Origin of the sequence: Mycobacterium nebraskense (assembly GCF_002102255.1) — a bacterium.
GTDB classification, from domain to species: domain Bacteria; phylum Actinomycetota; class Actinomycetes; order Mycobacteriales; family Mycobacteriaceae; genus Mycobacterium; species Mycobacterium nebraskense.
The window spans coordinates 1-55,678 of record NZ_LQPH01000148.1; the positions used below are offsets into that span (position 1 = coordinate 1).

Here is a 55,678-nt window from a genome sequence, read left to right on the forward strand (position 1 = left end):
TCCAATTATCCCTTGCAGGACAGGCACTTTCGCGTATCTACACCCCGACACTCACAATAATCCACGAAAAATCCGGGTTAGTTCGCGATCACGCACGGATATCTTTGCGTAACAAGCGGATTGCCCACTCTTGACGGTTGCCTTCGCCGCGGCGTGAGCGGCGCGGCCCGCTTGCATGCGCGAAATCTGCATCGAGCCGCGGGGCTGATGTCCTAGGTTGGCTTAATGACGCAGGTCACATCATTCGCACGGCCCCACGAGGCGGTCGTGGTCAACGGCCAGGCCAACTGCGGTCGGGGGGCCGACATCATCAGGAGCGAAAGCCGATGAATCTTGGTGACATCACGAACTTGGTCGAAAAGCCGCTCGCGAACTTGGTGGAGAAGCCACTCGCGGCGGTGTCCCACATCGTCAACACCCCCAACTCCGCTGGGCGCTACCGGCCCTTCTATCTGAGGAATCTGCTCGACGCGGTGCAGGGCCGCACGCTCGACGAGGCCGTCGGGGGCAAGGTCGTCCTGATCACCGGGGGATCGTCGGGCATCGGCGAGGCCGCCGCGAAGCGGATCGCCGAAGCGGGCGGCACCGTGGTGCTGGTCGCGCGCACCCGGGAGAACCTGGAGAAGGTAGCCTCTGAAATCCGAGAGATCGGCGGCACCGCCCACGTCTACCCGTGCGACCTGTCCGACATGGACGCGATCGCCGCGATGGCCGATCAGGTGCTCAAGGACCTCGGGGGCGTCGACATCCTGATCAACAACGCGGGGCGGTCGATCCGGCGCTCGCTGGAACTGTCCTACGACCGGATCCACGACTATCAGCGGACGATGCAGCTGAACTACCTGGGCGCGGTCCAGCTCATCCTCAAATTCATCCCGGGGATGCGGGAACGCGGGTTCGGGCACATCATCAACGTCTCCTCGGTCGGCGTGCAGACCCGCGCGCCGCGCTTCGGCGCCTACATCGCCAGCAAGGCCGCCCTGGACAGCCTGTGCGATTCCCTGCAGGCCGAAACCGTGAACGACGACGTGAAGTTCACCACCGTCCACATGGCGCTGGTGCGCACCCCGATGATCAGCCCGACCACGCTCTACGACAAGTTCCCGGCGCTGACGCCGGATCAGGCGGCCGGGGTGATCGCGGACGCGATCGTGCACCGGCCCCGGCGGGCCAGCTCGCCGTTCGGGCAATTCGCCGCCGTCGCCGACGCCGTGAACCCGGCGGTGATGGACCGGGTGCGCAACCGCGCGTTCGCCATGTTCGGTGACTCCCACGCCGCCAAGGGCGACGAATCGGCAAGCGAATCACCGCAATTCGACAAACGCAGCGAGACGTTTGTGCGGGCCACTCGCGGGATACATTGGTGACATCATGAGCCTTCCCAAACCCGACATTGAGACCACCGTCGTCATCACCGGCGCCTCGTCCGGCATCGGCGCCGAACTGGCTCGCGGGCTGGCCCGCCGCGGCTTCCCGCTGCTGCTGGTCGCGCGGCGCCGGGAGCGCCTCGACGAACTCGCCAACGAGGTGGGCCAGGAATACTCGGTGGCGGTCGAGGTGCTGCCGCTGGACCTCGGCGATCCCACGGGCCGCGCGACGTTGGCGGACCGGCTGCGCGCCGAGCCGATCGCGGGCCTGTGCAACAGCGCCGGGTTCGGCACCAGCGGGGTCTTCCACGAGCTGCCGCTCGAGCGTGAATGCGAAGAGGTCACCCTCAACGCGCTGGCGCTGATGGAACTCACCCACGCGGTCCTGCCCGGCATGGTCGAGCGCGGTGCCGGAGCGGTGATGAACATCGCGTCGATCGCCGGTTTTCAGCCGGTGCCCTACATGGCGGTCTATTCGGCCACCAAGGCCTTCGTGCAGACCTTCTCCGAAGCCGTGCACGAGGAGCTGCACGGAACCGGGGTGTCCGTCACGTGTCTTTGCCCCGGGCCGGTGCCGACCGAGTGGGCCGAGATCGCCAACGCCGAGCGGTTCAGCATTCCCATCGCGCAAGTGTCGGCGCGCGACGTCGCCGAGGCGGCGATCGGCGGAATGCTGGCCGGCCGGCGCACCGTGGTGCCCGGCGTCGTGCCCAAGGTCGTCAGCACCGGCGGTAGATTCGCCCCGCGCAGCCTGCTGCTGCCGGGGATCCGGATCGGTAACCGCTTCCGCGGGGGACCCAAGCGCTGAGTCTTGCCGAGCGTCACGCCAGCGTGGCATTGAGCGCCGAGCATCACGCCAGCGTGGTGTTCGCGGGGGAGCAAGGAGGAATCGGGTGGCCGCTGTTGACCTGACCGCCGATATGCCGATGAGCCCGAAGGAGATGTGGGAGCACGTCTCCGACCTGTCGGACCTGGGCGACTGGCTGGTGATGCACGAGGGCTGGCGCAGTGATCTGCCCGAGGAGCTCGGCGAGGGCGCCCAGGTCGTGGGCGTGGCCCGGGCCAAGGGCTTCCGCAACCGGGTGACGTGGACGGTGACCACGTGGGACCCGCCGCATCAGGTCGCGCTGTCGGGGTCCGGCAAGGGCGGTGCCAGGTACGCCGTCACGCTCACCGTGCAGGCCGCCGCGGGTGGATCGACCCTCGGTCTGCGCCTTGAGCTGGGCGGGCGCGCGCTGTTCGGCCCGGTGGGTGCGGCGGCGGCCCGCGCCGTCAAAGGGGACGTGCAGAAGTCGCTGCAGCAGTTCGTCGAGCTGTACGGGTAGAAGCGTGGCGATCGCAAGCGCGGCGTAGCCGGGCGCGGCGGGTCGCCACGAATCAATAGCAGACACACTTCGCGACACGCCCGAAAGCCGTCGGTCCTCAGTCATAGACTGGCGTCCCTATGACCGGTTCGATTCCTCCTCACGCGAGCGTTCGTCGCGAGTCGTCGTTCGTGCACCTGCATAACCACACCGAGTACTCGATGCTGGATGGGGCCGCGAAGATCACGCCGATGCTGGCCGAGGTGGAGCGGCTGCAGATGCCCGCGGTCGGGATGACCGACCACGGAAACATGTTCGGCGCCAGCGAGTTCTACAACGCGGCGACGAAGGCCGGGATCAAGCCGATCATCGGGGTCGAGGCGTATATCGCTCCCGCTTCTCGCTTCGATACCCGGCGGATCCTGTGGGGTGATCCCAGCCAGAAGTCCGACGATGTCTCGGGCAGCGGCTCCTACACGCACCTGACGATGGTGGCCGAGAACGCCACCGGCCTGCGCAACCTGTTCAAGCTGTCCTCGCTGGCCTCCTTCGAGGGGCAGCTCGGCAAGTGGTCGCGGATGGACGCCGAGATCATCGCCGAACACGCCGAGGGCGTCATCGCCACCACCGGGTGCCCATCGGGTGAGGTGCAGACCCGTCTTCGGCTGGGGCAGGACCGCGAGGCGCTGGAGTCGGCCGCCAGGTGGCGCGAGATCTTCGGCGCCGACAACTACTTCCTCGAGCTGATGGACCACGGGCTGTCCATCGAGCAGCGGGTTCGCGAGGGCTTGCTCGAGATCGGCCGCAAGCTCGGCATCCCCCCGCTGGCCACCAACGACTGCCACTACGTCACCCGCGACGCCGCCCACAATCACGAGGCGCTGTTGTGCGTGCAGACCGGCAAGACGCTGTCGGATCCCAACCGTTTCAAGTTCGACGGCGACGGCTACTACCTGAAGTCGGCCGCCGAGATGCGCCAGCTGTGGGACGACCAGATTCCCGGCGCGTGCGACTCGACACTGTTGATCGCCGAGCGGGTGCAGTCCTACGACGACGTGTGGGCACCACGCGACCGGATGCCGATCTTCCCGGTGCCCGAGGGGCACGACCAGGCGACCTGGCTGCACCACGAGGTGATGGCGGGACTGCGGCGGCGTTTCCCGTCCGGCGTCGGCCAGGACTACATCGACCGGGCCGAATACGAGATCAAGGTCATCTGCGACAAGGGCTTCCCGTCGTACTTCCTGATCGTCGCCGACCTGATCAACTACGCGCGGTCGGTCGACATCCGGGTGGGGCCCGGGCGTGGCTCGGCGGCGGGCTCGCTGGTGGCCTACGCGCTGGGCATCACCAACATCGACCCCATTCCGCACGGTCTGCTGTTCGAGCGGTTCCTCAACCCCGAGCGTCCGTCGGCGCCCGACATCGATATCGACTTCGACGACCGCCGTCGCGGCGAGATGGTCCGCTACGCCGCCGACAAGTGGGGCCATGACCGCGTCGCCCAGGTCATCACCTTCGGCACCATCAAAACCAAAGCCGCGCTGAAGGATTCGGCGCGCATCCACTACGGCCAGCCCGGCTTCGCCATCGCCGACCGGATCACCAAGGCGTTGCCGCCGCCGATCATGGCCAAGGACATTTCGCTGTCGGGCATCACCGATCCGGCGCACGAGCGGTACAAAGAGGCCGCCGAGGTGCGCGGCCTGATCGAAACCGATCCGGACGTCCGCACCATCTACCAGACCGCGCGCGGCCTGGAGGGTCTGATCCGCAACGCCGGGGTGCACGCGTGCGCGGTGATCATGAGCAGCGAGCCGCTCACCGAGGCCATCCCGCTGTGGAAGCGGCCGCAGGACGGGGCCATCATCACCGGCTGGGACTACCCGTCGTGCGAGGCCATCGGCCTGCTGAAGATGGACTTCCTGGGCCTGCGCAACCTGACGATCATCGGCGACGCACTCGAGAACATCAAGGCCAACAGGGGCATTGACCTCGACCTGGAATCGGTGCCACTGGACGACAAGGCGACCTACGAGCTGCTGGGCCGCGGCGACACGCTGGGGGTGTTCCAGCTCGACGGCGGGCCGATGCGCGACCTGCTGCGCCGCATGCAGCCCACCGAGTTCAACGACATCGTTGCCGTGCTGGCGCTGTACCGTCCCGGCCCGATGGGCATGAACGCCCACAACGACTACGCCGACCGCAAGAACAACCGGCAGGCGATCAAGCCGATTCACCCGGAGCTCGAGGAACCGCTGCGCGAAATCCTTTCCGAGACGCACGGTCTGATCGTCTACCAAGAGCAGATCATGTTGATCGCCCAGAAGGTGGCCTCCTACACGATGGGTAAGGCCGATGCGCTGCGCAAGGCGATGGGCAAGAAGAAGCTCGAGGTGCTGGAGGCTGAGTACAAGGGCTTCTACGAAGGCATGACCGCGAACGGTTTCTCCGAGCGGGCCGTGAAAGCGTTGTGGGACACCATCCTTCCGTTCGCCGGATATGCGTTCAACAAGTCGCACGCCGCGGGCTACGGCCTGGTGTCCTACTGGACAGCCTATCTGAAGGCCAACTACCCGGCCGAGTACATGGCCGGCCTGTTGACCTCGGTGGGCGACGACAAGGACAAGGCCGCGGTCTATCTGGCCGACTGCCGCAAGCTTGGCATCATCGTGTTGCCGCCGGACGTCAACGAGTCCCTGGTGAACTTCGCGTCGGTCGGCCAGGACATCCGCTTCGGGCTGGGCGCGGTGCGCAACGTCGGCGCCAATGTGGTCGGTTCGCTGATCAACACCCGCAACGAGAAAGGGAAGTTCACCGACTTCTCGGACTACCTGAACAAGATCGACATCTCGGCGTGCAACAAGAAGGTCACCGAGTCGCTGATCAAGGCGGGCGCGTTCGACTCCCTGAGCCATGCCCGCAAGGGCCTCTTCCTGGTGCACACCGACGCCGTCGACTCGGTGCTGGGCACCAAAAAGGCCGAGGCGATGGGCCAATTCGATCTGTTCGGCGGCGATGACGGCTGCACCGAAGCGGTGTTCACCATCAAGGTGCCCGAAGACGAGTGGGAGGACAAACACAAGCTGGCGCTGGAGCGCGAGATGCTCGGCTTGTACGTGTCGGGGCACCCGCTCAACGGTGTGGCCCACCTGCTGGCCGCCCAGGTGGACACCCAGATCCCGGCCATCCTGGACGGCGACGTTGCCAATGAGACCCAGGTGCGGGTGGGCGGCATCCTGGCGTCGGTGAACCGGCGGGTCAACAAGAACGGAATGCCCTGGGCATCAGCGCAATTGGAAGACCTCACCGGCGGTATCGAGGTGATGTTCTTCCCGCACGCGTATTCCGCCTACGGCGCCGACATCACCGACGACGCGGTGGTGCTGATCAACGCCAAGGTGGCCATCCGCGACGACCGGATCAGCCTGATCGCCAATGAGCTTGTGGTGCCGGACTTTTCCAACGCCCAGCCGAACCGTCCGATCGCGGTCAGCCTGCCCACCCGGCAGTGCACCATCGACAAGGTCAGCGCGCTCAAGCAGGTGCTGGCGCGCCACCCCGGCACCTCTCAGGTGCATCTGCGGCTCATCAGCGGGGACCGGATCACCACGCTGGAACTCGATGCGTCGCTGCGGGTGACGCCCTCGCCCGCGTTGATGGGGGACCTCAAGGAGCTGCTCGGCCCGGGGTGCCTGGGCAGCTAGCTCGTGCTGATCTCGAAGCCGAGTGTGAAGTTAGTTTCACGCTGGTGCCCGAACGTGAAACTAACTTCACACTCGCGATTAACTACGCGTCGCCGGCCTGCAGCCGCACACGGACCATTTGCATGCGTTCAGCCAGCGCCGCCTCGTCGATGACATTCCTGGCAATGAGGGAGTGCGCCAGCGCGATGAGCTGGCTCTCCGGATACGGCAGGGCTGCGTACACCTCTTCGCCGAGGCGGTCCTCGTCATGTCGACGCGTCAGGAGCTCTAGTGCCGCTCCTTCCCTGTCGAGCGCCTCGCACATCCCGTCCAGGCTGGACTTCCAGGGCGGTACGGGATTGGTCACGCCGTATTTCTCCGCCATCACGGGCCACACCTGCTCTCGTTCAGCAACCTGCTGCAGCGTCGGCACCCGGACGGAAGTGACGTCGATTTCGGTAGACATCGCTTGGCCTTCAGTAGTTTTCGGCCGGACGGACCGCGGGGTGCACGGGGCGCTGTACGTCGGACGTCACCCCGGGCTTGGGAAGCGCGACGCCGATCATGCAGTCTCGCGTCACGATCTCGGCAAGCTGGTCCTCGCTCCAGTCCTCGGTCCCTTGCGGTCGGACCGGCAGCACGAGAAACCTGTGCTTGGAGTTGGAGTCCTCGACGCGGATCTCAACGGTTTCCGGGAGATAAAGGCCGAACTCCGCGAGGACCTGGCGTGGCCAGCGCACGATGCGACGTCGGTAGTTCGGTGTCCGGTACCACTCGGGCGAGTTTCCCAGGAGCGGGCGCGGATAGCACGAACACAGCGTGCACACGATCACGTGGTGCAGTGTTTCAGTGTCCTCGAGTACGTGTAATGCCGTGAAATCGCTGGGAGTTCCGAAGCCGGTGGGGTGGAGCCAGTCGATGCCCACCTCGCGGCTGGCGGCGATGCCATCGTCGAGGGCCAACCGCTTGAAATCCGGGTCCACCCAGGCCTTGGCGACAAACCGCGCACCGGGCGCCGGTCCCAGCTGCTCGACGAACTCGGTGTAGTGGCGGTGGTCTTCGGCGGTGAACAGCCCCTTCTCAATCGCCAGCTCACGCAGCGCGATTTCTAGCACCTCAAAGTCGGTGACCTCGTCGACCATCGGTGCTGCGTGGCGTTCGGGTTGGTCGGCCGCCTCGACGTGCTCTGTCATCTCGCCATCCTGATCATCGGGTGATAGTGCTGATTCGGGCTAGGTAGCCGGCTGCAGCCACCGTTCCGATATCTCCGCTTGGAGTGTGTCGTTCGGGCAACCCGTGTAGGGCTCCCACAGGTCGGTCATCCTGAAGCGGACAATGTAGAACCACTCCGGCTGCTGGTCTTCGCGGTCGAAGGCCTCGTCTTCGGAGGCCAGGCTCTCGTACGACACCTTGACGACCGTGCCCGGCTTGCCCCGCAGGTACTCCTGGGTGCGCGTGTAGAAGATGGTTGGCAGATCCCGCACCAACACCGGGTCGCCGACCGCGAACCGGGCCGCGCCGGCCGTGCCAGCGAAAAACTGCGGATCTCCCTTGCCGAGCGCCTCGATGTGATGGCGGTTCCGGGTCACCGCCCTCGCGTCGCCGGAGGTGCGGGGCAGGGGCTCCAATAACCCGCCGCCCGCGCGCTCGCGAACTTCGCCGGCCCGTTCGATCAGCTCACCGAGCGTGATGTGCCGCTTGTCGACGAGGCAGCGGGCCACGGCCAAAACCCAACGGCCGTAGTAAGGGAAGCCGAGATACTGCATCCTTCCGACATCGACGTTGCCGAGCCGCCTGCGTTCCTCGGATGTCCAGATACCCCGCCAGCCGAGGACCTCGCACGTCACAAACGTGTTGAGTTCCCACTGCTCCTCCTCTTTCTCCTCAAAGACCGCCGGGGCATCCGGCTCGCCGCCTACGTCGTGCGGCGTCTTCATTAAGGCGCGAAAGAGGTTGTGGTCTATCTCGTCCGGATAGGCCCAGTCCCGCAGCTGGTGAAACGCGACCCGCAGTTGGCTGACGAAGTCACCCATCACAGAATTCGCCACGACCGCGCCCCTCAAAGTAGAAGCGAGAGTGCTTGACTCACGACACCGTAACACTGGAGGCGCAAGCGTGCGTGGCTAAGAATTCAGCGGAAAGGTTCGGTCTTCTCCCGGGGTCATGGCACATCCACCCGGACGATGACGCTGTCGGCCCAAACGCCGCGGTCGCGTGCGCGGCTCAGCTTCTCGCGCACGCACAGGCCTTGGTGAACGTTGGTGATGCCCGGGACCTTGATCAACGGCACGATGTTCCATTGCCAGCCATACCGTTTGCGCAGGATGCGGTTGGCCCGCTCGGCGTCGGCACCCGACAGGATGGTGGCCCGGCCCGCCACCGTCATCGCGCCCGGCCGGACCCGCCCGCGATAGTCGCACGCGGTGAGTTCAACGTCGCGGTGCGCGGTCAGCCTCCTGGTCTTCGGCCCCACCTTGGTGCGGAACAGCAGCGCGTCGCCGTCCAGCCCGAACCAGATCGGGGTGTCGACGGGCGTGCCGTCGCGGCGGAACGATCGGAGTAGCGCGTAGCGTGCGGTGCTCAAATCGGCGGGTGAACGTGTGTGCATGGTCCCAGTCAACGACTTAGAGTTGGCTCTAAGTCAAGTGCCGAAGGAGGCCCGATGGGTACACGGCTGACGATCGGCGAGGTGGCACGCCAAGCCGGGGTCGCGGCGACCACGCTGCGCTACTACGAACAAATCGGGCTGGTGCCGCCGCCGGGGCGGTTGGGCGGCCAGCGCCGCTATGACGATTCGGTGCTGGCCCGGCTCGAGGTGATCCGGCTCTGCAAATCGGCCGGCTTTGCGCTGGAGGAGATTCAGCTGCTGTTCGCCGACGACGCACCGGGCCGGCCGGCCAGCCGCGCGCTGGCCGAGGCGAAACTCGCCGAGATTGACGCGCAAATGGAGTCGCTGGCCCGGGCGCGAGCCGTCATCGAATGGGGTATGCGGTGCACGTGTCCGTCAATTGACTCGTGTACCTGTGGGATTCACACCGCTGTGCCCGCCTGAGCAAAGGAGCGCCCATGAGCCAGCCGCACCCCATCGCCCTGCAGAACTTCTCGCACGTCTGCATCGGTGTCTCCGACATCGAGGCCTCCCTGGCGTTCTACACGGCGGTGCTCGGCATGGACGTCGTGTTCGACGTCGAGCTCGACGGGGCCGGCCTGGATTCGGTGACCGGCGGGGCCGCGCAGCGGGGCCGCATGGTCGGCGGGCTGATCGGCGCCGCCATGGTCGAGCTGCTGTCGTTGGGCGCCGTCCCCGAGTGCCCGAGCGGGCCGCACCTGGGCTACACCAACATCTCGTTCCGGGTCGATAACCTCGACGCCTGCTACGACGCCCTCCGGAGCGAGCACCCCGGCGTCCGGGCCGAGCCGCCCGTCGATATCGGCGGCGTCCGGATGTTCTTCATCTACGACCCCGACGGCACCCCCATCGAACTCTTGGAACTACCCGCCGGCATATCGAGCACGCTGCAGCTCTGGCGTCCGGATCCGGCGTGATCTGTTCCGCGTCTCCGACCACGGACGTACGCTCACGAAGGCAGAGCTGAGAGGACACAAATGACGACAGCCGAGCGCCCGGTCACCTTGTGCGAGGCTTTCCAGCGCAGCGCGTCGATCGATCCGGATGCCGTCGCGCTCCGGACGCCCGGCGACACGCAGACGATGACGTGGCGCGAGCTCGCGGCGCAGGTGCGGAAGGTAGCCGCCGGCCTGGCCGGCTTGGGGGTCGGGCGGGGCGACACGGTGTCGCTGATGATGGCCAACCGAATCGAGTTCTACCCGTTCGAGATAGGCGCCCAACACCTGGGCGCCACTTCGTTTTCGGTGTACAACACGCTGCCCGCCGAGCAGCTGACCTACCTGTTCGACAACGCCGGCACCCGGGTCGCGATCTGCGAGGAGCAGTACGTGGACCGCATCCGCGCGAGCGGCGCATCCATCGAGCACATCGTCTGCATCGACGGTTCACCGCCCGGCACCATCTCGGTGGACGACGTGTACGCCGCCGCGCAGGACGATTTCGACTTCGAGGCGACCTGGCGGGCGGTGCGGCCCGACGACGTCGTCACGCTCATCTACACCTCCGGGACCACCGGAAATCCCAAGGGTGTGGAGATGACCCACGCCAACCTGCTTTTCGAGGCGTACGCCCTCAACGCGATCCTCCCGTCCCAGTTCGGTGACCGGGTCACGTCGTATCTCCCGACGGCGCACATCGCCGACCGGGTGATGGGTCTGTACGCGTTGGAAGTGTTCGGCGCCCAGGTCACGGTGGTCTCTGATGCCCGAGCCATCGCCGCCGCGCTGCCCGACGTGCGGCCCACGGTGTGGGCCGGGGTTCCGCGCGTGTGGGAAAAGCTCAAGGCCGGAATAGAATTCGCCGTCGGCAACGAGGCGGACGAGGTCAAGCGTCAGGCGCTGCAGTGGGCGATGTCGGTGGCCGGCAAGCGCGCCGCCGCCTTGGTGGCCGGCGAGGCCATGTCGGACGAGTTGGCCGCCGAATGGGCCCAGGCCGACGAGCTTGTGCTGTCCAAGCTGCGCGAACGGCTCGGCTTGAGCGAACTCCGTTGGGCCGTCTCCGGCGCGGCCCCGATCCCCAAGGAGACCCTGGCGTTCTTCGCCGGCATCGGAATCCCGATCGCTGAGGTCTGGGGGATGTCGGAGCTGAGCTGCGCCGCCACCGTCAGCCATCCCCGCGACGCGCGCCTGGGCACCGTCGGCAAGCTGCTGCCCGGGCTCGAGGGCAGGATCGCCGATGACGGCGAGTACCTGGTGCGCGGTCCGCTGGTGATGAAGGGCTACCGCAAGGAACCCGCCAAGACCGCGGAGGCCATCGACGCCGACGGCTGGCTGCACACCGGCGACATCATCGAAGTCGACGACGAGGGCTACCTGAGGATCATCGACCGCAAGAAGGAATTGATCATCAACGCCGCGGGAAAGAACATGTCGCCGGCCAACATTGAGAACACCGTCCTGGCCGCGTGTCCGATGGTCGGCGTGATGATCACGATCGGTGACGGGCGGCCGTACAACTCCGCGCTCATGGTCTTCGACGCCGAATCGGTCGCTCCCTACGCGGCCCAGCACGGCCTGGCCGACGCGTCGCCCGCGGCCCTGGCTGCCCATCCGGACGTGATTGCCCGGATCGCCGCGGGCGTGGCCGAGGGCAACGCCAAACTGTCACGGGTGGAACAGATCAAACGCTTCCGGATACTGCCGTCACTCTGGGAGCCCGGGGGAGACGAGATCACGCTGACCATGAAGCTCAAGCGCAAGCCGATCATGACGAAGTACGCGAGCGAGATCGAGGAACTCTACGCGCCCGAATTACCCCCGGACGTGCACGAGCCTTCGGCGACCGCGACGGTGCAGCCGGCATGAGCGGGGGACCGGGGGCGACCGCGCGCGAGTTCGGACGGGCAGGAGTGCGAAAGCTGCTGCAGCGCACCGGGATTGTCGAGGAGTCGGCGACACCCCTGACGACCGACCCGGAGGAGGTTGTCCAGCTGCTCGCCGCCCCGTGGTATGACGAGCGGCTGAGCGGGCTGGCCGACGAGCTCGGGCGCAACCTGGCCAATGTGCGCGCCGAGGCCGCATGCTACCTACGGGAGATGGCGCCCTCGCTGGACGAGCGGGCCGTCACGGCCTGGCGCAGCTTCAGTCGTTGGCTGATGCGGGCCTACGACGTGCTGGTGGACGAGGACCAGATCGCGCAGCTGCGCAAACTGGATCGTAAAGCGACGCTGGCGTTTGCCTTTTCGCATCGCTCCTATCTGGACGGCCTGCTGCTGCCGGAGGTGATTCAGGCCAATCGGCTCTCGCCCGCCCTCACCTTCGGCGGCGCCAATCTGAACTTCTTCCCGATGGGGACGTGGGCCAAGCGCACCGGCACGATCTTCATCCGGCGCCAGACCAAAGACATTCCCGTATACCGCTTCGTGTTACGCGCCTACGCCGCCCAGCTGGTGCAAAATCACGCGAACCTCACCTGGTCGATCGAAGGCGGCCGCACCCGGACCGGCAAGCTGCGGCCGCCGGTCTACGGGATCCTGCGCTACATCAGTGACGCCGTCGACGAAATCGACGGCCCGGAGGTGTATTTGGTGCCCACCTCGATCGTTTACGACCAGCTGCACGAGGTGGAGGCGATGACCACCGAGGCCTACGGCGCGACGAAGCGGCCCGAGGACTTCCGTTTCCTGATCCGGCTGGCCCGGCAGCAGGGCGAGCGGCTCGGCCGCGCCTACCTGGACTTCGGCGAACCGCTGCCGCTGCGCAAGCGCCTCGAGGAGCTGCGCGCCGAGGAGTCCGGAACGGGCACCGAGATCGAACGCATCGCGCTGGACGTCGAGCACAGGATCAACCGCGCCACCCCGGTCACCCCCACCGCGGTGGTGAGCCTCGCACTCCTGGGTGCCGACCGCTCGTTGTCCATCAGCGAGGTGCTGGCCACCGTACGGCCACTGGCGAGCTACATCGCGGCGCGGAACTGGACGGTGGCGGGCGCCGCCGACCTGACGAACCGCTCGACCATCCGCTGGACGCTGCATCAGCTCGTCGCCTCGGGCGTGGTCAGCGTCTACGACGCCGGCACCGAACCGGTCTGGGGCATCGGCGCGGACCAGCACCTGGTGGCGGCGTTCTACCGCAACACAGCCATTCACATCGTGGTCGACCGCGCGATCGCCGAGACGGCGTTGCTGGCCGCCATCGAAGACGCGGAGGCTTCGGTGGACGGTTTGGTGTTGCCGACGACCGTGCGCGACGAGGCGCTGAGCCTGCGCGAATTGCTGAAATTCGAGTTCCTGTTCTCGGCGCGCGCGCAGTTCGAGAAGGAACTCGCCGACGAAGTGCGCCTGATCGGGCGGGTGGAAGACACCAGCAAGGCGGCCAGCGCAGCCGACATACGCGGCCTGTTAGAGAAGGCCGACCTGCTGCTGGCCCACCTGGTGCTACGGCCGTTCCTGGATGCCTACCACATCGTCGCCGACCGGCTGGGCGCCTACGAGGACGAATCATTCGACGAGAACGCGTTTCTCACCGAATGCCTCGAGGTCGGCAAACAGTGGGAGCTGCAACGCAGGATGGCCAGCGCCGAATCCAGGTCGATGGAGTTGTTCAAGACCGCGCTGCGGTTGGCCCGGCATCGCGAGCTGGTGGACGGCTTTGAGGACCTGGATATCGCCCAGCGACGGCGCGAGTTCGCCGACGAGATCGCCACGGCCGTCCGGCGGGTCAATACCATCGCGAGCCTGGCCGGGACGCGGTAGACCTTTCGCCGACCGGCACACTGGGTAGTGGTTTGGACACCGTCTGCGGCAAGCAGCGAATTGAGGAGTCGATGACTGAGAAGTCCGGCGGGCAGACGCGCCCGTTGATCGCGTTCACCACCCAGGACAACGCGCCGCCGATAGCACCGGCCCCCATCAGCCGGCCGTGGATGTCGGAGATGCGGAACGGTTGGCCGAATCGGTGCTTGCCGATGCTCATCGCCAACCAGAGTGGCTGGGAGCTGCGCAATCCGTGCGCATTCACCGCCACGTGGATGGGCGGGGACGAAAGCATGGGGGTGCTGATCGCACCCGACCGGCGCGACGCCGGTCAGCTGCTGCCCTTCAGCCACTTCGGTCACGGCATCTTGACCTGGCATCTGCCGATGCTGTTTCGCACCCCGCCCGGATATAACCTGTTGGTCCGCGGGCCGGCGAACTACCCGAAGGACGCCGTGTCGCCGTTGGAGGGCATAGTCGAGACCGATTGGGCCACATCGAGTTTCAGCATGAGCTGGCAGATCACCCGCAAGATGATGCCGGTGCGGTTCGACGTCGACGAGCCGATCTGCATGATCGTCCCGCAGCGCCGGGGCGAGCTTGAGGAGTTCGCCCCGGAAACCAGGCCGATCGAGTCCGATGAGGAAGTGCGCCGTAAACACGAGTTCTTCCTTCGTTCGCGCAACGAGCTGGGGCAGGCCCAGGCCGCGACCAACACGGCCCTGGGCGAGCGAGTGCCGTGGCAGGGCGACTACACGCGCGGCAGGCATGCCGACGGCGAGGCCGGGGCGCCCGATCACCAGACGCGCATCCACCTTCGCCCGTTTGTCGAGTCGCAACGCGAGACGCAGCCGTAGCCGATCACCCCGCGCGCGTCGCGGCCGGCTCGACGATTCGCGCCGGTGCATGGGCCGAAGACCCGGCCCAGCCGATGTATCCGTCGGGACGGACCAGCACCGCCGGTCCGCTGTCGGTCCGCTCCGCCTGCAGCATCCCGGGAGCCTCGACCGGCGGGGTGCCGCGTTCCCGCACCAGGACGAACGCTCCGGTGCGCTGCAATTCGGTCAACCGTCCCTCGACGAGCGGGATCTGCGTGGCGCGGGTGCCGACCAGCCCGCGGCGACCGTAGCGCAGCGTCGTGCCCGCGAAACTGCCCGCCACCAGGTCCCGCACCGCCGGAATCCGAAGGAGCCTGGGCGCCAACAGGTTACGCAACCACCGTGCGGGCCGCGGATGCAGTGTCGCGGCGCGGGCCAATAGTCCGGACTGCAACAGCACGCGCTTGCCGATCGGGTGGCGTTCGGCCTGGTAGGTGTCCAGCAGGCCCTCGTCGGCGCCGCCGAGCACCGCGTCGATCTTCCAGGCCAGGTTGGCGGCGTCCTGAATGCCGGTGTTCATGCCCTGGCCGCCCATGGGGGAGTGCACGTGCGCGGCGTCGCCGGCCAGGAACACCCGCCCGTGGCGGTATTGCTCGACTTGCCTTTCGTCGCAATGGAATCGGGACTTCCAGCTGACCTCGATCACGCCGTAGTCGGTGCGCATGCCCCGGGCGAGGACGTCGACGATCTCGGCGTTCTCGACAGGCTCGTTGTCGGGCACCTGGTGACCGCGGTCCCACACCATGGCGCGATACCACGAGCCGTCCGGGTCGTGGCGGCCATAGGGGGCCAGAAAACCCAGGACGTCACCGGGGGCCGCGACCGTCAGGCCCCCGCCGGTAGGTCCGTGGGCCAGCTTGACGTCGGCCAGCATGATCGACGTCAACACCGTCTTGCCGGGAAAGCCGGCGCCCACCAACGTTCGAACGGTGCTGTGCGCACCGTCGGCGCCGATTACGTACCGCGACCGCCACGTCTGGCGGTGGGCGGGATCGTCGTCGTCCTTGGGCCCGGCGGTGACGCTCACGCCATCGGCGTCCTGGTCGAGCGCGATCACCTGGGTACCACGCCGGATGTCCGCGCCCTCGGCGAGCGCATAGCGGCGCAGCGCCGCATCCACGTTCGTCTGCGGGGCGACCAACACGAACGGGTAGGGCGAGTCGAGATGGGTCAGGTCGATCTGCGCCCCGGCGAACAGCCGCACGCGCGGCGCGTGGTACCCGAGCGCCAACACGTCGTCGGCCAGGCCGCGCGCGCCGAGCACTTCCAGCGTGCGCGCCATGGTGGCGAACGCGCGGCTCGACGGGTTCTCGGTCGGCCAGCGTTCCAGCACGGTGACCGACCGCCCGGCGCGAGCCAGGTCACCCGCAGCGGTCAGGCCCGTGGGGCCCGCCCCCACAACCAGCACGTCGACTTCGTGGTCGGTCATCGCGCCGCTCCCTCCGGCTGCGGGTACCAGCGGCGGATGTCGCCGGGCGTGGGCTGCGCCGCGCGATTGAAGACGAAGCGGCAGCCGGGCTGGGTCGCGTGCGCGAGGTTGACGATCGACTCGAACAGCAGGGTGTTGCCGGCGACCAGGCGAACCCCGGCCCCGATCAGCACCGCGTCGTAGCGCTTGGCGTCCAGCCATTGCCGGGCTTTGTCGACGCCCGCCGCGCCGAAGTCGATCAGGCAGTTGTCGACGTCGTAGCCGGCGGCGCGCAACGCCGCGACGTTGTCGTCGTTGGCCGCCCGCAGCGTGTCCTTCGACAGCCCCGGGAACTGCGCGAAATCCGGCGACGAGTAGTCGATGACGTCGGGATCGAGCCCGATCTGGATGACGGTCACGGTCATGGGAGGACCTCCTCGGCAATTGAGTTCAACAACTGTTGAACTCAACGGTAGGTCCGGCCCCTGGCCGTGTCAACAGTTGTTGAATACAATCCGGTGATGCCCGCGAAAGCCCGCGACGGGAAGGTCACCCGCGCCACGATCCTGCGCGCCGCGCGCGCCCAGTTCTCTACCCAAGGCTTCGAGCGGACCACCATTCGCTCGATCGCCTCGGAGGCCGGCGTGGACCCCGCGCTCGTCATGCACTATTTCGGCAGCAAGGCGGACCTGTTCGCCGCCGTGTCGCGGCTCGAGGTCAGTTTTCCCGATCTCTCCGGTGTCGACCCCGAGCGCCTCGCGGACGTGCTGGTGCCGCTGTTCGTCCAGGTATGGGATCCGCACGGCTCGTTCCTGCCGCTGCTGCGGGCGGCCGCGACGAATCGCACGGCCGCCGACACGCTGCTTTCGGTTTTCGTCGAGCAGGTGGCGCCGGCGCTGGCCATCGTCACTCCCGACCGCGCCGTCGAGCGGGCCGCGCTGGTGGGTTCACAGGTGCTGGGAATCGCGATGGCCCGCTACGTCGTCGGGGTGCCGGCGCTGGCCGAGATGGACGACGCGACGCTCACCGAATGGGTGCGTCCGGTGCTCGCGCGCTATCTGACGGGTCCGGCGCCCTCGGGGCCCGCCGCATAGAGTTGGTGGCATGCCACTTTCAGGGGAATACGCGCCGAGCCCATGGGATTGGTCCCGCGAGCAGGCCGAGAAGTACGAGCAGTCGGGCGGGACCGAGGCCACGGACATGAAGGGGAAACCCATCATCCTGCTGACGACGGTCGGGGCCAAGACCGGCAAGCTTCGCAAGACCCCGCTGATGCGGGTCGAGCACGACGGCGAGTACGCGATCGTCGCCTCACTCGGCGGGGCTCCGAAGCACCCCGTCTGGTACCACAACGTCGTCAAGAACCCCCGCGTCGAGCTGCAGGACGGCGGCACCACCCGCGAATACGACGCTCGCGAGGTGTTCGGCGACGAGAAGGCGGCCTGGTGGGAGCGCGCCGTCGAGGCCTGGCCGGACTACGCCGGATACCAGACCAAGACGGACCGGCAGATCCCGGTGTTCGTGCTGACCCCGGTCGGCTGAATTCCGGGGTTGGTCGGCTGGCATGGCACCATTGATCAGTGTCCGCCGAATTGAGCCAGAGCCCGAGCGTCTCGCCGCTGTGCGCGGCTGACATCGACAGCGCGGCCAAGCGGATCGCCGCGGTGGTCACGCCGACCCCGCTGCAGTACAGCGACCGGTTGTCGGCGATCACCGGCGCGCAGGTCTACCTCAAGCGCGAAGACCTGCAGGTCGTGCGCTCCTACAAGCTGCGTGGGGCCTACAACCTGCTGGTGCAGCTGTCCGACGAGGAGCTGGCCGCGGGGGTGGTGTGTTCGTCGGCGGGCAATCACGCGCAGGGTTTCGCCTATGCGTGCCGGACGCTGGGGGTGCACGGCCGCGTCTATGTGCCCGCCAAGACTCCCCAGCAAAAGCGGGACCGAATCCGCTACCACGGCGGTGAGTTCATCGACCTGATCGTGGGCGGAAGGACCTATGACCTGGCCGCCGAGGCCGCGTTGGCCGACGTCGAACGCACCGGCGCCACGCTGGTGCCCCCGTATGACGACCTGCGCACCATCGCCGGTCAGGGCACCATCGCCGTCGAGCTACTGGATCAACTGGACAAGCTTGGCGTTGGGGAACCGGACCTGGTGGTGGTCCCCGTGGGCGGTGGCGGCTGCATCGCCGGCATCACCACCTACCTGGCCGAGCGGACGACGAACACGTCGGTGCTGGGCGTTGAACCGGCCGGGGCCGCGGCGATGATGGCCGCGCTGGCCGCCGGTGAGCCGGTGACGCTCGACCACGTCGACCAGTTCGTCGACGGCGCCGCGGTGCGGCGCGCGGGGACGCTGACGTATGCCGCACTGGCGGCCGCCGGTGACATGGTGTCGATCACCGCGATCGACGAGGGAGCGGTGTGCACCGCGATGCTGGACCTCTATCAGAACGAGGGCATCATCGCCGAGCCCGCGGGCGCGCTGTCGATCGCCGGGCTGCTGGAGGCTGACATCGAGCCCGGCTCCACCGTGGTGTGCCTCATCTCGGGCGGCAACAACGACGTGTCGCGTTACGGCGAGGTGCTGGAGCGCTCGCTGGTCCACCTCGGCCTCAAGCACTACTTCCTGGTGGACTTCCCGCAGGAGCCCGGCGCGTTGCGCCGTTTCCTCGACGAGGTGCTCGGGCCCGACGACGACATCACGTTGTTCGAGTACATCAAGCGCAACAACCGCGAGACCGGCGAGGCGCTGGTGGGCATCCAGTTGGCGTCGTCGGCCGACCTGGACGGCCTGCTGGCGCGGATGCGGGCGACGGAGATGCACGTCGAACGCCTCGAGCCCGGCTCACCGGCCTACCGCTACCTGCTGCTTTAAACCCCGGGCCGCGGTACATGGACCAGCAGTATGGACCCGGTACTGGCGGTTTCGGCCTGGTCAGCGCCGGCCTTATAGGTTCGCTCGTGCTGCTTGCGTGGGCGGCGATTTGGGCTGCTCGGCGCGTACCTCCGTTACGGAGGCTCGGGGAGAGGTTGTCCAACTCCGCCGTGATCGGCAAAACGCTGACATGGGTGAGTGACCGGATCGGCGACAGGGGGCGGTCGCTGGCCCGTCGGTGGGCCGCGAGCGAGGTCGCCGGTGTCGCATTGCTTCTCGGGCTAGCCGTGGTAGTGGCGCTGGCGGTCGGCTTTACCGAAGTGCTCGACGACGTGCTCGAGGGCGACGGCATCGCCGGAATCGACCAACCGGTGACTCGGTGGCTGGCGGCCCACCGTGATCTGTGGCTGACCACCACCCTGCGGGCGGTCACTCTCGCGGGCGGGCCCCTTTTTCTGGCTGCGCTCGCCTTCCCGATCTCCGTTGCTGCCGGTTGCCGGTGCAGGTCATGGCGGCCCGTGGTGCTTGCTCTGGTTGGTGGCGGTGGGGTTTCGTTGATGCTCTTCGCCGCCAAAGCCTTGGTAGGTCGAAAACGCCCGCCGCTGCCGTTCGCCCTCATCGACGCGGACGGGTATTCGTTTCCCTCCGGACACGCAACCGGCACCGTCGCGATCATGGTCGTCGCTGCGTGGATGCTGACCCGCTGGCTGATCCCCTGGTGGACCGGGCGCGTGATGGTATGGACCATCGCGATCGGCTCGGCGTTCCTGATCGGGTTCTCGCGTGTCTATCTGGGAGTCCATTACGTCAGCGATGTGCTCGCCGGCTGGATGCTGGGCATGGCCTGGGCCGGCACCGTCATGCTCGTCGGAACCTGGTGGGACAACACCCGGCGTGCACCCCGCAGCTCAGGGTCGGCGCTTCCTTAGGTACGGCGGCACCGGAGTGCCGGGATCCAGATCGCCGGCCGGAATCGGCGCCCCGGCCGCCACGCTCAGCGGCACCACGCCGGCCCAGTGCGGCAGCGCGCAATCCTCCGGATCGTCCACCGGCCCGCCGGTGCGCACCTTGGCCGACACCTCCACGAGGTCGAGCGCGAGTACCCCGGTCGCAGCCAGCTCGCGCGGGTTCGGGGTTCGGCAGTCAGCGGCGCGCCCGGGCGCGATGTGATCGAGCAGGCCGGCCAGCGCCCGCAGTTTTTCGGCCGCGTCGTCGACGACGCGCGCCGCGCCGAGCACGACCACGGAGCGGAAGTTCACCGAATGGTGCATGGCGGAGCGCGCCAGCACCAGCCCGTCGACCAGGGTGACGGTGACGCACACGGGCAGGCCCGATGACGCCGCGCAGGCCGCGAGCAGGGGACCGCCGCCCGTGGACCCGTGCAGGTACAGAGTCTCGCCGAGGCGGGCGTGCGTGGTCGGCAAAACCACCGGCCGGCCGGCGTTGAGGTAGCCCAGGTGGCAGATCAGCGACTCATCGAGGATCTGGTGGACGGTCTGGCGGTCGTAGTGCGCGCGCTCCCGGTAGCGCGTGGGCGTCGTACGCTGCGTCGGCTCATATCCGGTCTGCATGGCTTTTACCTTTGTGCTAGTACATAATTGTCAGCGTGCCAGTACAAAGCAGCATAACCGGGACGGGCGCGGAGTCCATAGCCGCCAGCATCGAAGAGGCCATTTCGGCCGGTTCCCTGACGCCCGGTGATGCGCTGCCGTCCGTCCGCGAGTTGGCCACCCAGCTCGGCGTGAACGCCAACACCGCCGCCGCGGCCTACCGCCTGCTGCGGCATCGCGGGGCCGTGGAGACCGCAGGCCGGCGCGGCACCCGGGTGCGGCACCGGCCGGCGACCACACCCCGATCCCTCCTCGGGCTCGACGTCCCCGCCGGTGTTCGCGACCTGTCGACCGGCAATCCGGACCCCGCCCTACTGCCCCTCGCGGGCGCCACGCTGCCCGGTCCTGTTGCGGGCCGCCCGGTGTTGTACGGGCAGCCGGCCATGTCGCCGGCATTGGTCGAGTTCGCCCGCGCGGCGCTATCCGCCGACGGCGTCCCCGCCGATCACCTCGCGCTGACGAGCGGTGCGCTCGATGGCATCGAGCGCGTCCTGACCGCGCACCTGCGTCCCGGCGACCGGGTCGCCGTCGAGGACCCGGGGTGGGCCAACCTGCTCGATCTGCTCGCCGCCCTGGGCCTTTCGGCCGAGCCCGTTCAGGTCGACGACGACGGGCCACTGCCCGCCAGCCTGGCGCGGGCACTGGACCGTGGGGCGCGCGGGCTCATCATCACCAATCGCGCCCAAAACCCTATGGGCGCAGCGCTATCCGCTGATCGCGCCGACGAACTACGGCAACTGTTGGCGCACCGGGCCGGCGATCTGCTGCTCGTCGAAGACGATCACTGCGCGGGCATTTCCGGTGCGCCGTTGCACACCTTGGCCGGCGTGACCGAGCATTGGGCGTTCGTGCGGTCTGCGTCCAAGGCTTACGGCCCCGACCTGCGCGTGGCCGTCCTCGCGGGCGACCGTCGCACCATCGAGCGCGTGCATGGCCGCCTGCGGCTCGGGCCGGGCTGGGTGAGCCACCTGCTGCAGGATCTGGCGGTCAGCCTCTGGTCGGACCCGGCGGCTGCGCGCCTTGTCGCCACGGCCGAGCGGCAATACGCCGACACCCGCCGTCGGCTATCCGCCGCCTTGGCCGAGCGCGCGATCGCCGCGCACGCACGTTCCGGGCTCAACGTATGGATCCCCGTGCCCGACGAGACGGTCGCGATCACCCGGCTGCTGCGCGCGGGCTGGGCCGCGGCGCCGGGCACGCGGTACCGGATCCGCACGCCGGCGGGCATCCGCGTCACCATCGCGGACCTGGCCGGCGACGAAATCGACCCCCTGGCCGATGCGATCGCCGAGGCGGTGCACAGCGCGGGCCGCCCCAGCGTCTAGGCGAGCGTCAAAGCCCTTCGCCGCTAAGGCTTCCCAGGCCCGGACCCGTCCACAACAGCTCCACGCTGCGTTCCGGCGGCGTCTCGTTGACCACGACAAGGCGAGCCGGCGCCGGCTGCTTCTTCCTCAGCAAGCCGATGAACCGGCCGAATGCGGATTGATTCATGGCCGAATCATCGGCGGTCGCGCGCCCGGCCGCTCACCGCTATCCACAGCCTCGGCGAGCAGACGCAAAATGCCGTGACACGCCGTGTTGTGGCGTGAGTTTACGGCTGCTCGCGCACCGCCAGGATGGCGAACGACTGGCCTTCCAGCACGGTGCTCGCGGCATCGACCGCGGGATGGCCCCAGGCCAGCACCACGTCACCGGCGACGGGCACCTTCACCGCCTCGGCGCCGAGGTTGCACACGATGCGCAACCGGCCGCGCGACACGCTGATCCAGCGTTGCTCCTCGTCGTAGTCAACCGTGAGGTGCTCCAGCCAGGGGTCGGCCAGGTCCGGGTCGCCGTGCCGCAACGCGATCAGGTCGCGGTAGAGCCGGTGCACTCGGCCGTGCTCGCCGGAATCGACCTCGTCCCAATCGAGTTTCGATCGCTGGAACGTCTGCGGGTCCTGCGGGTCGGGGATATCGCCGGCATCCCAGCCGTGTTCGGCGAACTCGGCCTTGCGCCCTTCGGCGGTCGCCGTGGCCAGCTCCGGCTCAGGATGCGAGCTGAAGAACTGGAACGGAGTCGACGCCGCATACTCCTCACCCATGAAAAGCATTGCGGTGAACGGCGTCGCGAGCGCAAGCGCGGCCTTGATCGCCAGCTGGCCGCCGGACAGGTTTTGCGACGGGCGGTCACCGAGAGCCCGGTTGCCGACCTGGTCATGGGTGCAGGCGTAAGCGACCAGTCGGGTGCCGGGGATCCCGGACTTCTCCGTGGTGTCCAACGGCCGCCCGTGGCGGCGGTGCCGGAACGACGAATAGGTGGCGGCGTGGAAATAGCCGTGGCGCAGCGTCTGAGCCAGGGCGGCCAACGAACCGAAGTCCGCGTAGTAGCCCTGGCGCTCGCCGGACACCGCGCTGTGGATGGCGTGGTGGATGTCGTCGGCCCATTGCGCCGTCAGCCCGTAGCCGCCCCGGTCGCGCGGGGTGATCAGGCGTGGGTCGTTGAGATCGCTCTCGGCGATCAGCGACAACGGACGGCCCAACCGCTCTGACAGCCAATCCGTTTCGGTCGCGAGCTCCTCGAGGATGTGGATGGCGGTGGTGTCCACCAGGGCATGGACGGCGTCCAGGCGCAGGCCGTCGGCGTGGAAGTCGCGCATCCAGCGCAGCGCGCACCCGATGATGTAGCGGCGCACCTCGTCGGAGTCGGCGTCGGCGATGTTGATGCCTTCGCCCCACGGGTTGCTCGCCGACGACAGGTAGGGGCCGAACTTCGGTAGGTAGTTGCCCGACGGGCCGAGGTGGTTGAACACCGCGTCGATCAGCACGCCCAGGCCCCGCGCGTGGCAGGCGTCGACGAACCGGACCAGGCCGTCGGGGCCGCCGTAGGGCTCGTGCACGCTGTACCACAGCACCCCGTCGTATCCCCAGCCGTGTGTTCCGGCAAAGGAATTCACCGGCATCAGCTCGACGAAGTCGACCCCGAGATCCACCAGGTAGTCCAGCTTCTCGATGGCGGAGTCGAAGGTGCCGGCACCGGTGAAGGTGCCCAAGTGCATCTCGTAGATCACCGCGCCCTCGACCGGCCGGCCCTCCCAGTCGCCGTCGGTCCAATCAGCGCCAGCCGGGTCCCACAGCTGCGAGCGGGCGTGCACGCCGTCGGGCTGCCGGGGCGAACGCGGGTCGGGCAGCACGGTGGGATCGTCGTCGAGCAAGAACCCGTAGCGGGCGTCCGGCGCCGCGCCGACGGTCGCGTGCCACCAGCCGTCATCCGAGCGCGTCATCGCGTGCACCTGGCCCTCGACGTCGAGCCGGACCAGCTCCGGTTTGGGTGCCCAGACCCGGAATTCAGTCACGGTGGCGCTCCAGCAGCACGACGGGCAGCTCGGCGAACAGTTGGGCCGCCGAGGTCGGTCCGTCCGCGACGGTACCGGTGAGCGCGTCTTTCCAGGTGCCCTCCGGCAGCGCCAGCACGGTGTTGCCCCAGCCGGTTTCGGTCAGCCGCACGGTCCAGCGGGTCACCGCGACGACGATATCGCCGCCCCGGCGAAACGCCAGCACGTGATCGCCGGCATCGCCGCTGGCGAGCACGGGAACGTAGTCACCACGCAGGAAGCTGTCCGGATGGGAGCGACGCACCCGAAGTGCCGTCGTGACGACCCGAATTTTGGGATGTTCCAACGCCTTCAGCGCGGCGCGCCGGGCGGCGTAGTCGACCGGCCTGCGGTTGTCCGGGTCCACCAGGCTGTCGTCCCACAGTTCGGTGCCCTGGTAGACGTCCGGTATCCCGGGCACGGTCAGCGCGAGCAGCTTCTGGCCCAGCGCGTCGCTGGCGGCGTGCGGGTTGAGCTGGCTGACCAACTTGGTCAGCTGGCCGGCCACCGGGCCATCGAACACGGTATCCAGCCACCGGTGTACCGCGTCCTCGAACCCGGCGTCGGGATCGTTCCACGAGGTATGCCAGGCCGCTTCGCGGATGGCCTTTTCGGCGTAGCCGTGCAGCCGGTCGCGCAGCTCGGCGCTGACCTCGCCACTGACCGGCCAGACCCCGAAGATGTTCTGCCACAGGAACTGTCCGGTCGCCGGGTCGGGGGAGGGTGCGTTGATCTCCCAGCGGGCGACGAACTCGGCCCACAGCGACGGGACCTGCGACAGCACCCCGATCCGGGCCCGCACGTCCTCGCCGCGTTTGGTGTCGTGGGTGGTCAGTGTCGTCATCGTCTGCGGCCACAAGCGGGCGCGGGCGGCGGCGCTGTGATGGAATTCCGCCGCGCCGACACCGAAGCGATGAGGTTCGCCACCCACCTCGTTGAGTGACACCAGCCGGGGGTCGCGGTAGAAGTAGCAGTCCTCAACGGATTTGGCGGTGACCGCGCCGCAAAGCTGCTGCAGCCGGGTGACCGGCTCGCCGCCCCGAGCCAGCGCCGCGGCGATCACCTGCAGGGCGGGGCCCAATTCCGGTGACTGTGACTGTGTTTCGGCCAGTGCGGTGGGCATTATCGCCGAGAGGCCCGGGTAGTCGCAGCGGTAGACGCCGATGTGGGTGAGCAACGCGGCCACCGCTTCGGGCAACTGCGGGTGATCGGCGCCGGCCGCCGCCACGATGCTGCGGCACAGCCGGCACAGTTCACTCGCCAGCGTGTCGGTGGCCGCGCGGATCTTGAGTTCCGCCAGCATCTGCGGCGTTGCCCCGTAGTCGAATCCCGCCGACTCGGCGAGTTCGGTGAGCGTGGGTGCACCATTCGGGTCGACGAAGACCCCGCCGATCTCCCGCAGCACGTCGTAGCCGGTGGTGCCGCCGATGGGCAAAGTGGGTTCCAGCGCCTCGTCGACCGCGAGGATCTTCTCGATCACGATCCAGGTTTGCGGGCCAACCGATTCGCGCAGCCACGCCAAGTAGCCGCAGGGGTCGGACAATCCGTCGGGGTGGTCGATGCGCACGCCGTCGACGAGTCCCTCGGCGGCCCACCGGGCGACCTCGGCGTGGGTGGCGTCGAACACGGCACGATCTTCCTGGCGCAGCCCGGCAAGTGAGGTGATCGAGAAGAAACGCCGGTAGCCGCACACACCGTTGCGCCAGCCCACCAGCCGGTAATGCTGGCGGTCGTGCACCTCCGGCCCGCTGCCCTCGGCGGTACCGGGCGCGATGGGTAGCGCCAGGTCGCCCAACCGCAGCAGCTCCCCGTCGACCTTCAGGTCGGCGGCGTCGTCGTCGGAACCCAAGATGGGCAGCACGATGCGGCCGTCCTCGTCGAGGTCCCAGTCGATGTCGAAATATGTTGCGTAGTCCGAGGAACGGCCGTGCCGCAAGACGTCCCACCACCACGCGTTCTGTTGGGGCTGGTCGATCCCCACGTGGTTGGGCACGATGTCGACGATCAGGCCGATGCCGCGCTCCCGCGCCGCCGCCGACAGCCGCGCCAGCCCGTCGCGGCCGCCGAGCTCGGGGGAGACCGTCGTCGGGTCGGTGACGTCGTAGCCGTGGTTCGACCCGGTGGCCGCTGTCATGATCGGGGACAGGTAGAGGTGCGACACCCCGAGTTCGTCCAGGTAGTCCAGCAGGTTCTCCGCGTCGGCGAAGGTGAAAGCGAACCCGCTGGCCTCACCGCGCAGCTGCAGCCGGTAGGTCGACAGTATGGGAAAAGCCATGCGTCACATGGTCTTACGCAGCACCAGCAGCGAACGTCCGGGCAGCGAGACCTTCTCTTTGGCATTCACCAGCTGGTCGGCGTCACCCGCCGGATGGTTGGTGTCCAGTTCCACGATCCACTCCTGGGCATAGTCGTTGTTCGGCATCACGAACTCGACCGGGTCCTCGCCGGCGTTGAAGCACAACAGGAACGAGTCGTCCACCACCCGCTCACCGCGGCCGTTCGGCGCGGTGATGGCGTCGCCGTTGAGGAACACCGCCACACATTTGTGAATGCTTTCGCCCCAGTCCTCATGCGTCATCTCGCGGCTACTCGGATTCAGCCAGGCGATATCGCGCACTTCGTCGCCGCTGCGGATCGGCTCACCTTCGAAGAACCGGCGCCGGCGGAACACCGAGTGGTTCTTGCGCAGCGACGTGACTTTGCGCACGAATGTCAGCAGGTCCGAATTCTTGTCGACCAATGACCAATCCATCCAGGACAATTCGGAGTCCTGGCAGTAGACGTTGTTGTTCCCGTGCTGGGTGCGGCCCAGCTCGTCCCCATGCGCGATCATCGGCGTGCCCTGGCTGAGCATCAGGGTCGCCCAGAAGTTGCGCATCTGGCGGCCGCGCAGCGTCATGATCTCCGGGTCGTCGGTCGGTCCCTCGACGCCGCAGTTCCACGAGCGGTTGTGGCTTTCGCCGTCCCGGTTGTCTTCGCCGTTGGCCAGGTTGTGTTTTTCGTTGTAGGAGACCAAGTCGTTGAGCGTGAACCCGTCGTGCGCGGTGACGAAGTTGATGCTGGCGCTGGGGCGTCGGCCGGTCGCCTCATACAGGTCCGACGACCCGGTCAGCCGGGACGCGAACTCGCCCAGGGTTGCGGGCTCGCCCCGCCAGTAGTCACGCACAGTATCGCGATACTTCCCGTTCCACTCCGTCCACAAACCCGGGAAATTTCCAACCTGATAGCCACCCTCGCCGACGTCCCATGGCTCGGCGATCAATTTGACCTGGCTGACGATCGGATCCTGCTGCACCAGATCGAAGAACGCGCTCAATCGATCGACGTCGTGCAGCTCGCGGGCGAGCGTGGCGGCCAGGTCGAAGCGGAACCCGTCGACGTGCATCTCGGTCACCCAGTAGCGCAGCGAGTCCATGATCAGCTGCAGCACGTGCGGGTGGCGCGGGTTGAGGCTGTTGCCGGTGCCGGTGTAGTCCTTGTACAACCGCAGGTCCGTGTCGACGAGCCGGTAGTACGCGGCGTTGTCGATGCCACGGAAGTTGATGGTCGGCCCCAGATGATTGCCTTCGGCGGTGTGGTTGTACACCACGTCGAGGATGACCTCGATGTTGGCCTCGTGCAGGCTGCGCACCATGGATTTGAACTCGGCGACGCTGGCGTTGCGATTGGCCGCGTACTGGTTGTGCGGCGCGAAAAAGCCGAAAGTGTTGTAGCCCCAGTAGTTTCGCAAGCCCAGGTCCAGCAGCCGCGAGTCGTGCATGAACTGGTGCACCGGCATCAGCTCCAGGGCGGTGATATTGAGCGACTTGAGGTAATCGATGACCACCGGGTGGGCCAGGCCGGCGTAGGTCCCGCGCAGCTGCTCGGGGATGCCCGGGTGGGTCTGGGTCATCCCCTTCACGTGGGCCTCGTAGATCACCGTCTCGTGGTACGGGGTGAGCGGCGCCCGGTCCGAGCCCCAGTCGAAGAAGGGATTGCTCACCACGCTGGTCATGGTGTGGCCCAGCGAGTCGACCATCGGGGGAGTCCCGGGGTCGGCGTCATCGGCATTGGGGCCGTCGGGGTCGACGGCCTTCATGTCGTAGGAGAACAGCGCCTGGCCGAAGCTGAAGTCGCCGTGGAAGGCCTTCCCGTACGGGTCGAGCAGAAGCTTGCTCGGGTCGCAACGGTGGCCGGCCGCCGGATCGAACGGCCCGTACACCCGGAAGCCGTAGCGCTGGCCCGGGGTGATGTTCGGCAGATAGGCATGCCAGACAAAGCCGTCGACCTCATCGAGGGGAATCCGCGACTCCGCGCCGGCGTCGTCGATCAGACACAACTCGACCCTCTCGGCAATCTCGGAGAACAACGAGAAGTTGGTCCCCGCGCCGTCATAGGAAGCACCCAGCGGATACGGGTTCCCCGGCCACACGGTGGCCAGTTTCGGCTGTTGATTGGCTACGCCTGCTTCTGAAGCGTGATTGTCGGTCGGCACCATCTGACCTTATCCGCGCTCGGCGGCGCGGGGCGCGTCACCACCAACCGGTATTGGCCGCGATCTGGCGGCCCAATTCGCCTGCCATGGTCCGCACGTAAGTGGGGGTGAGGTGATGGGCGCCGTGGTAGATCAGAACGTTTCCCTCGACCGGGCGGCACACGTCGGTACGGCAGATCGCGTCGGACATGTCGAGCACCTTCAGCAGCGGGAACTGTGTGACGAAGTCGAGGGTCTGATTGCGGTCGGACAACGCGTCGGAACGCTTGATCGCGCACGACTGGGGGCTGCCGCCCTTCTTGGCCAGGCAATCCGCCGGGTCGAACGGCTGGCCGTTCTTCACCAACCATGGGGTGTCTCGGATGCCGAGGATCGGAATGTTGTTGTCGGAGAACCTCTGCCAGATTCCGATGTAGGTCGCCGGCATCACGTCGCCGGGCTTGATGTTCCACGGCCGGGTCGTCGTGGTGAACACGTAGTCGGGACGGTCGGCGATGACCTTGGCCATCGTCTGTTCCACCCACTCCCGGCACTGCGGGTAGGTGGCGTTGTTGCCCATGATCAACGGGACTTCCTCGGTGGACAACGGGCAGCCCATCTTGAGATACGTCACCACCTTGAAGTGATGCGTGGTGCCGAGCAGGCTCAGCGCGGGCAGCCAGTGTTCGGCGTGGGAGCCACCCGCCAGCGCGATCGTGCGGTCGGCGGCCACGTCACCGTAGGTGCAAACCACCACCGCCGGATTGACGAAATCGCTGATGCAACCGTCGCGGGTGGAAGCCGGCAGGTCTTCCTTGACCTCCAGCACGTTCGGCCGCATCGGCAACGCCGGCACCCGCACGCGTTCGGTCAGGGCGCGTGCCCCCGGATAGTCCTGCGGGTTGAGCACGCTGAGCTCCTTGCCCGCGGACCGCAGGACCGTGACGTGCTGGCGCCACGTGAACGACGTCGCGGTCAGCGTCACGCCGAGCAGCACGATCGCCGTTCCCAGCGCCATCGTGGGCCTGGGCAGGCGCGCCAGCCACGCCGGTGCCGGCGCCGGTGATCCCCCGGCGGTGCGGTAGCGCAGGGGATCCTCGACGAGCCGGGTGGTCAGGTACGCCAGCAGCCCCGACACCAGCAGCACCGAAGTGCCTTCGACGAAGTTGGCGTGCCGGTGCCCGGTGAAGGACAGCCAGAAGATCAGCAGCGGCCAGTGCCACAGGTAGAGCGAATACGCCATCGCGCCCAACGCGACCAGCGGTCCGGTCGCCAGCAGGCGATTCGGCAGCGGCAGCCGGTCATTGTCGGCGCGGTCGCCCTGCAGGTTGGCGCCCGCCAGGATCATCAGCATGGTGGCCCCGACAGGCACCAAGGCCCACGGGCCGGGGAACTCCGTCACGCCGTCGATCAGGGCACCACAGGACACGATCGCGGCCAGCGCGACCGTGGCCACCACCGTTCGCAACCACATCGGCCAGCGGATGGACGGAACCAGCGCGCCGACCAGCGCGCCGAGCAACAACTCCCAGCCGCGCGCGAAGCTGTTGTAATAGGCGGCCGCCTGATCGCCCTGATGCGCCACGATGGCGTAGACGAAGGAGGCCACCGTCAGCGCCGTCAGCAGCGTCAGGAAGAGGGTGCGCAGGTGGGCGCCCAACGGGCGTCGGAACAGGTAGGCGCATCCGGCGATCAACAGCAGGAAGCCGACGTAGAACTGCCCCTGCACCGACATGGACCAGATGTGCTGCAGCGGGCTGACCGCTTCGCCCGCGCGCAGGTAGTCCGACGCGGTGTTGGCCAGCTCCCAGTTCTGGTAGTAGCCCAGGCTGGCGAGGCTCTGGTCGGCGAAGGTCTCCCAGCGGGTCTCCGGTTGCACCAGGATGGTCAGCACCGCGCATCCGGCCAGCACGACGACCAGAGCGGGGACCAGGCGGCGGACGAGCCGGATCACCTCCGCTACCGGGGACAGGGTGACGGCCGGATTCAGGGCCGCGCGAATGATCTTGCCGCCGAAGAAGAATCCGGACAGCGCCAAGAACACGTCGACTCCGCCGGAGACCCGGCCGAACCAGATGTGGAACACGGCGACCAGCGCGATCGCGATGCCGCGTAGGCCGTCGAGGTCGTAGCGATAGAACCCCGCATTACGCGCTGCCTTCGCGACCGGTTCCGCGGTCGCGACCGGTGGGGAAGGCGGGGACAGGGTCGACATGATTGACCGCTAATTTACCGAAAACCGCCACCCGCTCCCGTTTAGGAGCAGGTGGCGGCGTTCGGAAGTCCCGGAAAGCGCCGGGAAATTACCGGGCGGTGCCGGCGGCCGGCGGCAGGAACGGCGATTGCTGGGGCGGCAGCAGCTGCACCGGAGCCTGTTGCGGCGGTACTTGCTGCGTCGGCAGCTGCACCGGGGCCCGCTGCAGCGGGGCCTGTTGCGCCGGCAGTTGCTGCAGCGGCGCTGGTTGCAACGGCGCCTGCGCGGACTGCTGCTGCAGCGGCGCTTGCTGCAACGGGGCCTGCTGCGTCGGGGCCTGTTGCGCGGGCAGCTGCTGCACCGGAGGCTGCTGCAACGGAGCCTGCTGGGTCGGCGCTTGCTGCGTCGGTGCCTGCGTCGGCACCTGCTGCGGCAGCTGCTGGACCGGCGCCGACTGGACCCCGAGGACTCGGACCAGATAGGGAGCCATTCCGTTGGCGCGCACCGGGGAAACCTGGACGACGTCGCCCACCTCGAGCATCTGGTTGTTACCCAGGTACATCGCGACGCTCTGGGTGCCTTCGGGGCCGTAGAAGATCAGGTCGCCCTTGTGCGCTTGCTGCGGCAGCACCTTCTCGCCGACCTTGTACATCGCCCCGGACGACCGCGGCAGCTTGATGCCCGCGCCCGCGTAGGCGTACTGCATCAGGCCCGAGGCGTCGAATCCGACGGTGTTGATGCCCGTCCCCGTGCCGCGGGTGGGCCCATTGATGCCGCCACCGGCCCAGGAAAAGGGCACGCCGCGCTGCGACAGCCCGCGCGCGATCACCACGTCGGTGGCCTGCTGGTAGTCCATCGGCCGGGTGCCCGGGTCAGCGGACGCGATCCCCGGAGCGACCACCGGGGCCGCAAGCATCGCCAAACCGATCGCGAAGGCGTAGATGCGTTTCATTTTTCTTGGCCTCTCAGGGCTCCGTGGCCTCAGCGCGGTGACTACACGCGTCCGCCGTCGATCCATGCCCTGGACGACGACCTCCACGTTGGGACCGACGCCACTGCATGTCACTTGCGGATGTGAACACCGGGGCAGGCCCCTACTTTTCACATCAGTCACTGCAGCCACTCTGACAACAAATGGTGTTAGCCGCCAGGTCCCGGCGGGATTATTTGTCGTAACGTGACCGGACGGTGACTGGGCGGCCCAATCCCGTATGCGCAGTTGTGATTTCGGTCTCAGTCGGACGCCCGCGGCGCGCGGGGGCCGAAATGCGGCGGCGGCGCGCCTACATCCAATAGCGTTCGCTGAATGTGGTCAGGAGGGCGCCCGCGACGGAGCTGACCATGATCAGGGTGAGGGCCAGCACCGGCCAGAAGGACATGTACCAGCCCTTCAGCATGGAGACGATGGGGCCGAGGAAGGCGGCGGCGATCGCCGCACCGATCCCGCCCCACACCACCGGGCGGATGTAGTAGTCGACCCCGAAGGGGACCGGCCCGCATGTCTCGTCGGCGCAGACGTGCTCGAGGAAGCCGAAGAGGCGGGTCGGCCACGTCGTCGCGGTGGCAAGGACGATGAGCACGGTCAACAGCGCGACGGTGCAGGTGACGTCCCACGCGGCCAGCCGCACCCGGATGATCCGTGGCGCTTCGTCGTCGTAATCGACCAGCGGGGAATTGGTGCCCGCGGTCGGATAGGGGCCCGCGGCGGGGGTACCGGGCGGATGCGGCGTAGCCATCGGGTCCCATGCTCCCCGATGGGCGGCCTTTGTGCGACTCGGCTGCTTTACCCTCGATCACTATGCCTGCGGCGAGGGCCGGGTTGACGCCCGAGCAGATCAGCGCGATCGACGCTGCGCATCTATGGCACCCGTACAGCACCATCGGCAGCGAGGCCGTCGCGCCGGTGGTGGCGGTCGCCGCCCGGGGCGCCTGGCTGACGCTGATCCGTGACGGCAAGCCGTTCGAGGCGCTCGACGCGATGAGCTCCTGGTGGACCGCGATCCACGGGCACGGCCACCCGACGCTGGACGCGGCGCTGACCGCGCAGCTGGGCGTGATGAACCACGTCATGTTCGGCGGGCTCACCCACGAACCGGCCGCACGGCTGGCGCAGCTGCTGGTGGACATCACCCCGGCGGGTTTGGACACCGTTTTCTTCAGCGACTCCGGCTCGGTGTCGGTCGAGGTCGCCGTCAAGATGGCGCTGCAGTACTGGCGCAGCCGCGGGCGGCCCGGCAAGCACCGGCTGATGACGTGGCGCGGCGGCTACCACGGGGACACCTTCACGCCGATGAGCGTCTGCGACCCCGAGGGCGGCATGCACTCGCTGTGGACTGACGTCCTGGCCCGCCAGGTGTTCGCCCCGCAGGTGCCGCGCGACTACGACCCCGCCTACAGCGAGGCGTTCGAACAGCAACTCGCGCAGCACACCGGCGAGCTGGCGGCCGTCATCGTCGAGCCCGTGGTGCAGGGCGCGGGCGGGATGCGCTTCCACGACCCCCGCTACCTGCGCGACCTGCGCGAGTTGTGCCGACGGCACGACGTGCTGCTGATCTTCGACGAGATCGCCACCGGCTTCGGGCGCACCGGCGCGCTGTTCGCGGCCGACCACGCCGGGGTGAGCCCGGACATCATGTGCGTCGGCAAGGCGTTGACCGGCGGGTATGTCACCCTAGCGGCCACGCTGTGCACCACCGACATCGCACACACCATCAGCGCCGGCGAGGCCGGCGCGCTGATGCACGGTCCCACCTTCATGGCCAACCCGCTGGCGTGCGCGGTGTCGGTGGCCAGCGTCGAGCTGCTGCTCGACCAGGACTGGCGCGCGCGGGTCGGCGCGATCGCCGGTGGGCTGGCGGCCGGACTGGAACCCGCCCGGGCCCTGCCCGGCGTGACCGACGTGCGGGTGTGCGGCGCGATCGGCGTCATCGAGTGCACCCGTCCGGTCGACCTGGCCATCGCCACCCCGGCGGCGATGGATCGCGGCGTCTGGCTGCGCCCGTTCCGCAACCTCGTCTACGCGATGCCGCCCTACATCTGCTCGGACGGCGAGATCGCCCAGATCACCTCGGCGATGGTCGAGGTCGCGCGCCTCGTAGGCTGATCCCCGATGAGGACACCGATCGAGACGTCACCGCTGGCCTGGCTGGAGGCGGTGGAGCGACAGCGCCGCGAGGCCGGGCTGCGTCGTTCGTTGCGCCCGCGGCCGGCGGTCGCCACCGAGCTGGATCTGGCGTCCAACGACTACCTCGGGCTCTCGCAGCACCCCGACGTGATCGAGGGCGGCGTTGCGGCGCTGCGCATGTGGGGCGCCGGGGCCACCGGTTCCCGCCTGGTCACCGGTGACACCGAGCTGCACCAGCAGTTCGAGTCCGAACTCGCCGAGTACGTCGGCGCCACCGCGGGCCTGCTGTTCTCCTCGGGTTACGCGGCCAACCTGGGCGCCGTCGTCGGCCTCTCGGGCCCGGGTTCGTTGCTGGTGTCCGACGCCCTGTCGCACGCATCCCTGGTCGACGCGTGCCGGCTGTCGCGGTCCCGCGTGGCAGTGACTGGACACCGTGACGTCGACGCGGTGGAGGCGGCCCTGGCCTCGCGCGACGAGGAGCGCGCCGTCGTCATCACCGAGTCGGTGTTCAGCGCCGACGGCGCCCTGGCGCCGCTGCGGGAACTGCACGAGGTCTGTCGCCGCCACCGCGCGCTGCTGATCGTCGACGAGGCCCACGGCCTGGGCGTGCGCGGCGGCGGGCGCGGGCTGCTGCACGAGCTCGGCCTGGCGGGCGCCCCCGACGTGGTGATGACCACGACGCTGTCCAAGGCGCTCGGCAGTCAGGGCGGCGTCGTGCTCGGACCGGCGGCGGTGCGGGCGCACCTGATCGATGCGGCGCGGACGTTCATCTTCGACACCGGCCTGGCGCCCGCGGCGGTCGGTGCCGCGCGGGCCGCCCTGAACGTGCTGCGGGCCGAACCGTGGCGACCCGAGGCGGTGCTGCGGCATGCCCGCATCCTGGCCGAGGTGTGTGACGTCCCCGAAGTCCCGCAGTCGGCGGTGGTGTCGGTGATCCTGGGCGACCCGGAAGTCGCCCTGGCCGCCGCGACCGCCTGCCTGGACGCCGGCGTGAAGGTGGGCTGCTTCCGGCCCCCGACCGTGCCCGCCGGGACGTCACGGCTGCGGCTGACCGCGCGCGCGTCGCTGGACGCGGGCGAACTCGAGATCGCCCGGCGGGTGCTCACCGACGTGCTTGCTGTGACGCGCCCTTGACCGTCCTGGTCGTCACGGGCACGGGCACCGGGGTCGGCAAGACCGTCGTCACCGCGGCGCTGGCCTGTCACGCCCGGCAGGCCGGCATCGACGTGGCGGTGTGCAAACCGGTCCAGACCGGTACCGACTCGGGTGACGACGACCTGGCCGAGGTCGCCCGGCTGTCCGGCGCGACCGAGCTGGCCGGGCTGGCCCGCTACCCCCAACCCTTGGCGCCGGCCGCCGCCGCCGAGCAGGGCGGCGCGGCGCTGCCCACCGGCGACCAGGTGCTGCGGCTCATCGTCGGCCTGGACCGCCCGGGGCGGCTGACGCTGGTCGAAGGGGCCGGCGGGCTGCTCGTCGAGCTCGCCGACGCCGGCGTCACCCTGCGCGATCTGGCCGTCGAGCTGGGTGCCGCGGCGCTGGTCGCGGTCACCGCGGAACTGGGCACCCTCAACCACACCGCGCTCACCCTGGAATCGCTTGCCGCGCATAACGTTCCGTGCGCCGGGCTGGTCATCGGCAGCTGGCCGGCAAACCCCGGGCCGGTGGAGACGTCGAATCGCTCCGCCCTGGACCGGCTGGGTCCGGTACGGGCTGTGCTGCCGGCGGGGGCCGGATCGCTGGACGCCGCGCAATTCGCGGCGATCAGCGCGGCGGCGTTCGACCGCGACTGGGTAACCGCGCTGGTCCGCTGATGGTGCATTCCATCGAGCTCTTCTTCGACCCCGACGCCGAGGCGACGATCCGTGGGCTCTGGGATGCGCTGGCCGCCGCCGGGATTCCCAGCCAGGCGCCGGCCGGGCGGCCGCACGTCACGCTCGCGGTGGCCGACCGCATCACCGGGGAAGCCGACGCGGCGTTGCGGCCGCTGACCGAGCGGCTGCCGCTGGCCTGCACCGTCGGCGCGTCATTGCTGCTCGGGCGGTCCAATGCGATCCTGGCCCGGCTCATCGTGCCAACGACGGGGTTGCTGGATTTCCACGCGGAGGTGCACCGGCTGTGCGGCGAGCATCTGACCCCCGCGCCGGCCCCCACCAGCCTGCCCGGCCAGTGGACGCCGCATGTCACGCTGGCCCGCCACGTCGGGGGACCGGCGCTGAGCCGGGCGCTGCGCATCGCGGGGCGGCCCGCGGTCGTCGAGGGCGGCTTCGCCGGCCTGCGCCACTGGAACGGCGAGAAGAAGGTCGACTACCTGATCCGCTAGCCGCCGAACAGCAGGTACAAGCCGGTGAACGTGTAGCCGACCATGACCAGCATCATCGTCAGCTGGCCGGTGAGCTGGTGGCCGCTCGGCAGCAGCCGCAGCGCCTTGTCGTGGGCTGCGATCACCGCGAGGATGTGGCCGGTCACCACGCAGGTCACCTTGATCCCGGCCAGCACCGGCGGGTGGGTGGACAGCAGGTAGGCGACCTGCTGGTGCGCCAGCCCCAGCAGGTTCCACCCGCGGCCGAACGGATCGGCCAGCGCGAACACGGCCTGCTGTCCGCGCTCGACGAGGTAGGTCAGGTAGTGGGCGAAGACGTAGCCCACCACGATCGGGATCAGGGAATGCGCCATCTGCCCGGGCAGGGCTCGGCGTTGCTCCCGATCCACGCCGCCCGTCGCACGCGCGGCGAGCGAAAAGGTCACGGCCACAATAGAAATGAAGACAATCAGCCCGAGGCTTCGCAGCAGCGACGACGACAGCGTCGGCGGCAGGCCGATGCCGCGGGAGAGCCCATCGGCGAAGCCGCGCCACGTTGGGGACGACGAGAAACTGTCGAACGCCGTGGATCCCAGCAGCACCGCGAGCAGCACGACCACGCCGGGCCGCACGGGCAGCGACGGCAAATGGTCGAGCGGGTTCCCGACGACGATCAGCCCGCTGGGCGGGTTGCGGCGGAACGGGGACAGGCGGGACACCGCCATGCTGTACACCCCGAACGGGTCGGCCCGGGCCAGCCAGCGCTGGCCACACAACCAGGCGCCCACCAGCATGGCCGCGGCATAGCCGCCCAGCCACGCCCGCACCCACGGCAGCGAAGCCGGATTCGGGCTGGCCAATTCCATCCAGACGAACGCGAACAGACCCAGCGCGGCCGGGCGGTAGCCCCAGCGTTCGGGATAGGACAGCCGCGCCCGGTGCAGGCGCTCGGGCGTGACGCGCCGCAGCAGCAGGTAGACCGTCCGCATCGGCGAGAGGACGCGCCAGACCGGCCCGACCACGAGCGACACCGCCACCAACCCGACCCACAGCAGCACGTAGAACACGCCGAGCAGCGCATTGGTCTCCGACCGCGGGCCCCACACCCCGGCCGCCACTGCCCACGCCGCGAACACCAGCGCCAGCGCGGCGGCCGTCCACCGCGTCGCCCGGGCGTCGACCACGGCGGTCACCGCCGCCGGCAGCTGGCGGCCTGGCTTGAGCGGATCAAACCGCGGCCGCCGCCACGCGAACGCGACCAGCGCGAAGGTGAAGGTCAGCGCCCACGCCGCGCCGACCATCGCGTACATGTACGGCACCGAAAGGTCGGCGGAACCACCGAGGCCATGCGCGAGCACCACGGTCGCGCCACCGGCGCTCACGGTTGGACTTGGACGGTCGCGATCGTGCGATCCAGGTGGTGCAGCTCCACCTCGACGTTGCCGGGGACGTCGACGCTGAACTGGAACGTCTGGTCGGGGGCGGCGGCCACCTGGAACTTGTGGTCGGGCGTCGAGTGCACGTGCAGCTCATCGGTTACGTCACTGCTCACCTTGAGCGTGATCGGCTGGTGCACCCTGGCCTGCACGGCGGCGTTGGTCGGGCTGACCTGCCCGTGGGCGATGGTGACATCGACGACCGGGCCGGCGCCGCCGGAGGGGCCCTGGGACTGCGTGGACGAGCCGCAGGCGATCAGGCCCCACGCCAGCGCCGCCACCCACGCCGTAGCCAGGGTGCGACGAATCGTCATCGGTTACGCCGCCCTGGGCGTCCCGGGCACGGTGTGCTTTTCTTCCTCCGGCCGCTTGGGGACGCTTTCGGCGTTGTTGATCCGGCCCGCGCCCCACGTCAGCCCGGCGATCACCATCAGCGTCAGGATCAGCACCACGATCGAGCCGGAGGTGAACAACCAGGCGGGCGCGTTCTGGTCGCGCTCGCGCTGCAGGATCGTGACCTCTTGGACGAACGGCCGCGTGCTCGACGCAAGCGCGGGAACCTCGGCCGCCGGGATGGCGTCGTCGGCCGGCTCGTAGATGGGCACCGCCGTCATCGTGTAGCCGTCCTGCACCCGCAGCAGCGACTTCCAGGATCCCCACACCGGGATCGGTTGGGTGGACCGGTAGTGACCCGGGCCCACCTTGTCGAGCCGGTCGATCACCAGGCCGCGATGGTTCTCCATCCGCCCCTGCCAGGACAGGATGGTGACCCAGTCCGGGTGGTCGCTGACCATCGTGGGCGGTGAGATCATCACGTCGGCCGACACCATGCGCTGCCCGGCAGGGCTGGGCAACTCGGTCAGCGCGATCGTGGCGGTGTCTTGTCGCGGCACGACGATATGCAGGCCGTTGGCCACTGCCCCGCCGATCACCAACACGGCCGCCGCCACCACCGAGATGCCGACACCACGGCCCGGGAGCCGCTGGCTGGTGAGCACCATGCCGAAGAGCGCCCCGCAGGTCCCGGTCAGCACGGCCACCGGCACCGCCATCGCCAGCGCCTCGCCCCACATGCTCGCCGGCCACGGGTAGTGGTACACCGAGCCGATCCATAGCGACTCCAGCCAGAGCCCGACGGTCCCGACGGCGAGGCCGGAGACGGCGCCGAAGACGACGGGGCGCTTGAGCAGCGGGGTCAGCGCGACCAGCTCGACCACCAGTGCCGGACCGAGGTACAGGGGGAACCAGTTGATGGGTGCCTCCAGGATGGGGCCGACGAGCAGCGCGACCCCACCCCGCAGCGCGATGGCGAACAACGCCCCGATGATCGCGGCTCCGCGACCCATGGCGATGCGGGCGGCGACCGCGGCCAGCGCGGAGGCCGCGGCGATCATCATCGGCTGCAGCACCAGCCGGAACTGCTCGACGCCGAAGTCGTACTCGATCTGGTAGACCGACAGGCCGATGAACATCCCGCCGAAGGACAGGTAGCGCAGGAACGTGATGAAGGCGCCGTGTGCCGCCGCTGTGTCCTGTTCCAACGCCTGCTGCGACTCGCCTTCGTGCTCCAGCATCAGCACCGCGAACAGGGAGAAGCAGGCGCCGCCGATCATCATCAAATGGGTTGGGCCCCAAAGCGTTACGTCTTGTCCGAAGATCCGGTGCCAGATGTCGTCGAGCGGGAACCCGATCATGGCGTACAACCCGCAGCCGGCCATCAGCACACCGCCGACCGGTGCGTACCAGTTACGCGTGATCCGCACCGCCGCCGGGCCGGGTTTGCCGAACGGCAGCACGACCGACACCATGCCCCCGAGGAACACCCCGAACAGGCCGATGATGATGAAGTAGTGCGCCGGGTTGGCCAACGGGCCGGGGTCGCGGCCGTTGCCGATGTGCCAGCTGACGTCCCAGATGAACCCGAACAGCGCGCAGATGATCGACGTGGTGAAGATCAGGACCGGCAGGGCCACCCAGCTGGGCCGGTGGAACTTCTCGCCCAGCTTGTCGGCGACCCGGGTCAACCACTCGATGCGGTGAGTACGGTGCGCGTGGCCGATCCACAGCAGCACCACCGATATCACCACCGCGGCGACCGAAAGCCCGATCACCTGGTCCAGCCCGGCGCCGCGCGCCGGCGCGTCGGCAAGGAATGTCAGTTCCGTCGAGTACATCGTCAAAACCTCCCAGTACCGCCGTCCCACCCCGCGAGCTGTGATCCAGCTCGCAGGAAGCGGAATGCCCAAATCGAAGGCCGGTCAATCACTGATCTTCGTTGTCGCGCTGGCCGGCGTCCTCCGGATCGCCGGCGGAGCGGCGGTCCTTAAGCGCGACGTAGAGGATCACGCCGACGACGATGATCGCCGGCAAGAACGCCGGAATCGCAAGCAGGATCATGTGGTGGGCCACATATGCGACGTGCGGATCGGTCATGGTGGTGAGATACCCCGGCGGATGGCATGTACTGCGGCCGTTACCCTACTTTGAACACTTTTATTCGCAGCTGCCACGACCGTGGGGCAGGAGGCCGCGTGCGCGGCCACCGATGATGCAGGGGAGTACTGGTGACTCAAGCGGCAACCCGACCGGCGACCGGGGCCAACGACGCAGACATCTTGGCGGTCGCCCGCGAACAGGTGCTCGAGCGCGGCGAGGGACTGGGCCGGGAGCGGGTTCTGCAGGTGCTGGAACTGCCCGACGACCGGCTCGACGACCTGCTGGCCCTGGCCCACGAGGTGCGGATGCGCTGGTGCGGACCCGAGGTCGAGGTCGAGGGCATCATCAGCCTGAAAACCGGCGGCTGCCCGGAGGATTGCCATTTCTGCTCGCAGTCGGGCTTGTTCGCCTCGCCGGTGCGCAGCGCCCGGCTGGACATTCCCAGCCTGGTCGAGGCCGCCAAACAGACCGCCAAGTCGGGTGCCACCGAGTTTTGCATCGTGGCCGCGGTGCGTGGGCCCGACGAGCGGTTGATGACCCAGGTCGCGGCCGGCATCGAGGCGATCCGCAACGAGGTCGAGATCAACATCGCCTGCTCGCTGGGGATGTTGACGGCCGAGCAGGTCGAGCAGCTCTCTGAGATGGGTGTGCACCGCTACAACCACAACCTCGAGACCGCCCGCTCGTTCTTCACCAACGTCGTGACCACCCACACCTGGGAAGAGCGCTGGCAGACCCTGTCGATGGTGCGCGACGCCGGCATGGAGGTGTGCTGCGGCGGCATCCTCGGCATGGGCGAGACCCTCGAGCAGCGCGCGGAGTTCGCCGCCGAGCTGGCCGAGCTGGGGCCCGACGAGGTGCCGTTGAACTTCCTCAACCCGCGGCCCGGCACGCCGTTCGGCGACCTGGAGGTGCTGCCGGTGGCCGAGGCGCTGAAGTCGGTGGCCGCATTCCGCCTGGCCTTGCCGCGCGCGATGCTGCGGTTCGCCGGGGGCCGCGAGATCACCCTGGGCGACCTGGGCGCCAAGAAGGGCATCCTGGGCGGCATCAACGCCGTGATCGTCGGGAACTACCTGACCACGCTCGGCCGCCCGGCCGAAGCCGATCTCGAACTGCTCGACGACCTGCAGATGCCGATCAAGGCGCTCAACGCCACCCTGTAAGAAACTTGGAGACTGTGGTTCGGGATCTGGGCGCTCCGGTCAGCGCCGGCGTCTACAACGTCTACACCGGGGAATTGGGAGGCACCGCAGTGCCGACAGCGGCGCAGTTGGGGCTGGAGCCGCCCCGGTTCTGCGCGGAATGCGGACGCCGGATGGTGGTGCAGGTTCGCCCCGACGGCTGGCGGGCCCAATGCTCGCGGCACGGTCAGGTCGACTCCGTCGACCTGGAGGCCCAGCGGTGACCGAGCACGTGCAAACCCCACCGCCCGCAACGCGCAAGTGGCGGGCACGCGCCATGGCCATCGCGGGGCTGGGGTCGGCGCTGGCCGGTGTGTTGATCGGTGGGCTGTGGGCGTGGATCGCCCCGCCGATCCACGCCGTGGTGGCGCTCACGCGGGCGGGTGAACGGGTCCACGACTACCTGGGCAACGAGTCGGATCACTTCTTCGACGCGCCATGCCTGATGTTGGGCCTGCTGACCGTGGTGGCGGTGGTGGCGCCGGTGCTGGCGTGGCAGTGGCGCGAGCACCGCGGGCCCGGGATGGTCGTCGCGCTGTCGACCGGCATGCTGACCCTCGCCGCCGCCGCGACGGCGACCGGGGCGGCGCTGGTCCGAATCAGCTACGGCGCGTTGAACTTCGACGCGGTGCCGCTGTCCAAGGGCCCGTCGGTGGCGTACGTCATCCAGGCGCCCCCGGTGTTCTTCGCGGCCAATCCGCTGCAGGTGGCGATGACCCTGCTGTGGCCCGCGGCTATCGCCGCGCTGGTTTATGCGGTGCTTGCGGCCGCCGACGCCCGCGACGACCTCGGCGCCCTCCCGCCAGGCGACCGGTCTTCCGATTCGCTGCCGGTGGGAGCCGGGGGTGCCACGGAAGCCGCCGTGTCATAGCGGACGGCGGTGAATCCTCCGGCCGAAGATGACCTTGGCCGCGATCTTGCCCAGCCGGGCCATCCCGACGTATGTCATCGGATGAAACATCGTCGGCCAGGTGGTCCGGATCAGGTGCTCGGTCAGCGGCCGGCGGTCGAACCGGTCCGTGAGCCAGCGCAACGTCATCGGAGCGGACAGCGGGTGTAGCAGCATGTGCTCGTTGAACGCGTCGCGGTGATAGGTCACCTTGGCGCCGCCGGCCGAATAGGCGTCGGCGAGCACGTCGATGTCTTTGACGTCGATGAGGTAGTCGTGCACGGCCTGCACGATCAGCACCGGCGGCGTCGGCACGGCCACGCCCAGCTTGATGTTCTCGAAGACGTGCGTGACCTCGGGCGTCGACAGGATGCTCTCGAGCGGCTCGTCGAGGTAGTCGCCCATGTTCTTGCCGGCCATCCGGACGACCGCCTCCACGGTGGTCATCTTCTCCAGCGACTCGAGCAGGGCGCGCCCCTCCTCGTTGCTGTGTTCTTTGATCACCCTGTCCAGCTCGGGGTAGATGTGGGCGAGCGCGGCCACGACCAGCGCGGGCAGACCCGAAAGGAAACTGCCGTTGAGCCTGCGGAAGGTATTGCCCAGGTCCCCGACGGGTGATCCCAGCACCGCCCCGACGATGTCCAGTTCGGGCGCGTACTCGGCGCACACTTCGGCCGCCCAGGCACTGGCCAGCCCGCCACCGGAGTACCCCCACAGCCCGATCGGCGCCGACGGGGAGAGTCCGAGGCGTTCCGAACCCAGGGCGGCCCGGATGCCGTCCAAGACGCGATAGCCGGGTTCGTACGGCGCGCCCCACAGCCCCTGGAGCCCCTCGTGGTCGGGCACCGAGACGGCCCAGCCCTCGGCGACGGCGGCAGTGATCAGCAAGAGTTCGAGCTGGCCGATCGCCCCGAGGGCCTTCGCCCGGCGCCGCAGCGCGTAGGACGGGAAGCAACGGGACGACACGGCGTCGATCGCGCACTGGTAGGACAGCAGCGGGCAGGGACGTTCTGGAGCCAGCTCGGCCGGGACGATCATCGTGGTCGCCGACGCCTCGGGCTCGCCGTTCATGTCCATCGTCCGGTAGAGCAGCTGGACGGCCTTGACGGGCTGGGGGATCAGACCCAGAAAGGCCAGCTCGACGTCGCGCGAGCGCAGCACCGTGCCCGGCTCGGCGTGTTGAAAACCCAGTGGCGGCTGGTAGAACGGGTCGTCCGAGGGCAGCAGCGGACGTACTTTGCGCTGCAGTTCCTCGTGCGGTGGCCGGGCGATCCACTCCGCGCCACGTGTGCCTGCCAGATTGCCGAGCTCAGCCATTGGGCTCCCTTCTAGGCCACCCGGCATTGTCGCTTACTAACGACAGGTAACCAAAACGTAATCGCCGCACTGTGAGCGACTTCTTGCCGGCGCACGCGGACTCAGACGCGCCACGGGTCAACCAATTTACGGGTGCGTCACCCGAAGACGCTTTCCGCAAGCTTAGTAGGACGACATCCGGCGGCGGTCAAACCTGACCCGGGGGTCTCAGGGCGGCGAATTCGTCGGTGACCCGCAGTTGGGAGTCGGTGAAGTGGTAGAGGGCCGCCGGCCGTCCGCCGCTGCGGCCCGACTGCGCGATGGTGCCGGTCTGGCTGATCACGCCGCGCCGGACCAGCACCCGCTGCAGGTTCGTCGCATCCACCTGGTAGCCCAGCGCGGCGCCGTAGATGTCGCGGAGCGCGGAAAGCGCGAATTCCCTTGGCGCCAAGGCGAACCCGAGGTTGGTGTAGGACAGCTTGGCGATCAGCCGGGTGTGGGCGTGCTTCACCATCGGGCCGTGATCGAAGGCCATCGGCGGCAGGCAGCTCACCGGGTGCCAGCGGGTGTCCGGCGGCAGCTCGGGGGTGGCGGGGGAGGGCACCAACCCCAAGAAGGTCGACGCGATCACCCGGGCGCCCGGCACCCGGTTCGGGTCGGAGAACACCGCCAGCTGTTCCAGGTGCGCCAGCTCTTTGAGGTCCACCTTCTCGGCCAGTTGTCGCAGGACCGAGGTGGTCATGTCCTCGTCGTTGCGCAGCCGTCCGCCGGGCAGCGACCAGGCGCCGCGCTGCGGCTCCTTGGCGCGCTGCCATAACAGCACGTTCAGCTGCGGTTTTTGTGTTCGCGGGCCGGCCGTTACCTGCCGAACCTGAAACACCACCCCAAGCACCTCGTGTTCAGTGCTAGTATGGCCCATGTTTTCGATTATAAGTCGAAAACCTCTGGGCTGAAAGGAGCCGCCGTGACGGTTATGAATCGCATGGACACGCTCGCCGAAGACATGATGGCCGAGGTCACAAATTCGCCCACCGGCTACGCCGGAGTGGACGGCGACGAGCGGTGGGCCGCCGAGATTCGCCGACTGGCCGAGCTACGCGGCGCCACCGTGCTCGCGCACAACTACCAGCTGCCCGCAATCCAAGACGTTGCCGACCACGTGGGCGATTCGCTGGCCCTGTCGCGGATCGCCGCCGAGGCGCCCGAGGACACCATCGTGTTCTGCGGCGTGCACTTCATGGCCGAGACCGCCAAGATCCTCAGCCCCGACAAGACGGTGCTCATCCCGGATCAGCGGGCCGGCTGCTCGCTGGCCGACTCCATCACCCCCGACGATCTGCGCGCCTGGAAGGACGAGCACCCCGGCGCGGTCGTCGTCTCCTACGTCAACACCACCGCCGCGGTGAAGGCGCTCACCGACATCTGCTGCACTTCGTCCAATGCGGTGGACGTGGTCGAGTCCATCGACCCCGACCGCGAGGTGCTGTTCTGTCCGGACCAATTCCTCGGGGCGCACGTCCGCCGGGTGACCGGTCGCACCAACATGCACGTGTGGGCCGGTGAATGCCACGTCCACGCCGGGATCAACGGCGACGAGTTGTCCGAGCAGGCTCGGGCGAACCCCGACGCCGACCTCTACGTGCATCCCGAATGTGGTTGCGCCACTTCGGCGTTGTACCTCGCCGGCGAGGGCGCGTTCCCGGCGGATCGGGTGAAGATCCTGTCCACCGGCGGCATGCTCGATGCGGCGCACCAAACGCATGCCCGCAAGGTGCTGGTCGCCACCGAGGTCGGCATGCTGCATCAGCTGCGCCGGGCGGCCCCGCAAGTCGACTTCCGTGCGGTCAACGACCGAGCGTCCTGCAAGTACATGAAGATGATCACGCCCGCGGCCCTGCTGCGCTGCCTGGTGGACGGGGCGGACGAAGTCGACGTCGACCCGGAGATGGCGGCGGCGGGCCGCCGCAGTGTGCAGCGAATGATCGAAATCGGTCAGCCGGGCGGCGGCGAATGATCGTCCGCCCCGACTGGACGCACAGCGCCGACGTCGTCGTCATCGGTACCGGCGTCGCCGGATTGGCCGCGGCGCTCGCCGCCCATCGCGCCGGGCGCAGCGTCGTCGTGCTGAGCAAGGCCGACCAGGCGCGGGGGGCGACGGCGACCCACTACGCCCAGGGCGGCATCGCGGTGGTCCTGCCCGACAACGACGACTCCGTCGAGGCCCACGTCGCCGACACGCTCACCGCGGGCGCCGGCCTGTGCGATGCGGACGCGGTGAGGTCGATCGTTGCCGACGGCTACCGGGCGGTATCCGAATTGGTCGGTGCCGGAGCGCGATTCGACGAGGCGACCCCTGGCCGCTGGGACGTGACGCGCGAAGGCGGGCACTCGCGGCGGCGGATCGTGCACGCCGGCGGCGATGCCACCGGCGCGGAGGTGCAGCGCGCACTCGACCACGCCGCGGCCCGGCTGGACATCCGCGCTGGCCATGTGGCCCTGCGGGTGCTGCACAACGATGCCGCGGTCACAGGGGTCCTGCTCGGCAGCGTGGACGGCTACGGAATCATCAGCGCGCCCTCGGTGATCCTGGCCTCCGGAGGGCTCGGGCACCTCTACGGCGCGACCACCAATCCCCAAGGTTCCACCGGCGACGGAATCGCGTTGGCGCTGTGGGCCGGCGTCGCGGTCAGCGACCTGGAGTTCATCCAGTTCCACCCGACCATGCTTTACGCGCGCACGGCGGGCGGGCGGCGTCCGCTGGTCACCGAGGCCATCCGCGGTGAGGGTGCGATACTGCTTGACCGGCAGGGCAATTCGGTCACCGCGGGCGTTCACCCGATGGGCGATCTGGCGCCGCGTGACGTCGTTGCCGCGGCCATCGACACGCGGCTGAAGGCCACCGGCGACCCGTGCGTCTTCCTCGACGCGCGCGGCATCAAGGGTTTTGCCGCCCGCTTCCCGACCGTGACCGCCGCGTGCCGCGCCGCCGGCATCGACCCCGTCCGCCAACCCATCCCGGTCGTGCCGGGGGCGCACTACAGCTGCGGCGGCGTCGTCACCGACGTACACGGGCAAACCGGGCTGCCGGGGCTGTTCGCCGCCGGCGAGGTGGCGCGCACCGGCATGCACGGCGCCAACCGGCTGGCGTCCAACAGCTTGCTGGAAGGCCTGGTGGTCGGTGGCCGCGCCGGTAAGGCGGCGGCAGCGCACGCGGTGGCCGCCGGTCGCGTCAGGGCGACACAGCCCGAGCCGATCGCCCACACCGCTCCGGAGCGTGGCGAATTGCAGGCCGCGATGACCCGCGACGCGTCGGTGGTGCGCGACGCTGCCGGGCTGAATCGGTTGTCCGACACCCTGGCGGGCGCGCGGGTGCGCGCTGTCGCCGGCCGTCGCGATTTCGAAGACGTCGCGTTGGCCGTGGCCGCCCGCGCGGTCGCCGCTGCGGCGCTGGCCCGCAGCGAGAGCCGGGGCTGTCACCATCGCGCGGAATACCCGGACCCGGCACCGGAGCAGGCCCGCAGCAGCGTGCTGCGGCTGGCCGACGACCAGAACTCGGTGCTGGTGGAGGCGCTGGCGGCGGTGGGCTGATGATGCTGCCCGACGAACGGAGCGCCGCTCAAGACACCATCCGGCGCGCTCTGGAAGAGGATCTGCGCTACGGCCCCGACGTCACCACACTCGCGACGGTGCCCGCCGGCGCGGTGGCCACGGCGTCGATGGTGCCCCGGGAGACCGGCGTGATCGCGGGCGTTGAGGTCTCGCTGCTGGTCCTTGATGCCGTCCTCGCCGGCGGCTACGAGGTGCTGCACAGCGTCGAGGACGGCGCCCGGCTGCAGCCGGGCGAGCCGGTGCTGACCGTGCGCGCGGACACCCGTGGCCTGCTGACCGCCGAGCGGACCATGCTGAACCTGGTCTGCCACCTGTCCGGCATCGCCACCACGACGGCGGCTTGGGTCGAGGCGGTACACGGCACCAAGGCCAAGGTCCGCGACACCCGTAAAACCCTGCCCGGGCTGCGTGCGCTGCAGAAATACGCGGTGCGGGTCGGCGGGGGCGTCAACCACCGGCTGGGGCTCGGGGATGCGGCGCTGATCAAGGACAACCATGTGGTGGCCGCGGGATCGGTGGTCGACGCGCTGCGGGCGGTGCGCGACGCGGCGCCGGATCTGCCGTGCGAGGTGGAGGTGGACTCCCTCGAGCAGCTGGACGAGGTGCTGGCCGAAAAGCCGGAACTGGTCCTCCTGGACAACTTCCCGGTGTGGCAGACCCAGATGGCCGTGCAGCGTCGGGACGCGCACGGCCCCGCGGTCCTGCTCGAGTCGTCCGGCGGGCTCAGCCTGGAGAACGCGGCCACCTACGCCGCAACCGGGGTGGACTACCTGGCCGTCGGCGCGTTGACGCACTCGGTGCGCGCGCTCGACGTCGGCCTGGACATGTAGGGCTTTCATTTGCGTGTGTCCGACGTCGGCGCACACTAGCCGCGCAGCAGCGTGCGCGCCGCGGGCTTGGCCGCCTCGAGCGCGCTCGCGTCGCCGGAGATCCGGGACAGGATCAGCGCCCCCTCGATCAGTGAGATCACCGCGAGCGCAACCTGTTTCGCCTCCCCCGCGGCCCAGCCGTCGGAGCGCAGCCGTTCCTCGACGGCCGCACACCAACCCCCGAAGGCGCGCGCCGACGCGTCGCGCACCAGCGGGCTCGCGTTCACCGACTCGGTGGCGATCGGCTCGATGGGGCAGCCGTCGCGCCGGTCGCCGGCCAACCCCGCCGCCAGCAGGTCGACCCAGCGATCGACGATGTCGGCCGCCGGCCGGCCCGTCGCCAGGAACCGGCGCAGCAGTTGCTCGATGCCGGTGCCTTCGGTCTCGACGACCGCCGCGGCCAACTGCTGCTTGCCCTGCGGGAAGTGGTGATACAGCGAACCGGGCTTGACGCCGGCCTCCTCGAGGATCTGGTTGAGGCCGGTCGCCGCGTAGCCCTGGCGGCGAAACAGCGTGGCGGCCTTATCGATCAGCGCGGTGCGGCTGCGATCCGGTCTCGGCATGCTATTGACTTTACTTGAGTGATCACTCAAGAATGCAGAGATGAGGCAGCTGACCTACGAAGAGACCGGGCGATACGCCTGGCGCGAGGTACCCGAACTGCAGATCACCGCCCCCGAGCAGGCGCTGGTCCGGCCGCTGGCGGTGGCGTGTTGCGACCTGGACGTCGCCGTTTGCAATGGGCGGCTGCCGTTGCCGCCGGGGTACGCGGTGGGCCACGAAGGATTGGCAGAAGTCGTCGCGGTCGGCGACGACGTCAAGAGCACCCGGGTCGGCGACCGCGTCGTGGTGCCATTCCAGATCAACTGCGGGGCCTGCCGCGAATGCCGCCGCGGCGTGACCGGTTCGTGCAGCTCGGTGCCATTGATGGCGGCCTATGGGATGGCGCCGATCGCCGGCCTGGACGGCGGCGGCTTCATGTCGGATCTGGTGCTGGTCCCGTACGCCGACGCGATGCTCATCCCGTTCCCCGACGCCGTCGACCCCATCTCGATCGCGTCCCTGTCGGACAACATTCCCGACGGCTGGCGCACCGTCGGGCCGTTCAGTGAGGAGCTGGACGATCTCGATCCGGTCGATCGCCGCGTGCTCGTGCTCGGACGGCTGTCGATCGGCTTGTACTCGGCCGCGATCGCGGCGGCGGTGGGGGCCCACGTCGACTACGTCGACACCGACCCCCAGCGGCTGGCCGCCGCCGAGAAGCTCGGCGCGGTGGTCCACGACGCCGCCAAACCCGACAAGTCTTGGGGCTCCTACCCGGTCACGGTGCACACCACCAGCGATCCGGCGCTGCTTTCGGCGACACTGCGCGCGACCTGGCCGGACGGCGTGTGCACCGACACCGGGATCTACCCCGAATACAAGGTCGAGATGCCGTTGCTGCCGATGTACTCGCGCGGCGTGCGGTTCGTCACCGGACGCGTCAGCGCGCGCACGGTCATCCCGCGGGTGCTCGAATTACTTGCGCGCGGCTTGGACCTGTCGCCGGCCGTCGACCGCGTCGTCGCGTGGGAAGACGCCCCCGCGGCCTGGCCGACGATGAGCGGCAAGACCGTCTTCACCAGGGCATAGGCCTTGCGTGTGCGTCTAGGGCTTTGAGTGTGCGCCGAGGGCGGAAAATCGCGGAAATCCCGCCGTCAGTGCACACCGAAAGCCGTCAGTGCACACGGAAAGTCGTGAAGACGAAAGTCAGGCGATGTCGCCGACGAAAACGCCGATCCGGCGCAATTGCATGCGGGCCATCCGCGGCAGGCGCTCGGCGTCGGGACCGTCGGAGCCGGCCGGCAGGATCCGCGGGTTGGTGATATGCACCACGCGGTTGCGGCTGAACTGCACGTCGGCTTCGCCGGCCGCCAGGACGTTCTTGACCCAGTTCGTCTTGCCGTGGCCCAGGGCGATCGCCAGCACGTTTCCCTTGCGATAGGGGGTGATGATGGTCTCGTACGGCGTGCCGGAGGTGCGGCCGCGGTGCTTGATGGTCGCGGTCCCGGGCAGAAAGCGGGCGATCGGCTTGACCGCCGGGTTGAAATACTTGATCTGGAAGCGCTCGAACCAGGGCGGGAACACCATCGGGACGCCCGGGGCGTTATTGGGGTGATCCTTCGCGGACATGACGGCTCCCTGAGTTGTATGGGCCTTACACCGGCACTGTACCGGCCGGATATCGACTTGAGTTGCTCTGGGACAATGGAGGCAATGAGTACCGCTTCAGCACCTGTGATGGCCCGCATCGACCTGCGGGGCGTCGAGCTGACGGCTGCCCGACTGCGGACCGCGCTGCCGCGCGGCGGCGCCGACGTGGAGAGTGTGCTGCCCAAGGTGCGGCCGATCGTGCAGGCCGTCGCCGAGCGCGGCGCCGAGGCGGCGCTGGAGTTTGGGGAGTCGTTCGACGGCGCGCGGCCCGCGGCTGTCCGGGTGCCCGAGGCGGCGCTGGAGGCGGCGCTGGCGAATCTGGACCCTGACGTCGTCGAGGCCCTGCGGGTGATGATCGAACGCGCCCGCGCCGTGCACGCCGACCAGCGTCGCGCCGAAGTCACCACCACACTCGGCCCGGGCGCGACGGTCACCGAGCGGTGGGTGCCCGTCGAGCGGGTGGGCCTGTACGTGCCCGGCGGCAACGCGGTGTACCCGTCCAGCGTGGTGATGAACGTGGTGCCGGCGCAGGCCGCGGGCGTCGACTCGCTGGTGGTGGCCAGCCCGCCGCAGGCCCGTTTTGACGGCCTGCCGCATCCGACGATCCTGGCCGCCGCCCGGCTGCTCGGCGTCCACGAGGTCTGGGCCGTCGGCGGCGCGCAGGCGGTGGCGCTGCTGGCCTACGGCGGCACCGACACCGACGGTCAGGACTTGGCGCCGGTCGACCTGATCACCGGGCCCGGCAACATCTACGTCACCGCCGCCAAGCGGCTCTGCCGCTCACGGGTGGGCATCGACGCCGAAGCGGGGCCCACCGAGATCGCCATCCTCGCCGACCACACCGCCGACCCGGCGCACGTGGCCGCCGACCTGATCAGCCAGGCCGAACACGACGAGATGGCGGGCAGCGTGCTGGTCACTCCGAGCGAGGACCTGGCCGCCGCCACCGCCACCGAGGTGGCCGCCCAGCTGCGCACGACGGTGCACCGCGACCGGGTGGCCGCCGCGCTCGGTGGCCGCCAGTCGGCGATCATCCTCGTCGACGACCTGGACGCCGCCATCTTGGTGGTCAACGCCTACGCCGCCGAACACCTGGAGATCCAGACCGTCGACGCGCCGGAGGTCGCCGGGCGAATACGTTCGGCCGGAGCCATTTTCGTCGGGCCGTACTCGCCGGTGAGCCTCGGCGACTACTGCGCCGGATCCAACCACGTCCTGCCGACCGCGGGCTCCGCCCGCCATTCCAGCGGCCTGTCCGTGCAGACCTTCCTGCGCGGCATCCACGTCGTGGACTACACCGAGGCCGCCCTCAAGGACGTCTCGGGACACGTGGTCACCCTGGCCAAGGCCGAAGACCTGCCGGCGCACGGCGAGGCGATCCGGCGGAGGTTCGAGCGATGACGGCCGAAAAGCCCACGCGCCAAACGACATTGGATGACCTGCCGCTGCGCGACGACCTGCGCGGAAAAACGCCCTACGGCGCACCGCAATTGGCGGTCCCGGTGCGGCTGAACACCAACGAGAACCCGCACCCGCCCAGCCGGGCGCTGGTGGACGACGTCGTCCGGTCGGTGGCCGAGGCGGCCGCCGACCTGCATCGCTATCCCGATCGGGACGCGGTGGACCTGCGCCGCGATCTGGCCGGTTACCTCACCACGCAGACCGGCGTGCCGCTCGGGCTGGAAAACGTCTGGGCGGCAAACGGATCCAACGAGATCCTGCAACAGCTGCTGCAGGCATTCGGCGGGCCCGGGCGCACCGCGATCGGCTTCGTCCCGTCCTACTCGATGCACCCGATCATCTCCGACGCCACCCGCACGGAATGGCTGGAGGGTGTCCGCGGCGACGACTTCAGCCTGGACGTCGATACGGCCGTCGCGGCCGTCACCGACCGCCGGCCCGACGTGGTCTTCATCGCCAGCCCCAACAACCCGTCCGGGCAGAGCGTTTCGCTACCGGATTTGCGGCGGTTGCTCGACGCCGTACCGGGCATCCTGATCGTCGACGAGGCCTACGGCGAGTTCTCCTCCGAGCCCAGCGCCGTGGGGCTGGTGCGGGAATATCCGACCAAGCTCATCGTCACCCGCACCATGAGCAAAGCGTTCGCTTTCGCCGGCGGGCGGCTCGGCTACCTGATCGCCACGCCCGCGGTCATCGACGCGATGCTGCTGGTCCGGCTGCCGTACCACCTCTCGTCGGTCACCCAGGCCGCGGCCCGGGCCGCGCTGCGGCACGCCGACGACACGCTGGGCAGCGTCGCCACCCTGATCGCCGAACGCGAACGTATCACAACGGCATTGACCCGCATGGGTTTTCGGGCGATCCCCAGCGACGCGAACTTCGTGCTGTTCGGGCAATTCGCCGACGCCCCGGCCACGTGGCAGCGCTACCTGGACGCCGGCATCCTGATCCGCGACGTCGGGATTCCCGGCTACCTGCGCGCCACCACCGGGCTGGCCGAAGAGAACGACGCGTTCCTGCGGGCCAGCACCCAGATCGCCGCCACCGAACTGGCCCCAGCCACCCCAGTAGGAGCCCCGTGACCACTATTGCGACTCGGCGCGCGCGCATCGAACGCCGCACCAAGGAATCCGACATCGTCATCGAGCTGGACCTCGACGGCACCGGCCAGGTCCACGTCGACACCGGCGTGCCGTTCTACGACCACATGTTGACGGCACTGGGCAGCCACGCCAGCTTCGACCTGACCGTCCGGACCAAGGGCGACGTCGAGATCGAGGGGCACCACACCATCGAGGACACCGCGATCGCACTGGGCCAGGCGCTGGGGCAGGCGCTCGGCGACAAGAAGGGCATCCGGCGGTTCGGTGATGCCTTCATCCCGATGGACGAGACGCTGGCCCACGCCATCGTCGACGTGTCCGGCCGGCCCTATTGCGTGCACACCGGCGAGCCGGATCACCTGCGGCACACCACCATTGCCGGCAGCTCGGTGCCGTACCACACCGTCATCAACCGGCATGTCTTCGAGTCGCTCGCCATGAACGCCCGCATCGCGCTGCACGTGCGCGTCCTGTACGGGCGCGACCCGCACCACATCACCGAAGCGCAATACAAGGCGGTGGCCCGCGCGTTGCGCCAGGCCGTCGAGCCCGACCCCCGGGTGTCCGACGTGCCGTCCACCAAAGGTGTTCTGTGACACCACCATCCGTCGTCGTCCTGGATTACGGCTCCGGCAATCTTCGGTCGGCCCAGCGCGCGCTGCAGCGGGCGGGCGCGTCGGTCGAGGTGACCGCCGATGCCGATGCTGCGGCCGCCGCCGACGGGCTGGTGGTGCCCGGTGTCGGCGCCTTCGAGGCCTGCATGACGGGCCTGCGAAAAGTCGGGGGAGACCGCATGATCGCCGATCGGGTCGCCGCCGGGCGCCCCGTACTGGGGGTCTGCGTCGGCATGCAGATCTTGTTCGCCAGCGGTGTGGAATTCGGCGTGCAGACAACGGGCTGCGGCCAGTGGCCGGGAGAAGTCACCCGGCTGGATGCCCCCGTCATTCCGCACATGGGCTGGAACGTGGTCGACGCCGGCGCCGGCACCACCCTGTTCAAGGGGCTGGACGCCGACACCCGGTTTTACTTCGTGCACTCCTACGCCGCGCAGCGCTGGGAGGGTTCGCCGGAGGCCGTGCTCACCTGGGCTACCCACGGGGTGCCGTTTCTGGCCGCCGTCGAGCAAGGACCGCTGTCGGCCACCCAGTTTCACCCGGAAAAGAGTGGCGATGCCGGTGCGGCCGTGCTGCGCAACTGGATTGAGGCACTGTGACGAACGGCTCGGGAGGGAATGTGTTGATCTTGTTGCCCGCGGTCGACGTCGTCGACGGCCGCGCCGTGCGGCTGGTCCAGGGCAAGGCGGGCAGCGAAACCGAGTACGGCTCGGCGCTGGACGCGGCGCTGGGCTGGCAGCGCGATGGCGCGGAATGGATCCACCTGGTCGACCTGGACGCGGCATTCGGGCGCGGCTCCAATCGTGAACTGCTCGCCGAGGTGGTCGGCAAGCTCGATGTGCAGGTGGAGCTGTCCGGCGGCATCCGCGACGACGACTCCCTGGCCGCGGCGCTGGCCACCGGCTGTGCCCGGGTCAACCTGGGCACGGCGGCCCTGGAGAACCCGCAGTGGTGTGCGCGCGCGATCAGCGAGCACGGCGATAAGGTCGCGGTGGGCCTGGACGTCCAGATCGTCGACGGGCAGCACCGGCTGCGCGGGCGCGGCTGGGAAACCGACGGCGGCGAGCTGTGGGAAGTGCTGGAACGCCTTGACGGCGAAGGGTGTTCGCGCTTCGTCGTCACCGACGTCACCAAGGACGGCACGCTGGGCGGCCCCAACCTCGACCTGCTGGCCGCCGTCGCCGACCGCACCGAGACCCCGGTGATCGCCTCCGGCGGCGTGTCGAGCCTGGACGACATACGCGCGATCGCCACCCTCACCGACCGCGGGGTCGAGGGTGCCATCGTGGGCAAAGCCCTCTACGCCGGGCGGTTCACCCTGCCGCAGGCGCTGGCCGCGGTTGCGGAGTAGGGCCTGCGATGGACCTGGACGAGTTGGTGAAGAAGGCGTCGGCGATCCTCGACGACGCCACCGAGCCGTTCCTCACCGGCCACCGCGCCGATTCGGCGGTCCAGAAGAAGGGCAACGACTTCGCCACCGACGTGGACCTCGCGATCGAGCGGCAGGTGGTCGACGCGCTGACCGAGGCCACCGGAATCGGCGTGCACGGCGAGGAATTCGGCGGCACCGACGTCGACTCCGAATGGGTGTGGGTGCTGGACCCCGTCGACGGCACGTTCAACTACGCGGCCGGATCGCCGATGGCGGGGATTTTGCTGGGCCTGCTGCACCACGGCGACCCGGTAGCCGGGCTGACCTGGCTGCCCTTCGTCGACCAGCGCTACACCGCGGTGGTGGAGGGTCCGTTGATGAAAAATGGTGTCGCGCAACCGCCGCTGGCTCCCGTCGACCTGGCAGATGCCCTCATCGGCGCCGGCTCGTTCAGCGCGGATGCGCGCGGCCGGTTTCCGGGGCGCTACCGGATCGCGGTGCTGGAGAACCTGAGCCGGGTCTCCTCGAGGTTGCGCATGCACGGTTCCACCGGACTCGACCTCGCCTACGTCGCCGACGGGGTCCTCGGTGGCTCAATCAGTTTCGGTGGCCACGTGTGGGACCACGCGGCCGGCGTCGCGCTGGTGCGGGCGGCGGGCGGTGTCGTCACCGACGTCCACGGTGAACCGTGGACCCCCGCGTCGGATTCCGCGCTGGCCGCGGGGCCGCGCGCACACGCCGAAATACTCGAGATCCTGCGCAGCACGGGCCGACCGGAGGACTACTGAGATGTCTTCCGGTAACGGCCTTGCGGTACGGGTCATTCCATGCCTGGACGTCGACGCCGGGCGGGTGGTCAAGGGGGTCAACTTCGAAAACCTGCGTGATGCGGGCGATCCCGTCGAGCTCGCCGCCGCCTACGACGCCGAGGGCGCCGACGAGCTCACCTTCCTCGACGTCACCGCCTCGTCTTCGGGACGGGCCACCATGCTGGACGTGGTGCGCCGCACGGCCGAACAGGTTTTCATTCCGCTGACCGTCGGCGGCGGGATTCGCACGGTGGCCGACGTCGACGTCTTGCTGCGCGCGGGCGCCGACAAGGTTGCGATCAACACCGCCGCGATCGACCGGCCCGACCTGCTCGAAGAAATGGCAACGCAGTTCGGCTCGCAATGCATCGTGCTGTCGGTCGACGCCCGCACGGTGCCCCCGGAGTCGGTGCCGACGCCATCGGGTTGGGAGGTCACCACCCACGGCGGACGCCGCGGCACCGGGATCGACGCTGTCGAATGGGCTTCCCGCGGAGCCGATCTGGGCGTGGGGGAGATCCTGCTGAACTCGATGGA

At 68.8% G+C, this 55,678-nt stretch carries 53 protein-coding genes and 1 pseudogene (1 of these 54 cut by a window edge); 32 read left to right on the forward strand and 22 right to left on the reverse strand.

Annotated elements, in window-relative coordinates; all coding sequences use genetic code 11:
- Nucleotides 1-326: 326 nt before the first annotated feature.
- The 4 genes from AWC17_RS20415 (at nucleotide 327) to dnaE (ending at nucleotide 6,378) form a co-directional block, all read left to right on the forward strand.
- Nucleotides 327-1,367: an SDR family NAD(P)-dependent oxidoreductase gene (locus AWC17_RS20415; RefSeq protein WP_046186510.1), complete on the forward strand. Its 1,041-nt coding sequence runs from the start codon at nucleotides 327-329 to the stop codon at nucleotides 1,365-1,367.
- Nucleotides 1,368-1,371: 4 nt separating this feature from the next.
- Nucleotides 1,372-2,175, forward strand: coding sequence for an SDR family NAD(P)-dependent oxidoreductase (locus tag AWC17_RS20420; RefSeq protein ID WP_085165035.1), 804 nt, complete (start codon nucleotides 1,372-1,374; stop codon nucleotides 2,173-2,175).
- A gap of 85 nt (nucleotides 2,176-2,260) precedes the next feature.
- Nucleotides 2,261-2,692 carry a type II toxin-antitoxin system Rv0910 family toxin gene (locus AWC17_RS20425; protein ID WP_046183837.1) on the forward strand — a complete coding sequence of 144 codons (432 nt, stop codon included), beginning with the start codon at nucleotides 2,261-2,263 and terminating at the stop codon, nucleotides 2,690-2,692.
- Between the two features lie 119 nt (nucleotides 2,693-2,811).
- Nucleotides 2,812-6,378 carry a DNA polymerase III subunit alpha gene (gene dnaE / locus AWC17_RS20430; RefSeq protein WP_046183838.1) on the forward strand — a complete coding sequence of 1,189 codons (3,567 nt, stop codon included), beginning with the start codon at nucleotides 2,812-2,814 and terminating at the stop codon, nucleotides 6,376-6,378.
- A gap of 82 nt (nucleotides 6,379-6,460) precedes the next feature.
- Here the strand turns inward: dnaE and AWC17_RS20435 are convergent, their stop codons facing one another.
- The 4 genes from AWC17_RS20435 to AWC17_RS20450 form a co-directional block, all read right to left on the reverse strand.
- The gene (locus tag AWC17_RS20435; RefSeq protein ID WP_046183839.1) at nucleotides 6,461-6,823 is read right to left on the reverse strand and encodes a nitrile hydratase subunit beta; all 363 of its coding nucleotides are present in this window, start codon (nucleotides 6,821-6,823) and stop codon (nucleotides 6,461-6,463) included.
- A 10-nt stretch (nucleotides 6,824-6,833) separates the two neighbouring features.
- Nucleotides 6,834-7,550: a thiocyanate hydrolase subunit gamma gene (gene scnC, locus AWC17_RS20440; RefSeq protein ID WP_046183840.1), complete on the reverse strand. Its 717-nt coding sequence runs from the start codon at nucleotides 7,548-7,550 to the stop codon at nucleotides 6,834-6,836.
- Between the two features lie 39 nt (nucleotides 7,551-7,589).
- Entirely contained in the window at nucleotides 7,590-8,390 is an 801-nt protein-coding gene (locus AWC17_RS20445; RefSeq protein WP_046183841.1) for an SH3-like domain-containing protein, read from the reverse strand.
- Nucleotides 8,391-8,518: 128 nt separating this feature from the next.
- Nucleotides 8,519-8,965 (reverse strand): PPOX class F420-dependent oxidoreductase, encoded by a 447-nt coding sequence (locus AWC17_RS20450; RefSeq protein ID WP_046183842.1) that lies wholly within the window; start codon nucleotides 8,963-8,965, stop codon nucleotides 8,519-8,521.
- A gap of 54 nt (nucleotides 8,966-9,019) precedes the next feature.
- Here AWC17_RS20450 and AWC17_RS20455 point away from each other — a divergent pair, with 54 nt between their 5' ends.
- The 5 genes from AWC17_RS20455 (at nucleotide 9,020) to AWC17_RS20475 (ending at nucleotide 14,536) form a co-directional block, all read left to right on the forward strand.
- Complete coding sequence (locus AWC17_RS20455; protein ID WP_046183843.1) at nucleotides 9,020-9,409, forward strand: helix-turn-helix domain-containing protein; 390 nt, start codon at nucleotides 9,020-9,022, stop codon at nucleotides 9,407-9,409.
- Between the two features lie 14 nt (nucleotides 9,410-9,423).
- Nucleotides 9,424-9,903 (forward strand): VOC family protein, encoded by a 480-nt coding sequence (locus AWC17_RS20460; RefSeq protein ID WP_046183844.1) that lies wholly within the window; start codon nucleotides 9,424-9,426, stop codon nucleotides 9,901-9,903.
- A 60-nt stretch (nucleotides 9,904-9,963) separates the two neighbouring features.
- Nucleotides 9,964-11,790 (forward strand): fatty acid--CoA ligase FadD11, encoded by a 1,827-nt coding sequence (gene fadD11 / locus AWC17_RS20465; protein ID WP_046183845.1) that lies wholly within the window; start codon nucleotides 9,964-9,966, stop codon nucleotides 11,788-11,790.
- Nucleotides 11,787-13,679 (forward strand): lysophospholipid acyltransferase, encoded by a 1,893-nt coding sequence (locus AWC17_RS20470; protein WP_085165037.1) that lies wholly within the window; start codon nucleotides 11,787-11,789, stop codon nucleotides 13,677-13,679. The genes fadD11 and AWC17_RS20470 overlap by 4 nt, the downstream gene beginning before the upstream one ends.
- Nucleotides 13,680-13,750: 71 nt before the next feature.
- Complete coding sequence (locus AWC17_RS20475; RefSeq protein WP_046183855.1) at nucleotides 13,751-14,536, forward strand: DUF6065 family protein; 786 nt, start codon at nucleotides 13,751-13,753, stop codon at nucleotides 14,534-14,536.
- Nucleotides 14,537-14,540: 4 nt separating this feature from the next.
- On the opposite strand, the gene AWC17_RS20480 is transcribed toward AWC17_RS20475, so the two are convergent.
- Complete coding sequence (locus AWC17_RS20480) at nucleotides 14,541-15,986, reverse strand: FAD-dependent oxidoreductase (protein WP_046183847.1); 1,446 nt, start codon at nucleotides 15,984-15,986, stop codon at nucleotides 14,541-14,543.
- Nucleotides 15,983-16,390 carry a hypothetical protein gene (locus AWC17_RS20485; protein WP_046183848.1) on the reverse strand — a complete coding sequence of 136 codons (408 nt, stop codon included), beginning with the start codon at nucleotides 16,388-16,390 and terminating at the stop codon, nucleotides 15,983-15,985. Before AWC17_RS20485 ends, AWC17_RS20480 begins: the two co-directional genes overlap by 4 nt.
- A gap of 96 nt (nucleotides 16,391-16,486) precedes the next feature.
- Between AWC17_RS20485 and AWC17_RS20490 the strand changes: the two genes are divergently transcribed.
- The 4 genes from AWC17_RS20490 to AWC17_RS20505 are packed head-to-tail and all read left to right on the forward strand — an operon-like array spanning nucleotide 16,487 to nucleotide 19,770.
- On the forward strand, nucleotides 16,487-17,059 hold the full coding sequence (locus AWC17_RS20490; RefSeq protein ID WP_046183849.1) for a TetR/AcrR family transcriptional regulator: 573 nt from the start codon (nucleotides 16,487-16,489) through the stop codon (nucleotides 17,057-17,059).
- Nucleotides 17,060-17,069: 10 nt separating this feature from the next.
- Nucleotides 17,070-17,507 carry a nitroreductase family deazaflavin-dependent oxidoreductase gene (locus AWC17_RS20495; RefSeq protein WP_046183850.1) on the forward strand — a complete coding sequence of 146 codons (438 nt, stop codon included), beginning with the start codon at nucleotides 17,070-17,072 and terminating at the stop codon, nucleotides 17,505-17,507.
- Between the two features lie 38 nt (nucleotides 17,508-17,545).
- Entirely contained in the window at nucleotides 17,546-18,841 is a 1,296-nt protein-coding gene (gene ilvA / locus AWC17_RS20500) for a threonine ammonia-lyase (protein WP_046183851.1), read from the forward strand.
- Nucleotides 18,842-18,858: 17 nt separating this feature from the next.
- On the forward strand, nucleotides 18,859-19,770 hold the full coding sequence (locus tag AWC17_RS20505; protein WP_046183852.1) for a phosphatase PAP2 family protein: 912 nt from the start codon (nucleotides 18,859-18,861) through the stop codon (nucleotides 19,768-19,770).
- On the opposite strand, the gene AWC17_RS20510 is transcribed toward AWC17_RS20505, so the two are convergent.
- Nucleotides 19,750-20,412 carry a pyridoxamine 5'-phosphate oxidase family protein gene (locus tag AWC17_RS20510; RefSeq protein WP_046183853.1) on the reverse strand — a complete coding sequence of 221 codons (663 nt, stop codon included), beginning with the start codon at nucleotides 20,410-20,412 and terminating at the stop codon, nucleotides 19,750-19,752. The genes AWC17_RS20505 and AWC17_RS20510 overlap by 21 nt on opposite strands.
- 35 nt (nucleotides 20,413-20,447) lie before the next feature.
- Here AWC17_RS20510 and AWC17_RS20515 point away from each other — a divergent pair, with 35 nt between their 5' ends.
- On the forward strand, nucleotides 20,448-21,776 hold the full coding sequence (locus tag AWC17_RS20515) for an aminotransferase class I/II-fold pyridoxal phosphate-dependent enzyme (protein ID WP_085165039.1): 1,329 nt from the start codon (nucleotides 20,448-20,450) through the stop codon (nucleotides 21,774-21,776).
- Between the two features lie 7 nt (nucleotides 21,777-21,783).
- Here AWC17_RS20515 and AWC17_RS32795 read toward each other — a convergent pair whose 3' ends face one another.
- The 7 genes and pseudogenes from AWC17_RS32795 to AWC17_RS20545 form a co-directional block, all read right to left on the reverse strand.
- A complete protein-coding gene (locus AWC17_RS32795) occupies nucleotides 21,784-21,942 on the reverse strand; it encodes a hypothetical protein (RefSeq protein WP_156174187.1) in 159 nt (52 codons plus the stop codon).
- Between the two features lie 100 nt (nucleotides 21,943-22,042).
- Complete coding sequence (treZ, locus tag AWC17_RS20520) at nucleotides 22,043-23,785, reverse strand: malto-oligosyltrehalose trehalohydrolase (protein ID WP_046185610.1); 1,743 nt, start codon at nucleotides 23,783-23,785, stop codon at nucleotides 22,043-22,045.
- On the reverse strand, nucleotides 23,778-26,078 hold the full coding sequence (treY, locus tag AWC17_RS20525) for a malto-oligosyltrehalose synthase (protein ID WP_046185611.1): 2,301 nt from the start codon (nucleotides 26,076-26,078) through the stop codon (nucleotides 23,778-23,780). Before treY ends, treZ begins: the two co-directional genes overlap by 8 nt.
- A 3-nt stretch (nucleotides 26,079-26,081) precedes the next feature.
- Nucleotides 26,082-28,280, reverse strand: a complete 2,199-nt coding sequence (glgX, locus tag AWC17_RS20530) for a glycogen debranching protein GlgX (protein ID WP_046185612.1) — start codon at nucleotides 28,278-28,280, stop codon at nucleotides 26,082-26,084.
- Nucleotides 28,281-28,314: 34 nt separating this feature from the next.
- Entirely contained in the window at nucleotides 28,315-30,471 is a 2,157-nt protein-coding gene (locus AWC17_RS20535; RefSeq protein WP_046185613.1) for an acyltransferase family protein, read from the reverse strand.
- A 274-nt stretch (nucleotides 30,472-30,745) separates the two neighbouring features.
- A pseudogene (gene ripD, locus AWC17_RS20540) lies at nucleotides 30,746-31,402 on the reverse strand (NlpC/P60 family peptidoglycan-binding protein RipD); the annotation flags it as partial.
- Between the two features lie 331 nt (nucleotides 31,403-31,733).
- Nucleotides 31,734-32,186 (reverse strand): hypothetical protein, encoded by a 453-nt coding sequence (locus AWC17_RS20545; protein WP_046186747.1) that lies wholly within the window; start codon nucleotides 32,184-32,186, stop codon nucleotides 31,734-31,736.
- 62 nt (nucleotides 32,187-32,248) lie between these two features.
- Between AWC17_RS20545 and AWC17_RS20550 the strand changes: the two genes are divergently transcribed.
- The 4 genes from AWC17_RS20550 to AWC17_RS20565 are packed head-to-tail and all read left to right on the forward strand — an operon-like array spanning nucleotide 32,249 to nucleotide 35,894.
- Nucleotides 32,249-33,553: an adenosylmethionine--8-amino-7-oxononanoate transaminase gene (locus AWC17_RS20550; RefSeq protein WP_046186748.1), complete on the forward strand. Its 1,305-nt coding sequence runs from the start codon at nucleotides 32,249-32,251 to the stop codon at nucleotides 33,551-33,553.
- Between the two features lie 6 nt (nucleotides 33,554-33,559).
- Nucleotides 33,560-34,708 carry an 8-amino-7-oxononanoate synthase gene (locus tag AWC17_RS20555; RefSeq protein WP_046186749.1) on the forward strand — a complete coding sequence of 383 codons (1,149 nt, stop codon included), beginning with the start codon at nucleotides 33,560-33,562 and terminating at the stop codon, nucleotides 34,706-34,708.
- Nucleotides 34,705-35,385 (forward strand): dethiobiotin synthase, encoded by a 681-nt coding sequence (bioD, locus tag AWC17_RS20560; protein ID WP_047322966.1) that lies wholly within the window; start codon nucleotides 34,705-34,707, stop codon nucleotides 35,383-35,385. Before AWC17_RS20555 ends, bioD begins: the two co-directional genes overlap by 4 nt.
- Nucleotides 35,385-35,894, forward strand: a complete 510-nt coding sequence (locus AWC17_RS20565) for a 2'-5' RNA ligase family protein (protein ID WP_046187196.1) — start codon at nucleotides 35,385-35,387, stop codon at nucleotides 35,892-35,894. Before bioD ends, AWC17_RS20565 begins: the two co-directional genes overlap by 1 nt.
- Here the strand turns inward: AWC17_RS20565 and AWC17_RS20570 are convergent.
- The 4 genes from AWC17_RS20570 to AWC17_RS32800 form a co-directional block, all read right to left on the reverse strand.
- Nucleotides 35,891-37,183: a hypothetical protein gene (locus tag AWC17_RS20570; protein ID WP_276038578.1), complete on the reverse strand. Its 1,293-nt coding sequence runs from the start codon at nucleotides 37,181-37,183 to the stop codon at nucleotides 35,891-35,893. The two genes, AWC17_RS20565 and AWC17_RS20570, sit on opposite strands and share 4 nt — an antisense overlap.
- Nucleotides 37,184-37,251: 68 nt before the next feature.
- Entirely contained in the window at nucleotides 37,252-37,623 is a 372-nt protein-coding gene (locus tag AWC17_RS20575; RefSeq protein ID WP_046185482.1) for a hypothetical protein, read from the reverse strand.
- Between the two features lie 3 nt (nucleotides 37,624-37,626).
- Entirely contained in the window at nucleotides 37,627-39,483 is a 1,857-nt protein-coding gene (locus AWC17_RS20580) for a hypothetical protein (RefSeq protein ID WP_046185483.1), read from the reverse strand.
- An 88-nt stretch (nucleotides 39,484-39,571) separates the two neighbouring features.
- Nucleotides 39,572-39,742 carry a hypothetical protein gene (locus AWC17_RS32800; RefSeq protein ID WP_167385608.1) on the reverse strand — a complete coding sequence of 57 codons (171 nt, stop codon included), beginning with the start codon at nucleotides 39,740-39,742 and terminating at the stop codon, nucleotides 39,572-39,574.
- Between the two features lie 131 nt (nucleotides 39,743-39,873).
- Here AWC17_RS32800 and bioB point away from each other — a divergent pair, with 131 nt between their 5' ends.
- The 3 genes from bioB to AWC17_RS20595 are packed head-to-tail and all read left to right on the forward strand — an operon-like array spanning nucleotide 39,874 to nucleotide 41,797.
- On the forward strand, nucleotides 39,874-40,908 hold the full coding sequence (gene bioB / locus AWC17_RS20585) for a biotin synthase BioB (RefSeq protein ID WP_046185484.1): 1,035 nt from the start codon (nucleotides 39,874-39,876) through the stop codon (nucleotides 40,906-40,908).
- Nucleotides 40,909-40,922: 14 nt separating this feature from the next.
- The gene (gene bsaP, locus AWC17_RS20590) at nucleotides 40,923-41,150 is read left to right on the forward strand and encodes a biotin synthase auxiliary protein BsaP (protein ID WP_046185489.1); all 228 of its coding nucleotides are present in this window, start codon (nucleotides 40,923-40,925) and stop codon (nucleotides 41,148-41,150) included.
- Nucleotides 41,147-41,797, forward strand: a complete 651-nt coding sequence (locus AWC17_RS20595) for a DUF2567 domain-containing protein (RefSeq protein WP_046185485.1) — start codon at nucleotides 41,147-41,149, stop codon at nucleotides 41,795-41,797. The genes bsaP and AWC17_RS20595 overlap by 4 nt, the downstream gene beginning before the upstream one ends.
- On the opposite strand, the gene AWC17_RS20600 is transcribed toward AWC17_RS20595, so the two are convergent.
- Nucleotides 41,792-43,132 (reverse strand): lipase family protein, encoded by a 1,341-nt coding sequence (locus AWC17_RS20600; RefSeq protein ID WP_046185486.1) that lies wholly within the window; start codon nucleotides 43,130-43,132, stop codon nucleotides 41,792-41,794. The genes AWC17_RS20595 and AWC17_RS20600 overlap by 6 nt on opposite strands.
- A gap of 187 nt (nucleotides 43,133-43,319) precedes the next feature.
- Complete coding sequence (locus AWC17_RS20605; protein ID WP_046185487.1) at nucleotides 43,320-44,030, reverse strand: NUDIX hydrolase; 711 nt, start codon at nucleotides 44,028-44,030, stop codon at nucleotides 43,320-43,322.
- 45 nt (nucleotides 44,031-44,075) lie between these two features.
- Here AWC17_RS20605 and nadA point away from each other — a divergent pair, with 45 nt between their 5' ends.
- The 3 genes from nadA to nadC are packed head-to-tail and all read left to right on the forward strand — an operon-like array spanning nucleotide 44,076 to nucleotide 47,550.
- Nucleotides 44,076-45,125, forward strand: a complete 1,050-nt coding sequence (nadA, locus tag AWC17_RS20610; protein ID WP_046185490.1) for a quinolinate synthase NadA — start codon at nucleotides 44,076-44,078, stop codon at nucleotides 45,123-45,125.
- A complete protein-coding gene (locus tag AWC17_RS20615; protein WP_085165043.1) occupies nucleotides 45,122-46,699 on the forward strand; it encodes an L-aspartate oxidase in 1,578 nt (525 codons plus the stop codon). The genes nadA and AWC17_RS20615 overlap by 4 nt, the downstream gene beginning before the upstream one ends.
- Nucleotides 46,699-47,550 carry a carboxylating nicotinate-nucleotide diphosphorylase gene (nadC, locus tag AWC17_RS20620; protein ID WP_046187362.1) on the forward strand — a complete coding sequence of 284 codons (852 nt, stop codon included), beginning with the start codon at nucleotides 46,699-46,701 and terminating at the stop codon, nucleotides 47,548-47,550. Before AWC17_RS20615 ends, nadC begins: the two co-directional genes overlap by 1 nt.
- Before the next feature lie 35 nt (nucleotides 47,551-47,585).
- Here nadC and AWC17_RS20625 read toward each other — a convergent pair whose 3' ends face one another.
- Nucleotides 47,586-48,152, reverse strand: coding sequence for a TetR/AcrR family transcriptional regulator (locus AWC17_RS20625; RefSeq protein ID WP_085165045.1), 567 nt, complete (start codon nucleotides 48,150-48,152; stop codon nucleotides 47,586-47,588).
- A 40-nt stretch (nucleotides 48,153-48,192) separates the two neighbouring features.
- Between AWC17_RS20625 and AWC17_RS20630 the strand changes: the two genes are divergently transcribed.
- The gene (locus AWC17_RS20630; RefSeq protein WP_085165047.1) at nucleotides 48,193-49,221 is read left to right on the forward strand and encodes a zinc-dependent alcohol dehydrogenase; all 1,029 of its coding nucleotides are present in this window, start codon (nucleotides 48,193-48,195) and stop codon (nucleotides 49,219-49,221) included.
- A gap of 117 nt (nucleotides 49,222-49,338) precedes the next feature.
- Here the strand turns inward: AWC17_RS20630 and AWC17_RS20635 are convergent, their stop codons facing one another.
- Complete coding sequence (locus tag AWC17_RS20635; protein ID WP_046184631.1) at nucleotides 49,339-49,761, reverse strand: nitroreductase family deazaflavin-dependent oxidoreductase; 423 nt, start codon at nucleotides 49,759-49,761, stop codon at nucleotides 49,339-49,341.
- A 105-nt stretch (nucleotides 49,762-49,866) separates the two neighbouring features.
- Between AWC17_RS20635 and hisD the strand changes: the two genes are divergently transcribed.
- The 7 genes in view from hisD to hisF are tightly spaced (at most 20 nt apart) and all read left to right on the forward strand, a layout consistent with a single transcriptional unit that may run on beyond the window.
- Entirely contained in the window at nucleotides 49,867-51,183 is a 1,317-nt protein-coding gene (gene hisD / locus AWC17_RS20640) for a histidinol dehydrogenase (protein ID WP_141224705.1), read from the forward strand.
- Nucleotides 51,180-52,325, forward strand: coding sequence for a histidinol-phosphate transaminase (locus tag AWC17_RS20645; protein ID WP_046186450.1), 1,146 nt, complete (start codon nucleotides 51,180-51,182; stop codon nucleotides 52,323-52,325). The genes hisD and AWC17_RS20645 overlap by 4 nt, the downstream gene beginning before the upstream one ends.
- The gene (gene hisB / locus AWC17_RS20650) at nucleotides 52,322-52,942 is read left to right on the forward strand and encodes an imidazoleglycerol-phosphate dehydratase HisB (protein ID WP_046186449.1); all 621 of its coding nucleotides are present in this window, start codon (nucleotides 52,322-52,324) and stop codon (nucleotides 52,940-52,942) included. Before AWC17_RS20645 ends, hisB begins: the two co-directional genes overlap by 4 nt.
- Nucleotides 52,939-53,559 carry an imidazole glycerol phosphate synthase subunit HisH gene (gene hisH, locus AWC17_RS20655; protein WP_085165051.1) on the forward strand — a complete coding sequence of 207 codons (621 nt, stop codon included), beginning with the start codon at nucleotides 52,939-52,941 and terminating at the stop codon, nucleotides 53,557-53,559. The genes hisB and hisH overlap by 4 nt, the downstream gene beginning before the upstream one ends.
- Nucleotides 53,560-53,579: 20 nt before the next feature.
- Nucleotides 53,580-54,311 carry a bifunctional 1-(5-phosphoribosyl)-5-((5-phosphoribosylamino)methylideneamino)imidazole-4-carboxamide isomerase/phosphoribosylanthranilate isomerase PriA gene (gene priA / locus AWC17_RS20660; protein ID WP_046186447.1) on the forward strand — a complete coding sequence of 244 codons (732 nt, stop codon included), beginning with the start codon at nucleotides 53,580-53,582 and terminating at the stop codon, nucleotides 54,309-54,311.
- 8 nt (nucleotides 54,312-54,319) lie between these two features.
- Entirely contained in the window at nucleotides 54,320-55,120 is an 801-nt protein-coding gene (locus AWC17_RS20665) for an inositol monophosphatase family protein (protein WP_046186446.1), read from the forward strand.
- 1 nt (nucleotide 55,121) lies between these two features.
- Nucleotides 55,122-55,678: the 5' portion of an imidazole glycerol phosphate synthase subunit HisF gene (hisF, locus tag AWC17_RS20670; protein ID WP_047322952.1), read on the forward strand. Its footprint extends 229 nt past the window's final position; 557 of the gene's 786 nt are visible here — the first part of the coding sequence; its start codon is at nucleotides 55,122-55,124; its stop codon lies off the right edge, out of view.

What these genes read in the sequence shown, in the direction of transcription:
- AWC17_RS20415 (WP_046186510.1), top strand. Translation starts at nt 327, where the DNA reads ATGAATCTTGGTGACATCACGAACTTGGTCGAAAAGCCGCTCGCGAAC.
- AWC17_RS20420 (WP_085165035.1), top strand. Translation starts at nt 1,372, where the DNA reads ATGAGCCTTCCCAAACCCGACATTGAGACCACCGTCGTCATCACCGGC.
- dnaE (WP_046183838.1), top strand. Translation starts at nt 2,812, where the DNA reads ATGACCGGTTCGATTCCTCCTCACGCGAGCGTTCGTCGCGAGTCGTCG.
- AWC17_RS20435 (WP_046183839.1), bottom strand. Translation starts at nt 6,823, where the DNA reads ATGTCTACCGAAATCGACGTCACTTCCGTCCGGGTGCCGACGCTGCAG.
- scnC (WP_046183840.1), bottom strand. Translation starts at nt 7,550, where the DNA reads ATGACAGAGCACGTCGAGGCGGCCGACCAACCCGAACGCCACGCAGCA.
- AWC17_RS20445 (WP_046183841.1), bottom strand. Translation starts at nt 8,390, where the DNA reads ATGGGTGACTTCGTCAGCCAACTGCGGGTCGCGTTTCACCAGCTGCGG.
- AWC17_RS20450 (WP_046183842.1), bottom strand. Translation starts at nt 8,965, where the DNA reads ATGCACACACGTTCACCCGCCGATTTGAGCACCGCACGCTACGCGCTA.
- AWC17_RS20455 (WP_046183843.1), top strand. Translation starts at nt 9,020, where the DNA reads ATGGGTACACGGCTGACGATCGGCGAGGTGGCACGCCAAGCCGGGGTC.
- AWC17_RS20460 (WP_046183844.1), top strand. Translation starts at nt 9,424, where the DNA reads ATGAGCCAGCCGCACCCCATCGCCCTGCAGAACTTCTCGCACGTCTGC.
- fadD11 (WP_046183845.1), top strand. Translation starts at nt 9,964, where the DNA reads ATGACGACAGCCGAGCGCCCGGTCACCTTGTGCGAGGCTTTCCAGCGC.
- AWC17_RS20470 (WP_085165037.1), top strand. Translation starts at nt 11,787, where the DNA reads ATGAGCGGGGGACCGGGGGCGACCGCGCGCGAGTTCGGACGGGCAGGA.
- AWC17_RS20475 (WP_046183855.1), top strand. Translation starts at nt 13,751, where the DNA reads ATGACTGAGAAGTCCGGCGGGCAGACGCGCCCGTTGATCGCGTTCACC.
- AWC17_RS20480 (WP_046183847.1), bottom strand. Translation starts at nt 15,986, where the DNA reads ATGACCGACCACGAAGTCGACGTGCTGGTTGTGGGGGCGGGCCCCACG.
- AWC17_RS20485 (WP_046183848.1), bottom strand. Translation starts at nt 16,390, where the DNA reads ATGACCGTGACCGTCATCCAGATCGGGCTCGATCCCGACGTCATCGAC.
- AWC17_RS20490 (WP_046183849.1), top strand. Translation starts at nt 16,487, where the DNA reads ATGCCCGCGAAAGCCCGCGACGGGAAGGTCACCCGCGCCACGATCCTG.
- AWC17_RS20495 (WP_046183850.1), top strand. Translation starts at nt 17,070, where the DNA reads ATGCCACTTTCAGGGGAATACGCGCCGAGCCCATGGGATTGGTCCCGC.
- AWC17_RS20505 (WP_046183852.1), top strand. Translation starts at nt 18,859, where the DNA reads ATGGACCAGCAGTATGGACCCGGTACTGGCGGTTTCGGCCTGGTCAGC.
- AWC17_RS20510 (WP_046183853.1), bottom strand. Translation starts at nt 20,412, where the DNA reads ATGCAGACCGGATATGAGCCGACGCAGCGTACGACGCCCACGCGCTAC.
- AWC17_RS32795 (WP_156174187.1), bottom strand. Translation starts at nt 21,942, where the DNA reads ATGAATCAATCCGCATTCGGCCGGTTCATCGGCTTGCTGAGGAAGAAG.
- treY (WP_046185611.1), bottom strand. Translation starts at nt 26,078, where the DNA reads ATGGCTTTTCCCATACTGTCGACCTACCGGCTGCAGCTGCGCGGTGAG.
- glgX (WP_046185612.1), bottom strand. Translation starts at nt 28,280, where the DNA reads ATGGTGCCGACCGACAATCACGCTTCAGAAGCAGGCGTAGCCAATCAA.
- AWC17_RS20535 (WP_046185613.1), bottom strand. Translation starts at nt 30,471, where the DNA reads ATGTCGACCCTGTCCCCGCCTTCCCCACCGGTCGCGACCGCGGAACCG.
- AWC17_RS20545 (WP_046186747.1), bottom strand. Translation starts at nt 32,186, where the DNA reads ATGGCTACGCCGCATCCGCCCGGTACCCCCGCCGCGGGCCCCTATCCG.
- AWC17_RS20550 (WP_046186748.1), top strand. Translation starts at nt 32,249, where the DNA reads ATGCCTGCGGCGAGGGCCGGGTTGACGCCCGAGCAGATCAGCGCGATC.
- AWC17_RS20555 (WP_046186749.1), top strand. Translation starts at nt 33,560, where the DNA reads ATGAGGACACCGATCGAGACGTCACCGCTGGCCTGGCTGGAGGCGGTG.
- AWC17_RS20565 (WP_046187196.1), top strand. Translation starts at nt 35,385, where the DNA reads ATGGTGCATTCCATCGAGCTCTTCTTCGACCCCGACGCCGAGGCGACG.
- AWC17_RS20570 (WP_276038578.1), bottom strand. Translation starts at nt 37,183, where the DNA reads ATGTACGCGATGGTCGGCGCGGCGTGGGCGCTGACCTTCACCTTCGCG.
- AWC17_RS20575 (WP_046185482.1), bottom strand. Translation starts at nt 37,623, where the DNA reads ATGACGATTCGTCGCACCCTGGCTACGGCGTGGGTGGCGGCGCTGGCG.
- AWC17_RS20580 (WP_046185483.1), bottom strand. Translation starts at nt 39,483, where the DNA reads ATGTACTCGACGGAACTGACATTCCTTGCCGACGCGCCGGCGCGCGGC.
- AWC17_RS32800 (WP_167385608.1), bottom strand. Translation starts at nt 39,742, where the DNA reads ATGACCGATCCGCACGTCGCATATGTGGCCCACCACATGATCCTGCTT.
- AWC17_RS20600 (WP_046185486.1), bottom strand. Translation starts at nt 43,132, where the DNA reads ATGGCTGAGCTCGGCAATCTGGCAGGCACACGTGGCGCGGAGTGGATC.
- AWC17_RS20605 (WP_046185487.1), bottom strand. Translation starts at nt 44,030, where the DNA reads ATGGGCCATACTAGCACTGAACACGAGGTGCTTGGGGTGGTGTTTCAG.
- AWC17_RS20615 (WP_085165043.1), top strand. Translation starts at nt 45,122, where the DNA reads ATGATCGTCCGCCCCGACTGGACGCACAGCGCCGACGTCGTCGTCATC.
- nadC (WP_046187362.1), top strand. Translation starts at nt 46,699, where the DNA reads ATGATGCTGCCCGACGAACGGAGCGCCGCTCAAGACACCATCCGGCGC.
- AWC17_RS20625 (WP_085165045.1), bottom strand. Translation starts at nt 48,152, where the DNA reads ATGCCGAGACCGGATCGCAGCCGCACCGCGCTGATCGATAAGGCCGCC.
- AWC17_RS20630 (WP_085165047.1), top strand. Translation starts at nt 48,193, where the DNA reads ATGAGGCAGCTGACCTACGAAGAGACCGGGCGATACGCCTGGCGCGAG.
- AWC17_RS20635 (WP_046184631.1), bottom strand. Translation starts at nt 49,761, where the DNA reads ATGTCCGCGAAGGATCACCCCAATAACGCCCCGGGCGTCCCGATGGTG.
- AWC17_RS20645 (WP_046186450.1), top strand. Translation starts at nt 51,180, where the DNA reads ATGACGGCCGAAAAGCCCACGCGCCAAACGACATTGGATGACCTGCCG.
- AWC17_RS20665 (WP_046186446.1), top strand. Translation starts at nt 54,320, where the DNA reads ATGGACCTGGACGAGTTGGTGAAGAAGGCGTCGGCGATCCTCGACGAC.